The sequence below is a fragment of the Mesorhizobium sp. U510 genome (genome assembly GCF_059180695.1).
The window spans coordinates 1397043-1453901 of record NZ_CP180532.1 but is presented as its reverse complement, the minus strand read 5'-3'; the positions used below and the strand labels follow the sequence as shown (position 1 = coordinate 1453901).

Annotated in this window: 51 protein-coding genes and 1 pseudogene (2 of these 52 running past the window's edge); 25 read left to right on the top strand and 27 right to left on the bottom strand. The window is 63.8% G+C overall.

Annotated features, from left to right (window positions below):
• The 3 genes from ACLGL5_RS09090 to ACLGL5_RS09080 form a co-directional block, all read left to right on the top strand.
• On the top strand, positions 1 to 606 hold the 3' portion of the coding sequence (locus tag ACLGL5_RS09090; RefSeq protein WP_019862781.1) for an ABC transporter permease. Its footprint begins 60 nt before the window's first position; only the last 606 of its 666 coding nucleotides appear in the window; the start codon falls outside the window, past its left edge; it ends in the stop codon at positions 604 to 606.
• The gene (locus ACLGL5_RS09085) at positions 606 to 1415 is read left to right on the top strand and encodes an ABC transporter permease (protein WP_064984701.1); all 810 of its coding nucleotides are present in this window, start codon (positions 606 to 608) and stop codon (positions 1413 to 1415) included. The genes ACLGL5_RS09090 and ACLGL5_RS09085 overlap by 1 nt, the downstream gene beginning before the upstream one ends.
• Before the next feature lie 150 nt (positions 1416 to 1565).
• A complete protein-coding gene (locus ACLGL5_RS09080) occupies positions 1566 to 2567 on the top strand; it encodes an Ldh family oxidoreductase (RefSeq protein ID WP_019862779.1) in 1002 nt (333 codons plus the stop codon).
• Between the two features lie 48 nt (positions 2568 to 2615).
• Here ACLGL5_RS09080 and ACLGL5_RS09075 read toward each other — a convergent pair whose 3' ends face one another.
• Positions 2616 to 3752, bottom strand: coding sequence for a DJ-1/PfpI family protein (locus ACLGL5_RS09075; RefSeq protein WP_069093252.1), 1137 nt, complete (start codon positions 3750 to 3752; stop codon positions 2616 to 2618).
• 88 nt (positions 3753 to 3840) lie between these two features.
• Here ACLGL5_RS09075 and ACLGL5_RS09070 point away from each other — a divergent pair, with 88 nt between their 5' ends.
• The 3 genes from ACLGL5_RS09070 to ACLGL5_RS09060 all read left to right on the top strand — a co-directional run bounded on the left by ACLGL5_RS09070 (position 3841) and on the right by ACLGL5_RS09060 (position 6698).
• Positions 3841 to 4797: a GlxA family transcriptional regulator gene (locus ACLGL5_RS09070; RefSeq protein ID WP_069090818.1), complete on the top strand. Its 957-nt coding sequence runs from the start codon at positions 3841 to 3843 to the stop codon at positions 4795 to 4797.
• Between the two features lie 360 nt (positions 4798 to 5157).
• Positions 5158 to 5610: a DoxX family protein gene (locus ACLGL5_RS09065; protein ID WP_069090817.1), complete on the top strand. Its 453-nt coding sequence runs from the start codon at positions 5158 to 5160 to the stop codon at positions 5608 to 5610.
• A 110-nt stretch (positions 5611 to 5720) separates the two neighbouring features.
• Positions 5721 to 6698 carry a complex I NDUFA9 subunit family protein gene (locus ACLGL5_RS09060; protein ID WP_069093251.1) on the top strand — a complete coding sequence of 326 codons (978 nt, stop codon included), beginning with the start codon at positions 5721 to 5723 and terminating at the stop codon, positions 6696 to 6698.
• A 27-nt stretch (positions 6699 to 6725) separates the two neighbouring features.
• On the opposite strand, the gene ACLGL5_RS09055 is transcribed toward ACLGL5_RS09060, so the two are convergent.
• Positions 6726 to 8093 (bottom strand): cytochrome P450, encoded by a 1368-nt coding sequence (locus tag ACLGL5_RS09055; protein ID WP_069090816.1) that lies wholly within the window; start codon positions 8091 to 8093, stop codon positions 6726 to 6728.
• Positions 8094 to 8294: 201 nt separating this feature from the next.
• Here ACLGL5_RS09055 and ACLGL5_RS09050 point away from each other — a divergent pair, with 201 nt between their 5' ends.
• From ACLGL5_RS09050 to gyrB, 3 genes are all read left to right on the top strand, one after another.
• Positions 8295 to 8864, top strand: a complete 570-nt coding sequence (locus ACLGL5_RS09050) for an NADPH-dependent FMN reductase (protein ID WP_038651623.1) — start codon at positions 8295 to 8297, stop codon at positions 8862 to 8864.
• 90 nt (positions 8865 to 8954) lie between these two features.
• The gene (locus ACLGL5_RS09045; RefSeq protein WP_069090815.1) at positions 8955 to 11585 is read left to right on the top strand and encodes a caspase family protein; all 2631 of its coding nucleotides are present in this window, start codon (positions 8955 to 8957) and stop codon (positions 11583 to 11585) included.
• Between the two features lie 145 nt (positions 11586 to 11730).
• On the top strand, positions 11731 to 14202 hold the full coding sequence (gyrB, locus tag ACLGL5_RS09040) for a DNA topoisomerase (ATP-hydrolyzing) subunit B (protein WP_019862771.1): 2472 nt from the start codon (positions 11731 to 11733) through the stop codon (positions 14200 to 14202).
• Positions 14203 to 14381: 179 nt separating this feature from the next.
• On the opposite strand, the gene ACLGL5_RS09035 is transcribed toward gyrB, so the two are convergent.
• Positions 14382 to 15530, bottom strand: coding sequence for an alpha/beta hydrolase family protein (locus ACLGL5_RS09035; RefSeq protein ID WP_064984402.1), 1149 nt, complete (start codon positions 15528 to 15530; stop codon positions 14382 to 14384).
• A 320-nt stretch (positions 15531 to 15850) separates the two neighbouring features.
• Between ACLGL5_RS09035 and ACLGL5_RS09030 the strand changes: the two genes are divergently transcribed.
• Entirely contained in the window at positions 15851 to 16768 is a 918-nt protein-coding gene (locus tag ACLGL5_RS09030) for a hypothetical protein (protein WP_069090814.1), read from the top strand.
• A 75-nt stretch (positions 16769 to 16843) separates the two neighbouring features.
• Here ACLGL5_RS09030 and ACLGL5_RS09025 read toward each other — a convergent pair whose 3' ends face one another.
• From ACLGL5_RS09025 to ACLGL5_RS08980, 10 genes are all read right to left on the bottom strand, one after another.
• Positions 16844 to 18241 (bottom strand): NAD(P)(+) transhydrogenase (Re/Si-specific) subunit beta, encoded by a 1398-nt coding sequence (locus ACLGL5_RS09025; protein WP_069090813.1) that lies wholly within the window; start codon positions 18239 to 18241, stop codon positions 16844 to 16846.
• 6 nt (positions 18242 to 18247) lie between these two features.
• Complete coding sequence (locus ACLGL5_RS09020) at positions 18248 to 18673, bottom strand: proton-translocating transhydrogenase family protein (protein ID WP_032921464.1); 426 nt, start codon at positions 18671 to 18673, stop codon at positions 18248 to 18250.
• Entirely contained in the window at positions 18673 to 19944 is a 1272-nt protein-coding gene (locus ACLGL5_RS09015; protein ID WP_069093250.1) for a Re/Si-specific NAD(P)(+) transhydrogenase subunit alpha, read from the bottom strand. Before ACLGL5_RS09015 ends, ACLGL5_RS09020 begins: the two co-directional genes overlap by 1 nt.
• An 85-nt stretch (positions 19945 to 20029) precedes the next feature.
• Positions 20030 to 20254: an aa3-type cytochrome c oxidase subunit IV gene (locus tag ACLGL5_RS09010; protein WP_019862765.1), complete on the bottom strand. Its 225-nt coding sequence runs from the start codon at positions 20252 to 20254 to the stop codon at positions 20030 to 20032.
• Positions 20255 to 20418: 164 nt separating this feature from the next.
• Positions 20419 to 20568, bottom strand: coding sequence for a DUF3096 domain-containing protein (locus ACLGL5_RS09005; protein ID WP_019862764.1), 150 nt, complete (start codon positions 20566 to 20568; stop codon positions 20419 to 20421).
• A gap of 130 nt (positions 20569 to 20698) precedes the next feature.
• Positions 20699 to 21466 carry an N-acyl amino acid synthase FeeM domain-containing protein gene (locus ACLGL5_RS09000; RefSeq protein WP_019862763.1) on the bottom strand — a complete coding sequence of 256 codons (768 nt, stop codon included), beginning with the start codon at positions 21464 to 21466 and terminating at the stop codon, positions 20699 to 20701.
• Between the two features lie 147 nt (positions 21467 to 21613).
• Positions 21614 to 23929 (bottom strand): putative bifunctional diguanylate cyclase/phosphodiesterase, encoded by a 2316-nt coding sequence (locus ACLGL5_RS08995; RefSeq protein WP_019862762.1) that lies wholly within the window; start codon positions 23927 to 23929, stop codon positions 21614 to 21616.
• Between the two features lie 91 nt (positions 23930 to 24020).
• Entirely contained in the window at positions 24021 to 27500 is a 3480-nt protein-coding gene (locus ACLGL5_RS08990) for an indolepyruvate ferredoxin oxidoreductase family protein (RefSeq protein WP_069090812.1), read from the bottom strand.
• Positions 27501 to 27719: 219 nt separating this feature from the next.
• Complete coding sequence (locus tag ACLGL5_RS08985; RefSeq protein WP_080643856.1) at positions 27720 to 28253, bottom strand: hypothetical protein; 534 nt, start codon at positions 28251 to 28253, stop codon at positions 27720 to 27722.
• Positions 28246 to 28857, bottom strand: coding sequence for a CGNR zinc finger domain-containing protein (locus ACLGL5_RS08980; protein ID WP_019862759.1), 612 nt, complete (start codon positions 28855 to 28857; stop codon positions 28246 to 28248). Before ACLGL5_RS08980 ends, ACLGL5_RS08985 begins: the two co-directional genes overlap by 8 nt.
• Positions 28858 to 29000: 143 nt before the next feature.
• On the opposite strand from ACLGL5_RS08980, the gene ACLGL5_RS08975 reads away from it, so the two are divergent.
• The 5 genes from ACLGL5_RS08975 to ACLGL5_RS08955 all read left to right on the top strand — a co-directional run bounded on the left by ACLGL5_RS08975 (position 29001) and on the right by ACLGL5_RS08955 (position 34160).
• Positions 29001 to 29906 carry a branched-chain amino acid ABC transporter permease gene (locus ACLGL5_RS08975; RefSeq protein WP_019862758.1) on the top strand — a complete coding sequence of 302 codons (906 nt, stop codon included), beginning with the start codon at positions 29001 to 29003 and terminating at the stop codon, positions 29904 to 29906.
• 182 nt (positions 29907 to 30088) lie between these two features.
• The gene (locus tag ACLGL5_RS08970) at positions 30089 to 30673 is read left to right on the top strand and encodes a TRAP transporter small permease subunit (RefSeq protein ID WP_069090811.1); all 585 of its coding nucleotides are present in this window, start codon (positions 30089 to 30091) and stop codon (positions 30671 to 30673) included.
• Complete coding sequence (locus ACLGL5_RS08965) at positions 30673 to 32463, top strand: TRAP transporter large permease (RefSeq protein ID WP_069090810.1); 1791 nt, start codon at positions 30673 to 30675, stop codon at positions 32461 to 32463. The genes ACLGL5_RS08970 and ACLGL5_RS08965 overlap by 1 nt, the downstream gene beginning before the upstream one ends.
• Positions 32464 to 32476: 13 nt before the next feature.
• Positions 32477 to 33505, top strand: coding sequence for a zinc-dependent alcohol dehydrogenase family protein (locus ACLGL5_RS08960; RefSeq protein ID WP_064984397.1), 1029 nt, complete (start codon positions 32477 to 32479; stop codon positions 33503 to 33505).
• Positions 33506 to 33785: 280 nt separating this feature from the next.
• Positions 33786 to 34160, top strand: coding sequence for a VOC family protein (locus ACLGL5_RS08955; protein ID WP_038653722.1), 375 nt, complete (start codon positions 33786 to 33788; stop codon positions 34158 to 34160).
• Between the two features lie 60 nt (positions 34161 to 34220).
• Here the strand turns inward: ACLGL5_RS08955 and ACLGL5_RS08950 are convergent, their stop codons facing one another.
• Positions 34221 to 35330 carry a TRAP transporter substrate-binding protein gene (locus ACLGL5_RS08950; RefSeq protein ID WP_038651600.1) on the bottom strand — a complete coding sequence of 370 codons (1110 nt, stop codon included), beginning with the start codon at positions 35328 to 35330 and terminating at the stop codon, positions 34221 to 34223.
• Between the two features lie 264 nt (positions 35331 to 35594).
• Between ACLGL5_RS08950 and ACLGL5_RS08945 the strand changes: the two genes are divergently transcribed.
• Complete coding sequence (locus tag ACLGL5_RS08945) at positions 35595 to 36368, top strand: gamma-glutamyl-gamma-aminobutyrate hydrolase family protein (protein ID WP_027047665.1); 774 nt, start codon at positions 35595 to 35597, stop codon at positions 36366 to 36368.
• Here the strand turns inward: ACLGL5_RS08945 and ACLGL5_RS08940 are convergent, their stop codons facing one another.
• From ACLGL5_RS08940 to ACLGL5_RS08915, 6 genes are all read right to left on the bottom strand, one after another.
• Positions 36369 to 36767 (bottom strand): hypothetical protein, encoded by a 399-nt coding sequence (locus ACLGL5_RS08940; protein WP_019862751.1) that lies wholly within the window; start codon positions 36765 to 36767, stop codon positions 36369 to 36371.
• A gap of 119 nt (positions 36768 to 36886) precedes the next feature.
• Complete coding sequence (locus ACLGL5_RS08935; RefSeq protein WP_069090809.1) at positions 36887 to 37471, bottom strand: hypothetical protein; 585 nt, start codon at positions 37469 to 37471, stop codon at positions 36887 to 36889.
• 14 nt (positions 37472 to 37485) lie between these two features.
• Positions 37486 to 38469, bottom strand: coding sequence for a 2-hydroxyacid dehydrogenase (locus ACLGL5_RS08930; protein WP_038651597.1), 984 nt, complete (start codon positions 38467 to 38469; stop codon positions 37486 to 37488).
• Positions 38466 to 39488: a LacI family DNA-binding transcriptional regulator gene (locus ACLGL5_RS08925; RefSeq protein WP_081296113.1), complete on the bottom strand. Its 1023-nt coding sequence runs from the start codon at positions 39486 to 39488 to the stop codon at positions 38466 to 38468. The genes ACLGL5_RS08930 and ACLGL5_RS08925 overlap by 4 nt, the downstream gene beginning before the upstream one ends.
• A gap of 78 nt (positions 39489 to 39566) precedes the next feature.
• Positions 39567 to 40508, bottom strand: coding sequence for a DMT family transporter (locus ACLGL5_RS08920; RefSeq protein ID WP_083246520.1), 942 nt, complete (start codon positions 40506 to 40508; stop codon positions 39567 to 39569).
• 143 nt (positions 40509 to 40651) lie between these two features.
• Positions 40652 to 41059 (bottom strand): DUF2000 family protein, encoded by a 408-nt coding sequence (locus ACLGL5_RS08915; RefSeq protein WP_038653716.1) that lies wholly within the window; start codon positions 41057 to 41059, stop codon positions 40652 to 40654.
• A 52-nt stretch (positions 41060 to 41111) separates the two neighbouring features.
• Here ACLGL5_RS08915 and ACLGL5_RS08910 point away from each other — a divergent pair, with 52 nt between their 5' ends.
• Positions 41112 to 41984, top strand: a complete 873-nt coding sequence (locus ACLGL5_RS08910; RefSeq protein ID WP_069090808.1) for an AraC family transcriptional regulator — start codon at positions 41112 to 41114, stop codon at positions 41982 to 41984.
• Here the strand turns inward: ACLGL5_RS08910 and ACLGL5_RS08905 are convergent, their stop codons facing one another.
• Complete coding sequence (locus tag ACLGL5_RS08905) at positions 41985 to 42455, bottom strand: MarR family winged helix-turn-helix transcriptional regulator (RefSeq protein ID WP_032921461.1); 471 nt, start codon at positions 42453 to 42455, stop codon at positions 41985 to 41987.
• Between the two features lie 401 nt (positions 42456 to 42856).
• Between ACLGL5_RS08905 and ACLGL5_RS08900 the strand changes: the two genes are divergently transcribed.
• Positions 42857 to 43924 (top strand): CobW family GTP-binding protein, encoded by a 1068-nt coding sequence (locus ACLGL5_RS08900; RefSeq protein WP_069090807.1) that lies wholly within the window; start codon positions 42857 to 42859, stop codon positions 43922 to 43924.
• Positions 43925 to 44316: 392 nt separating this feature from the next.
• On the opposite strand, the gene ACLGL5_RS08895 is transcribed toward ACLGL5_RS08900, so the two are convergent.
• Complete coding sequence (locus ACLGL5_RS08895) at positions 44317 to 45030, bottom strand: CDP-diacylglycerol diphosphatase (RefSeq protein WP_494372950.1); 714 nt, start codon at positions 45028 to 45030, stop codon at positions 44317 to 44319.
• 197 nt (positions 45031 to 45227) lie between these two features.
• Between ACLGL5_RS08895 and ACLGL5_RS08890 the strand changes: the two are divergent.
• Positions 45228 to 45447 (top strand): annotated as a pseudogene (locus tag ACLGL5_RS08890) (GNAT family N-acetyltransferase); the annotation flags it as partial.
• Between the two features lie 102 nt (positions 45448 to 45549).
• A complete protein-coding gene (locus ACLGL5_RS08885) occupies positions 45550 to 46524 on the top strand; it encodes a WD40 repeat domain-containing protein (RefSeq protein WP_038651591.1) in 975 nt (324 codons plus the stop codon).
• Positions 46525 to 46526: 2 nt separating this feature from the next.
• Here ACLGL5_RS08885 and ACLGL5_RS08880 read toward each other — a convergent pair whose 3' ends face one another.
• Positions 46527 to 46982 carry a hypothetical protein gene (locus ACLGL5_RS08880; protein ID WP_069090806.1) on the bottom strand — a complete coding sequence of 152 codons (456 nt, stop codon included), beginning with the start codon at positions 46980 to 46982 and terminating at the stop codon, positions 46527 to 46529.
• A gap of 64 nt (positions 46983 to 47046) precedes the next feature.
• Here ACLGL5_RS08880 and ACLGL5_RS08875 point away from each other — a divergent pair, with 64 nt between their 5' ends.
• Positions 47047 to 47478: a MarR family winged helix-turn-helix transcriptional regulator gene (locus ACLGL5_RS08875; protein ID WP_032921457.1), complete on the top strand. Its 432-nt coding sequence runs from the start codon at positions 47047 to 47049 to the stop codon at positions 47476 to 47478.
• A gap of 18 nt (positions 47479 to 47496) precedes the next feature.
• On the opposite strand, the gene ACLGL5_RS08870 is transcribed toward ACLGL5_RS08875, so the two are convergent.
• Complete coding sequence (locus ACLGL5_RS08870; RefSeq protein WP_019862737.1) at positions 47497 to 47949, bottom strand: hypothetical protein; 453 nt, start codon at positions 47947 to 47949, stop codon at positions 47497 to 47499.
• Between the two features lie 156 nt (positions 47950 to 48105).
• On the opposite strand from ACLGL5_RS08870, the gene ACLGL5_RS08865 reads away from it, so the two are divergent.
• The 4 genes from ACLGL5_RS08865 to ACLGL5_RS08850 all read left to right on the top strand — a co-directional run bounded on the left by ACLGL5_RS08865 (position 48106) and on the right by ACLGL5_RS08850 (position 53693).
• Positions 48106 to 49488, top strand: coding sequence for an aspartate aminotransferase family protein (locus ACLGL5_RS08865; protein WP_069090805.1), 1383 nt, complete (start codon positions 48106 to 48108; stop codon positions 49486 to 49488).
• A gap of 11 nt (positions 49489 to 49499) precedes the next feature.
• Complete coding sequence (locus tag ACLGL5_RS08860; RefSeq protein ID WP_020629118.1) at positions 49500 to 50900, top strand: glutamine synthetase family protein; 1401 nt, start codon at positions 49500 to 49502, stop codon at positions 50898 to 50900.
• 85 nt (positions 50901 to 50985) lie between these two features.
• On the top strand, positions 50986 to 52221 hold the full coding sequence (locus ACLGL5_RS08855) for a putative DNA modification/repair radical SAM protein (RefSeq protein ID WP_019862734.1): 1236 nt from the start codon (positions 50986 to 50988) through the stop codon (positions 52219 to 52221).
• 2 nt (positions 52222 to 52223) lie between these two features.
• Entirely contained in the window at positions 52224 to 53693 is a 1470-nt protein-coding gene (locus tag ACLGL5_RS08850) for a UdgX family uracil-DNA binding protein (protein ID WP_069090804.1), read from the top strand.
• A 9-nt stretch (positions 53694 to 53702) separates the two neighbouring features.
• Here ACLGL5_RS08850 and ACLGL5_RS08845 read toward each other — a convergent pair whose 3' ends face one another.
• The 3 genes from ACLGL5_RS08845 to guaD form a co-directional block, all read right to left on the bottom strand.
• The gene (locus ACLGL5_RS08845; protein WP_019862732.1) at positions 53703 to 54968 is read right to left on the bottom strand and encodes a glycerate kinase type-2 family protein; all 1266 of its coding nucleotides are present in this window, start codon (positions 54966 to 54968) and stop codon (positions 53703 to 53705) included.
• Entirely contained in the window at positions 54965 to 55468 is a 504-nt protein-coding gene (locus ACLGL5_RS08840; protein WP_069090803.1) for a heme-degrading domain-containing protein, read from the bottom strand. The genes ACLGL5_RS08845 and ACLGL5_RS08840 overlap by 4 nt, the downstream gene beginning before the upstream one ends.
• 78 nt (positions 55469 to 55546) lie before the next feature.
• A protein-coding gene (gene guaD, locus ACLGL5_RS08835) for a guanine deaminase (protein ID WP_069090802.1) crosses the window boundary here: on the bottom strand, positions 55547 to 56859 show its 3' portion. The gene runs 1 nt beyond the window's last position; 1313 of the gene's 1314 nt are visible here — the last part of the coding sequence; its start codon straddles the right edge of the window (only 2 of its three bases are visible, at positions 56858 to 56859); its stop codon occupies positions 55547 to 55549.

Here is a 56859-nt window from a genome sequence, read left to right as displayed (position 1 = left end):
ATCGGGATCTGCGGCGCCTATGGCAAGCTCTATGGCGGGCCTGTGGTGCGCGACCTGCTCGCGGTCTACACCACCGTGGTGCGCGCCGTGCCGGAACTGGTGCTGATCCTGCTGCTCTACTATGCCGGCACCGACCTGATCAACCAGGTGCTGACCGCGATCGGTTACCAGCGTGTCGATATTAGCGGGCTGGTGGCCGGCATAGCCGTGCTCGGCTTCTGCCAGGGCGCCTATTCGACGGAGGTCATGCGCGGCGCGATCCTGGCCATCCCGCAGGGCCAGATCGAAGCCGCCCGCGCCTTCGGCATGTCTCCCGGCCTTCTCTTGCGGCGCATCACGTTGCCGGCGATGCTGCCCTTTGCCATTCCGGGTCTCGCCAATCTGTGGCTGATCGCGACGAAGGACACCGCGCTGCTGGCCGTCGTCGGCTTCTTCGAGCTGACGCTGGCGACTCGGCAGGCAGCAGGCGTCACCAAGGCCTATCTGATATTCTATCTCGCCGCCGGCGTTCTCTATCTGGCGGTGACGCTGTTTTCGAACTTCCTGCTTGGCCGCGCCGAGAAATGGGCGCGGCGGGGCATGCCTTCGGTCAAGGAGGCACGCTGATGGCGGGCGAAGCGGCCATCATCAACACGGCGGCGCGCGCCTCGCTCTGGCTGCAGCCGCACCGCATCGTCCTCATCCTGATCGCGCTGGGGCTGGTGCTGTCGGCCGCCTTTTTCATGCGCTGGGACTGGCTGCCGCAATATTGGGAAATGGGCCTGATGGGCATCTGGCGGGCCCTGTGGATCCTGGCCGTCACCTGCGCGCTCGGCTTCCTGATCGCCGTGCCGGTCGGGCTGGCGCAGGCCGCCGGTTCGATCTGGGTCGCGGCGCCGGCGAAAGTCTTCTGCACCATCATCCGCGGCACGCCGCTGCTTCTGCAACTGTGGCTGCTCTATTACGGGCTGGGCTCGCTGTTCCCGCAATATCCATGGATCCGCGACTCCTGGATGTGGCCCTATCTGAGGCAGGCATGGCCGTACGGCGTTCTGGCTCTCACCCTGTCCTTCGCCGGTTACGAGGGCGAAGTGATGCGCGGCGCCTTTGCCGGCGTGCCCAAGGGACAGTTGGAAGCCGCCCGCGCCTTCGGCATGAGCCGCTGGAAGATCCTCCGGCGCATCTGGCTGCCGCAGGCCTTCTACCGGGCGCTGCCGACGTTGACCGGCGAGACCGTGCTGCAGTTGAAGTCGACGCCGCTGGTGGCGACGATCAGCGTGATCGATATCTTCGCCGTCGCCGGTAAGGTGCGGCAGGACACCTACCTCACCTACGAGCCCTTGCTGCTGCTGGCGTTGATCTATATGGCGATCACCGGCATTCTGGTCCTGGCTCTCAGCCGGATCGAGGCGCGGATTCCGGTCAAGGTCGGCTAGAGGCGCACCGATCGCGCAGACGGCAACGATGGAGATATCCGCCGCTTTTCTTGCAGGTGCGGACGATTTTCAACACAAACGCCGGCTCATCTGCTGCTAGGCACAGACCAGACAACGCAACCAGATTCCCGCAACCCCAGGACAGCCATAATGCAACTCAGTCTCGACCAGGCAAGAGGACTGTGCCGGATGGCGGCACTCGGCGCCGGCGCCAATGAGGAAGCGGCGCAGTCGCTCACCGCCTCGATCATCGCCGCCGAGGCGGAAGGGCTTTCGACCGTCGGCCTGTCGCATTTCATCGACTATCTCGAAGCGCTGGAAGCCGGGCGCATCGACGGCAATGCCGATCCGGTGATCACAAGGCCGGCGCTGGCCGTCTATCTCTGCGATGCACGGGGCGGGCTGGCGCATACCGGCTTCGACCGGACGATCGACGATCTTGCCAAGGCGGCAAAATTGTTCGGCGTCGCCATCTTCTCGCAGAAGAACGCCTATACGTGCGGCGCGCTCGGCTATTTCACCGGCAGGCTGGCGGCACAGGGGCTGGTGTCCTTCGCCGCGACCAACGGCCCGGCGGTGCTTGCCGGCTCGGGCTCGGTCAAGCCGGTCTATTGCACCAATCCGATGTCGTTTGCCGCGCCCGCCGCCGACGGCGCGCCTCTGGTCATCGACCAGTCATCGAGCGCCACTGCCTTCGTCAACATCCGCAAGGCGGCCGAAGACGGCAAGAAAATCCCGGAAGGCTGGGCGCTGGACGCCAGCGGCAATCCGACCACCGACCCGGCGGCGGCCATGAAGGGCGCCATGCTTGCCTTTGGCGGCCAGCGCGGCGCCAACATCGCGCTGATGGTCGAAGTGTTGGCTGCGGGCATTTCCGGGGCCAACTGGTCGCTCGATGCGCCCTGGTTCACCGGCGGGCCCGACAGCCCCGGCACCGGCCTGTTCGTGCTGGCTATCGAACCCAAGCTGCTCGATCCGGATTTCGAACAGCGCATGAAGGACCAGCTCGACCGCCTGCGCCGCCGCTTCGGCGTGCATGTGCCGGGCCGCGCCCGGGCGGAAGCCGCCGAGAAGGCGCAGGCGCGCGGCATCACCGCGCCCAAGGCGGTGGTGCAGCGCATTTCCGAATTCGCCGAGCGCTATTCGGCCTGAATTGCGGCGGACGAACGCCGGCCGGTGCCGGGCCTTAGACAGTGCCTTTCACCGGGGATATTCGAGCTGCATGGCGACGAAGTCGGCCGTGCGTGCACCGTGGCGCGCCGAGATGTCGTGCAGCGCCTGGTCAAGCGCCCTCGCCGGCCGCGGATCGGCCATTGCCGGAACCAACCGGTCGACCGGCCAGCCGGTCGCGATCTGGTCAGGCAAGATACGCAAGCCGTCGCGGCTGACGATCGCGCCGTCCTTGCCGGCGAATGTGACCGCGTCGGAGCGAAAGGTTCGCGACCAGGCATCGGCGACCAGCGCCAGCGACACCTCATCCACGCCTGATGTCAGCGGGATGCCGAGTTGCTCATGATCCAGGACGGCAAGCGCGTTGCCGATCGCCGTCAGCGCGAAGGGGCGGGTGAACTTGAAGACGCCGCTGTCGTGCCGCGCATCCCAGTGCGCCAGGCCCAGATCACGGCCGACGGCTTCGGCCTTGTCCCGGCCGGCGATGGCCTCGATCAGGGTCAGCATCATCGGCATCGATGCGGTGATCCCCGTTGTCGTCGCGACACCCTGATCGACGACGAAGCGCCGGTCGGCGACATAGTGAATCGCAGGATGTTTCTCGCGGAGCTCGCCGACGGAATACCAATGGGTCGTCGCCCGCTTGCCGTCGAGCAACCCGCTGGCGCCGACCACCTTGGCGCCGGCGCAGATGCCGATCACCATGGCGCCCTTGGCCGCCTGGCTCCTGATCCATTTCAGCACCTCGGCGTCGTCGTCGCGCATCATGGCCGGGACGATGACGTAGTCGGCGCCGTCCGGATGCTCGGCGTCGAATGCCGCCGTCGTCGCATCGGGCTCGATCTGCAAGGCTGGGTGGAATCTCATCGGTCCGGGCTGCGTCGCCAGCGCCACGACATCGGCGACATCGGCGCGCCGCAGGATGCCGTAGGGCATGAGATAGTCGGTGGTTTCGGTGCCGTCGTTGATGCCTACGATGGCGATCAGGGGACGCTGGCGCTTCGGCGGCTTCAATGCCGCAAGCGTCGCGGCGGCCTCCTTGGCATCGATTGCCGGCTGAACGGCAGCCTGGGACGCCGCCGGCAGCGACAGCAGCCATGCGGCACCCAATGCGAGGAGGGCCACCACGACGCCGAGACCACTCCCCAACACGATACGCAAACTCATGGTCCAGTCCTTCCGATCGAAACACTTGACCATCACCCTAACTGCGGTAGGACTTGTCCGAAATGACATATATCGCGCAAAAACTGCCATGATCCGCAAGGTTGGCATCATCATTCACCCCGGCTTCCAATTGCTGGATGCGGCCGGCCCGGCGGCGGCCTTTGAGCTGGCGGAAGAGTTTTGTGTCGGCAGCTATACGCTCGATATACTGGCGCCCGGCGGCGGGGAGATCGAAAGCTCATTCGGCATGCGGCTCACGGCCCGACCTTTGTCGATGGAAGAGCCGCTCGACACCGCCATCATCTCCGGTGGCGAAATCATTCGCTCCATGGCTGCCGCACAGGAGATCGTCACCTGGCTCCGGGGCACGGGTGTGAGGCGAACGGCGAGCGTGTGCACAGGCGCCTATCTGCTGGCCGAAGCTGGACTTCTCGACGGCAGGCGCGCCACCACCCACTGGTGGAGCACGCACGACTTCGCACGCCGCTATCCCGCGGTGAAACTCGATGCGGAGCGGATCTTCGTCAGGGATGGCAGCGTGTGGACCTCAGCCGGCATTTCGGCCGGCATCGACCTGGCCTTGGCGCTCATCGAGGATGATCTTGGCCCGGCCATGGCGCGACGCGTTGCGCAGCAGCTTGTAGTGCATCAACGCCGCCCCGGCGGCCAGTCGCAATTCTCCGCCCTTGTCGAACTCGGCGGACGAACGGGCCGCTTTATCGAGCTGATCGGGTGGATGCGCACCGCGCTCGCCCAACCGCTGACCGTGGAGTGCCTTGCCGATCGTGCCGCCATGAGCCCGCGGCATTTTGCGCGCGCCTTCAAGGCGGAAACCGGCACCACTCCGGCCAAGGCCGTGGAACGAATTCGCCTGGAGAGCGCGCGGATCGCTGTTGAAACAGGCCCCATGTCGCTCGATCGCATCGCAGAAGAGAGCGGCTTCGGCGATGCCGGGCGAATGCGCCGCGCTTTCCTCAGAAGCTTTGGCCAGCCACCGCAGGCGCTCAGGCGGGCAGCGGCGGTTTCCCGCAATGGCGGCCGGTGACGTCCTTCGACGCATTCATGTCGCCCCGGCGGTACGATTTTTATCCGCCTTATGAACCTTCCTGCGTGTCGCGGCGACCAATGACTGTCCGGGTTGGGTTTGCCCGGTCGGTGTCTTTTGTCGAATGCGTCCAGGGCTGGGGCGGGCGTCTTACGCCATGCTGATACCGTCTCAGGTCAGGCCGCCTCGTTGGACCCTGGTTTCGACGCGAGTTCACCCGGAAAACCCCGCCTCGGCGGGGTTTTCTGCGTTTCGTCCCACGCGTCCGATAAACATGATCGTAAAAGTTAACTTTAGTTAACTTGACTTGATGGGATCCATCGGGCGTCTGCAGAGGTGTTCACACAGACAGGAGCTACGATGTCCGCAACCACCGACGCTTCCCGCGGCAGACTGATCATTCCGGCGCTCGGCCGCCTGTATTCGTCGCTGCATGACGCTGGCGAAACCGCGCTGCGCGCCGTCGCCGGTGCGTTCCTCGCCATCCACGGCTCGCAAAAGATCACCAATCCTTTCGGCGCCGCCGAGATGGTCGAAGGCCTCGGCTTCTATCCCGGCGCCTTCTGGTCGCTGCTTCTGGCCTGCACCGAATTCTTCGGCGGCATTTTCATCGCCATCGGGTTCTTGACGCGTCCTGCCGCTTTTGCCGGCCTGTTCGTACTGCTGGTCACAGTCTGGTTCCACTGGGTGACCATGGGCCAGGGTTTTTCGGGTGCTGAAAAGTCGCTTTTGTGGGCCGCGATCCTGCTCTTCTTCGTCATTCGCGGCGGCAACCGTCACTCGGTCGACGCCCGCATCGGCAAGGTGTTCTAACAAGCTTTCAAGAGGGGTGACGTGACGACGCGTCACCCTTTGCCTTTGGCGCAAAACCGACTATGAAACGGCTTCAGCCAAGCCATCTGGAAAGTGCGCCGGAGCCAGCCATGACCGAAATCCTGCAGACCCCAAAGCTCGTCGTCGTCTTTGGCGGGTCTGGCTTTGTCGGCCGCCATGTGGTGCGCGCGCTGGCCAAGCGCGGCTACCGCATCCGGGTTGCTTGCCGGCGGCCCGACCTTGCCGGCCATCTGCAGCCGCTCGGCAATGTCGGCCAGATCCAGCCGGTGCAGGCCAATGTGCGCGTGCGCTGGTCGGTCGACCGCGCCGTGCAGGGCGCCGACCATGTCGTCAACCTCGTCGCCATCCTGCATGAGACCGGCCGGCAGAAATTCTCCGCCGTGCACGAATTCGGCTCCCGCGCCATCGCCGAGGCGGCGCGCTCGGTCGGTGCCGGGCTGACCCATATTTCAGCGCTTGGCGCAGACGCGGACTCCGAATCGGATTACGCGCGCACCAAAGCGCTTGGCGAGAAGGCCGTGCTCGAGACGATCAACGACGCCGTGATCTTCCGGCCGTCGATCAATTTCGGACCGGAAGACAGCTTCTTCAACCGTTTCGCCAACATGGCGCGCTATTCGCCGGTGCTGCCGCTGATCGGCGGCGGCAGGACCAAGTTCCAGCCGGTCTATGTCGGCGACGTCGCCGAAGCGGTGGCGCGCTCGGTCGACGGCAAGATCAATCGCGGCCAGATCTACGAGCTTGGCGGCCCCAATGTGCTCACCTTCAAGGAGTGCATGGAAGAGCTGCTCGCCGTGATCGAGCGCAAGCGCTTGCTAGTTCCCGTGCCGTGGTGGGTGGCCAACATCCAGGCCTCGATCCTCGGCCTGTTGCCCAATCCGCTGCTAACCAAGGACCAAGTGATGCAGCTGCGCGAGCACAACATCGTCTCGGAAGCCGCCGCCAAGGCCAACCGGACGCTCGCCGGGCTCGGCATCCAGCCGCAATCGATCGCGACGATCCTGCCGAGCTACCTCTGGCGCTTCCGCGCCGCCGGCCAGTTCCAGCAGCGCAAGCCCGCGGCTTGATTCACCGCAACCGCCTGAAAGCCACGCCTAGCGCGGCGTGACCTGCATGGGCAGCCCGCCTTGCGGTTGGGTCGTTAGCTTCTGCACCGGCCAAGGCTTGGTCTCGGGCGTCGTGTCGAAGCGGAAGCGCGACAAAAGGATGGCGAGGGCGATGATCGCTTCCTGCATGGCGAAACTGGCGCCGATGCAGACGCGCGGCCCCGCACCGAACGGCAGATACTGGAAGCGATCGATCTTCTCACGGTTGCCTGGGTGGAAGCGCTCGGGCAGGAAGGCGTCGGGTCTGTCCCACAGCTTCCTGTGGCGGTGGACGACCCAGGGCATGACCAGCACGGCCGCGTGCTTGGGGATATAAAGATCCTTCCACATCTCCGGCTCGATCGGCTCGCGGTTGATCGAGGGCGCCGGCGGATAGAGCCGGAGCGCCTCGTCGAAGGCGGCGCGGGTCAACGGCATGGCGTCGAGCCACTTCGTCGGATCGGATTCGCGCGCCAGCACCTCATCGATCTCCTGCTCGACCCGATTGCGCTCCCATGGCGATTCGGCGAGGCAGTAAAGCGTCCAGCCCAGCGCCCGCGCGGTGGTCTCATGGCCGGCGCCGATGAAGGTGATGATGTTGTCCTCGACTTCCGAGCGCGTCAGCCCGTCGGGACCTTCGGCCTTCAGCAGCAGCGTCAGGAAATCCTGCGGCACCGCATCGGGATCGCGCTTGAATTTCTCTTCGCGCATCTTGACCGTATCGGTCACGATCTTGCGGAAATAGGCCATGGTCTTGCGGCCGCGGATGCGGGTGAGCCGCGGCAGCCAGTCGGGCGCGCGCAACAGATCGAGCGGATCGACGCGGCCCATGGTCTCGAACAGGCGGTCGATCTCGTTGGCGAAACTGCCCGGCTCGCCCGCGATCTGGCCGGAAAACAGCGTCTCGGCGAGGATATCATAGGTGAGCAATGTCATGTCGTGGGCGATGTCGGATGTGCCGCCCGCTTCGTACCGGGTGACGAACTCCTTGGTGCGTTTCAGCATCGGCTGGGCAAAGCCGAAGATATGGCGCGGCGTGAACACCGGCGCCATCGCCTTTCGCGAGCGCTTCCACACCTCGCCCTCGGCGGTCAGCAGGCCATCGCGCAGGATAGGCCGCAGGATCTTCTGGCGCACCGTCGCCATCTTGTAGTTCTTGGCGTTGTCGACCAGCACATGTCGGATGAGGCCGGGATCGTTGGCGACGATCAGATGGCCACCAACGCCATTCGCGGAAATCCACGGCTCGTTATAGGTATGCTCTCCCCACAATTCGAGCGGATTGCGATAGACAATGCGGATCATCTCCAGCGTCGAAGGCGGCGTTGTGCGCGGCTTCGGCGCGGGGGGAACAAAGGGGGCGGGCTGAATGTCCATGAAGTGCTCCGCTGCTCGCATCAATGTAGTGGCTGGCGATCCCCGCGTCCATGTGACCGGACGGCAGGCAATTCGCCACGCGAAGCAGACGCTCCATTCATCCGATCGTGACCGCCTGCTCCGGCATCTCGCCTTGTCCGCCGGGACGCTCTGCCGTACTGACAGTCACCAACAGATACCGCTTGAGAAAGGAGCCCCGCCTTGAAGCACCAGTTGAGCATTATCATCGGCAGCACGCGGCCCGGCCGCGCCGGCCCGGTTTTTGCCGAATGGCTGGACACATTCGCGCGCCAGCACGGGAAATTCGAGCCGGTGCTAACCGACATCGCCGCGTTCCACCTGCCGGTGCTGGACGAGCCGCACCATCCAAGGCTTGGCAATTATCAGAACGACCACACCAAGGCCTGGTCGAAGGCGATCGACGCCGCGGACGCCTTCGTGTTCGTGGCGCCGGAGTATAATTATTTCGCAGCGCCAGCGATCGTCAACGCGATCGACTACCTGCTGCGCGAATGGAAGTACAAGCCGGCCGCCATTTTCAGCTATGGCGGCGTATCCGGCGGCCTGCGCGCGGCGCAGGCGCTGAAGCCGCTTTTGACGTCGGTGGGGATCATGCCGATCCCGGAAGGCGTCGCGCTGCCGATGTATCAGAAGCTGCTCGACGAGAACGGCGCCTTCAGCGCCAGCGAACAGGTGACCGGCGGGGCCAGGACCATGCTGGACGAGCTGTTGCGCTGGAGCGAAGCGCTGAAGCCGCTGCGCGCTGCCTGAACGGGCCGGTGTTGGCCAAACGCGCCGGCTTGCCCGCGCCGGAAAGAGGTGGAATGGTCGGCAGGTGACGGAGCCCGGGGGCGGTTCGACTTGCGCTTGCTGTTTGCCTTGCTGCTGACGATTGCGACCACCGCCACCGCGGTGGCGGAACGGCGCGTGGCGCTGGTCATGGCAGAGGACGACTACCGGCTGGTGCGGCCGCTCGCCAATCCCATCCATGACGGCGAGGCGATGGAAGCCGCGCTTAAGAAGCTCGGCTTCGAGGTCACCCTAGAAACCAACCGGGACCTTCGGCGCATGCGGCGCGCGCTCGACGACTTTCGCGAGGATGCCAAGGGCGCCGATGTCGCGCTGGTCTATTTCTCCGGCCATGGCGTCGAAATCTCAGGCGACAACCGGCTGCTGCCGGTCGATGCCGACGCGTCTTCGCTCGATCAACTGGACAAGACCAGTCTGCCGCTGGAGGAGGTGCGCGATGCCGTCGCCGCGACCGCCAAGGTCGGGCTGATCGTGCTCGATGCGTGCCGCAGCGATCCGTTCTCGGCAAGCAGCGGCGAAGGGCGTGGCGCGACTTCGCTGGCGAAGGATGTCGCCGACAAGGTCAAGCCGGGCCTCGGCCGCGTCGGGCGTGCGGAAAACATCCTGTTCGCCTTCTCGGCCGCCCCGGGCGAGACCGCCGCCGACGGCACCGGCCAGAACTCGCCCTTCACGACCGCGCTGACCAAATATCTCGGCACGGATGGATTGGAGATCCGCTCGGTGCTGACCTTGGTGCAGCAGGAGGTCTATGACCTCTCGCGCGGCAAGCAACTGCCTTATGTCGAAAGCGGCCTGCCGAAACTGTTCTTTGCCGCTGCCGCCAAGGAACAGCTGCCGGAACGCGAACGGCTGCTGCTCGCCATGGCCGACGTGACCCCGGAAATGCGCGGCGAGGTCGAACAGATCGCCAGCGACGCCGATATGCCGCTGGCGCCGCTTTATGGCGCGCTGATCAGTTCCGACGCCAACCATCTCTCCGCCGACAGCCTGAATGCCCGGCTGCGCGAGGCCGCCGACGCCTTCGTCAAGGTGCGCGGCGAAATGAAGACGCTCGCCTCCGACGATCCGCAGGTGGCGGAATTGCGCCGGCAGGCCGAGGAACAGCTTTCGCTCGGCGCCTTCGATGGTGCCCGCGCTCTTCTCGCCAAGGCCGCCGCCATCGACAATGTTTCGCGCCAGGCGCTGAAGGGCAATTTCGTCAGCCGCACCCTGTCCGAGGCCGCTACGCGCTTCCTATCCGGTGGTGCGGCGCGCGCCGACCTCGACTACGCCACGGCCATTAGTGACTATGAATCGGTGCTGGCGCTCTATGGCGAGGCCGGGCAGACCTCGCTCAACCTGGAACAGGCCGATCGCCAGAGCCGCACGCTGGAGGAACTCGGTATTCTCTATACGACGGTGGGCAATGTCGAGGCGGCCGGCCGCGCCTTTACCGCGCTGTTGACCAATCTCGAGCAGCGGTCACGTCAGGAAACCGACCCCAGCGTCAAGCGCGATCTCGCCATCAGCCACATCAAGCTCGCCAACATAAAGATGGTGCAAGGCGACCTGCCAACCTCCCTGGAGCACTATGAGGCGGCCCGGGACATGCTGCGGGACCTGACCGCAAGCGTGCCGGACGAGAAAGGCTGGCTCGGGGATCTTGCCATGGCCAATGACAAGATCGGCAACGTGCTGGCAACGCAGGGCGATGTGGGTGCGGCGGCCAAGGCCTACCAGCAAAGCCTGTCGATCAAGCAGAAATTGGCCGATGCCGAGCCGAACAGCGCCTACCTGCAGCGCGACCTGACCATAACCTATGATGAAATCGGCGACCTTGCCCGGACCGCGGGACAGTTGGACGACGCCCAAACGGACTTTGAAGAGAGCCTGAGAATTCGGCTTGTGCTGGCCAAGAACAAACCCGATGACCCTGAGCGCCAGCGCGCGGTTTCTGTCAGCCACGAGAGGATTGGGGATGTACTGCGCGAGCGCGGCGACGCCGCCGGTGCGCTCGCGGCCTACAGCAAGAGCCAGGCGATCGCCGAGGAACTGGTACGCCGTGACCCTAACGACACCGACTTGAAGCGCGATCTGTCGATCAGTTACGCCAAGATCGGCAACGCGCTCAACGACCAGGAGAACTGGCCAGCGGCACTGGCTTCCTATCAGCAAGCGCTGGCCGTAGCGCGCGAACTTGCCGCTGATGACCCCGGCAACACCGACTGGCAGCGCGACCTGTCGGTCTGCCTGGAAAAAGTTGCCGGTGTGCTTGATGCCCAGGGCAATGTCGGCGGCGCATTGCAAAACTACCAGGATAGTCTTGCCATTGTCGACCGGCTGGCCAAGCTCGATCCAGGCAATTCCGACTGGCAACGCGACCTGTCGATCACTTTGTCGGAAATCGGCATGCTGGAGACCAAGCAGCGCCACTTCGAGGGCTCCAAGAAGGCCTTCGAGGCCAGCCTCGGCATCCGCCAGAAACTGGCTCAGTCCGATCCGAACAATGCGATCTGGCAATTTGATCTGGTACAGGCCTACATCAACTACGCGTATGTGGCGAAGGATCCGAAGGCCGTGCTGACCAAGGCGCTGAACCTGACGCTGGAGCTCGACCGCACAGGCCGGCTGGCTCCAAGAGACAAACCCACGATCAAATATTTGCGCGGCGTTCTCGCCAAATTGAACGCCCGGAAAAAATAGCCGGCTGCCAGCCCGGGATTCGGCCCGGAAATGCCCGCAAACCTTGGAAAAACCGCCTTTAGCGCCTATATCTACGCTATATCAGACGCGCGATTCGGGGCCGATTTTTCGCGCTGTACAAGCGGCATCTAGACAATAGGTTTTCATGAGCGACCAGACCGAGAACACCAACGGCGCCGAAGCCGAATACGGCGCCGATTCCATCAAGGTTTTGAAGGGCTTGGACGCTGTCCGCAAACGCCCCGGCATGTATATCGGCGACACTGACGACGGTTCGGGCCTGCATCACATGGTCTACGAGGTGGTCGACAACGCCATCGACGAGGCCCTGGCAGGGCACGCCGACCTCGTCACCGTGACGCTCAACCCCGATGGTTCGGTGACGGTGATCGACAATGGCCGTGGCATTCCGACCGATATCCACACCGGCGAAGGCATTTCCGCGGCCGAAGTGATCATGACGCAGCTGCATGCCGGCGGCAAATTCGACCAGAATTCCTACAAGGTGTCGGGCGGCCTGCATGGCGTCGGCGTCTCGGTGGTCAACGCCCTTTCGGCATGGCTGAAGCTCAAGATCCGCCGCAACGGCCAGATCTTCGAAATGAGCTTCACGCACGGCAATGCCGATGCGCCGTTGAAGGCCACGGGTAGCTACGAGCAGGACAAGCAGCCAGGCACCTATGAGGGCCGCAGCGGCAGCTCGATCACCTTCTTCCCGTCGGCCGAAACCTTCACCATGGTCGAGTTCGACTTCGGCACGCTGGAGCACCGGCTGCGCGAGCTCGCCTTCCTCAATTCCGGCGTGCGCATCATACTGACCGACGCCCGCCACGCCGACGTCGTGCGGCATGAACTGCACTATGATGGCGGCCTCGAAGAGTTCGTCAAGTATCTCGACCGGGTCAAGAAGCCGCTGATCGAGAAGCCGATCGCCATCAAGGCCGAGCGCGACGGCATTACGGTCGAAGTGGCGATGTGGTGGAACGACAGTTATCACGAGAACGTGCTGGCCTTCACCAACAACATCCCGCAGCGCGATGGCGGTACCCATCTGGCCGGTTTCCGTGGCGCGCTGACGCGCCAGATCACCGGCTATGGCGAATCCTCGGGCCTGACCAAGAAGGAAAAGGTCTCGCTGATCGGCGACGATTGCCGCGAAGGGCTGACGGCGGTACTGTCGGTCAAGGTTCCCGATCCGAAATTCTCCTCGCAGACCAAGGACAAGCTGGTTTCCTCCGAGGTCCGCCCGGTGGTCGAGGGGCTGGTCAACGAGGCGCTCGGTACCTGGCTGGAAGAGCATCCGACCGAAGGCAAGGTGGTCATCGACAAGGTGATTCAGGCCGCGGCGGCGCGCGAAGCCGCGCGCAAGGCGCGCGACATCACCCGCAAGAGCTCGCTCGGCGTCACGTCCTTGCCCGGCAAACTGGCCGACTGCCAGGAGCGCGATCCGGCGAAATCCGAAATCTTCATTGTCGAGGGTGACTCGGCCGGCGGCTCGGCCAAGGGTGGCCGTTCGCGCCAGAACCAGGCTATCCTTCCCCTGCGCGGCAAAATCCTCAACGTCGAGCGGGCGCGTTTCGACCGCATGCTCGGCTCCGACATGATCGGCACGCTGATCACGGCGCTGGGCACCTCGATCGGCAAGGACGAGTTCAACGCCGACAAGCTGCGCTACCACAAGATCATCCTGATGACCGACGCCGACGTCGACGGCGCCCATATCAGGACCTTGTTGCTCACCTTCTTCTTCCGGCAGATGCCGGAGCTGATCGAGCGCGGCCATCTCTACATTGCCCAGCCGCCGCTCTACAAAGTGACGCGCGGCAAGAGCTCGCAATACATCAAGAATGAAAGCGCCTTCGAGGAGTTCCTGATCGAGTCCGGGCTGGAGGAAGCGTCGCTCACGCTGGGCTCGGGCGAAGTGCGTACCGGGCAGGATCTGCGCGGTGCGGTCGACGACGCGCTGGCTGTGCGCCAGCTCATCAACGGCCTGCACACGCGCTACAACAGAGGCGTGGTCGAACAAGCGTCGATCGCCGGCGGTCTCAACCCCGACGTCTTCAGCGATCTTGGCCGCGCCAACGCCATGGCGGAGCGGATCGCGCAACGGCTCGACATCATCGCCGAGGACACCGAGCGCGGCTGGACCGGCCGCATGTCGACCTCGAATGACGGCAGCGGCGGCTATGTCTTCGAGCGCACCGTGCGCAGCGTCAAGGAATACGCCCATCTCGACATGGGGCTGATCAATTCGGCCGACGCCCGCCAGCTCGACCGCTACGCACAGCGCCTCAGCGAGGTCTACGGGACGCCGCCCGTGCTGCGCCGCAAGGATGTCTCCGAAGTCGTCTCGGGGCCACTGGCGCTGCTCAACGCCGTCTTTGCGACCGGCCGCAAGGGGCTGACCATGCAGCGCTACAAGGGTCTCGGCGAAATGAATGCCGAGCAATTGTGGGAAACCACGCTCGACCCGAATGTGCGCTCGCTGCTGCAGGTCAAAGTCAACGACGCGACCGATGCCGACAGCCTGTTCTCACGGCTGATGGGCGACGAGGTCGAGCCACGGCGCGAATTCATACAGGACAACGCGCTGTCGGTCGCCAATCTGGATATTTGATGCATGTCGCCCAAAACCGTGCAGCGGTTTTGGGCAAACGATATGCACAAGAGTCTGGAGCGGTTCACCGTTTCACGGAAACGGCGAACCGCTCCATCTCTTTGTTTTAACGCAATTCCGGACGGAAAACCGCTCACACTTTTCCTGGAATTGCTCTGCGCGCGTCCGCTGAATCCGCTTCAATGCGACGGGCTTTGAGACTGTAACGATGCGCTGAAGAAGTCTGCCAGGGCGGCGTTCAGGCGCTGATGGAACGCGGCCCGGTCAAAGCCGGGTGCGTCGATGCAAATTTCGGGAGCAGCGGCGCGCCGTCCGGCACCGCATGGCGGCAGGAACGCATAGTGACCCGCCAGGGGTTCGACACGATACTCCGGCGGTCGCGGCAGCGCCGAACGGATCTGTTCCTCATACCAGGGGTCGGGTTGATGCCGGTCGTCGGCCGCGCGCCATAGAAGCACCGGGATCTGAACCGCGGCGAGGCCGGCGCGGTCAAAGGTGAAGCCGAACGCCGGCGCGGCAGCCGCGATGGCGCGAATTCGCCGATCAGGCTGCCACGCATCCGGTGGCGGCTGGACCGCTTTTGCAACGGAATGGACCCCCGCTTTCGCCAACGCCGTGCAAAGATCGTGCTGCGGGTTTGCCGCACAGTATGGGTCGATCCTGCCGAGATCGGGTATTCCGCCCGCTTCGATCAGTACGGTGAAGCCGCCATTCGAGAATCCGAAGGCGCCGATGCGCTGCGGATCGATGTCGGCGTGCTCCTGCCAGTCCTTCAGCATGAAATCGATCAGCCGGCTTAGCTGGGCTGGCCGGCGCCATAACATCAGCACCTTGCTCTGGTCGTCGAAAGTATCGCCGGCGTGGCTGACCGCGGCGACGATGAACCCCGCTCTCGCCAGCGCGATCGCCGTATCATAGTGGCCGGCATAGGATCCGCCGCCGCCATGCGAGATCACGATAAGCGGCAGCGCATGGCCTTTTACCGGACCGGAAGGCGCAACGCGCTGGTGGAAGCCTTCCAGCGGTACATCGCGCGGCTCGGCTGAAGTCGGGTACCAGATACCGGCAGCCAGCGGCGCCTCTCCGCCATTGGGTATTTGAACCGCTTCGAAGCCCACGGGAGAAAGATGCGCGGTGTCTTCGGCAGCCGAACTGGCCGATGGCGCGCCGATCGGCGCACCAGCTGCAGCGGCAAGGGCCGCGCCCCAGGTGAACAGACCAGAGAGCAAGACCAGGCCGACGAAAATTGCCGGGCGCAGCCCGCGGACAGGAGCAGAAATCCGCCGGGCTTTTGCTCTTTGCTTCTTCTGGAATCTCTTCAGAGCCATTTGGCTTCCTGTTCGGCAAGGCACTTCGAAGAAAATTCGTCCAGATTTCCGCTTTTGCCCGACACGGCCTATGGGTCAAATCACAACAACATGATCACTTGAGACATTGGTGCGGAGCGACGCTCCGAATTGTTCCATCGCCGGCAAACAAAATCATTTTATAGCCCGCCGGAACGGAAGCCCTCTCGGGACATTGTGCCAACATCGATCACAATTTCTCACAGGAGGCCTTCATGGGACGTGGTATTTTGCTCTGGTTGCTCGGTATTCCGATCCCGATCATCATCCTCATCATGCTGTTCGTACGGTAGGGGGCGTTGATGCAGCCCACCGTATCGGCTATCGACCTATCCGCTTCCGAAGAATCCTCCGCGACAGCAGTCAGTTGGGGACCGATCATTGCCGGCGCCTTCGCGGCTTCGACGCTGACTTTCATCCTGATGCTGCTCGGCTCCGGTCTTGGGCTCACCATGGTCTCACCATGGTCGGGCTCTGGTGCGTCGATCACCACCTTCGCGGCGTCGACCGCGATCTGGCTGGTTATCGTGCAATGGCTGTCTTCCGGAGTCGGCGGCTACCTAGCGGGGCGCCTGCGTACCAAATGGGTCGGCATCCACACGGATGAGGTCTATTTCCGCGACACGGCGCACGGCTTTCTTGCCTGGGCGTTGGCCACGTTGCTTGTCGTCGGTGTCCTCGGCTCTGCGCTTTCCGCAGTGCTTGGCTCGGGCGTGCAGGCCGTGTCCACGGTGGCGTCGGGTGCAGCCCTGGGAGCATCTGCCGGTGCCTCAGCCAATGCCGGCAATGCGTCGGCCAACAACGCGACCTCCTATTTGGTGGATTCGCTGTTTCGTCCCGCCGATCCGAGCAAGCTGGCTGCTGCCACTCCGGATGGGGATGCCGCCGCTGTAGGCCAGGCCTCGCGTATCCTCGTCGCCAGCGCCGCCGCGGGTGAGATTTCGGGCGACGACAAGACCTACCTGGCGCAACTGGTTGCCGCCCGCACCGGCCTTTCCGAGGCCGACGCCAAGGCGCGCGTCGATGCAATGGTTGCCAAGGTCGAGGACGCCAAGGTCAAGGCCAAGCAGGCGGCCGACAGCGCCAGGAAGGCCAGTGCGACCTTCGCCCTGCTCGGTGCCTTGTCGCTGGTCATCGGCGCCTTCATCGCCAGTGCGGCCGCGGCCCTCGGCGGCAGGCAGCGCGACGAAGAGGAAGCGGTTTTCCTGACCAGCCGCTGAGCCTAGGCTTGCGCCAGAAATGAAAGAGCCCGGCACCAGAGCCGGGCTCTTTGCTATTTCTGCCTATCGGCCGTATCAGTGATCCATGGCCTTGACGATTTCCTCGGTCATCTTCTTGGCGTCGCCGAGCAGCATCATGGTGCCGTCCTTATAGAACAGCGTGTTGTCGATACCGGCATAGCCGGAGCCGAGCGAGCGCTTGACGAACAGGCAGGTGCGCGCCTTGTCGACGTCGAGGATCGGCATGCCGTAGATCGGCGAGGACTTGTCGTCGCGGGCAGACGGGTTGGTGACGTCGTTGGCGCCGATGACATAGGCGACGTCGGCCTGGGCGAACTCCGAATTGATGTCCTCGAGCTCGAACACTTCGTCATAGGGCACGTTGGCTTCGGCCAAGAGCACGTTCATGTGTCCGGGCATGCGGCCGGCCACAGGATGAATGGCGTACTTCACGTCGACGCCGTTGGCCTTGAGCTTATCGGCCATTTCGCGCAGCGCGTGCTGCGCCTGGGCGACCGCCATGCCGTAGCCGGGCACGATGATGACCTTCTGCGCGTTCATCATCAGGTAGGCGGCGTCGTCGGCCGAGCCCTGCTTGACCGTGCGCTCGATGCCGTCGTCGGCCGCAGCCGCCGTCTCGCCGCCGAAGCCGCCGAGGATGACCGAGATGAAGCTTCGGTTCATGCCCTTGCACATGATGTAGGACAGGATCGCGCCGGACGAGCCGACCAGCGCGCCGGTGATGATCAGCGCCAGATTGCCGAGCGTGAAGCCGAGCGCGGCCGCCGCCCAGCCCGAATAGGAGTTGAGCATCGAGACGACGACCGGCATGTCGGCGCCGCCGATCGGGATGATCAAAAGTATGCCGAGCACCAGCGAAGCGGCGACGATCAGCCAGAAGACCAGCTTCGATTCCGTGCTGACCAAAAGCACGATCAGCACTATGAGCGCGGCGCCGAGAGCCGCGTTGATGAAGTGGCGACCGCCGATCATGATCGGCTTGCCCGACATGCGGCCATCGAGCTTCAGGAAGGCGATGACCGAGCCGGTGAAGGTGATGGCGCCGATGGCGACGCCGAGGCTCATTTCGATCAGCGCTTGTGCATGGATGTCGCCCGCCGTGCCGATGCCAAAACTTTCCGGCGCATAGATGGCCGCCGCCGCGACCATGACGGCGGCGAGGCCGACCAGCGAGTGGAAGGCGGCGACCAGCTGCGGCATCGAGGTCATGGCGATGCGGCGCGCGGTGACGGCGCCGACGCCGCCGCCGATGGCGAGGCCGAGCACGATGAGGCCGAAGCGGCCCGCGGACGGGGTCGCCAGCGCCAGCGTGGTGGCAATGGCTATGCCCATGCCGATCATGCCGTAGAGATTGCCCTGGCGGCTGGTGGTCGGGTGCGACAGGCCGCGCAACGCCATGATGAACAGGACGCCGGAGACGAGATAGAGGAAGGACGCGAAGTTGGCGTTCATGGCGCTCTACTTGTCCTTCTTCTTGTACATGGCCAGCATGCGCTGGGTGACGAGGAAGCCGCCGAAGATGTTGACCGAGACCAGCATCAGCGCGACGAAGCCGAAGCCGGCGGCAATGCCGGAGGCGGCGATGCCGACGGCGAGCAGCGCGCCGACGACGATGACGGACGAGATGGCGTTGGTGACGGCCATCAGCGGCGTGTGCAGCGCAGGGGTCACCGACCAGACGACATAGTAGCCGACGAAGATCGCCAGCACGAAGATGGCGAAGCGGAAGACAAAGGGATCGATGGCGCCGCCGGACAGGGCGTGCGCGGCATCACCCGCCGCCTCGGCGCCGCCTGGAGCATTGGCCAGGTTCTGCACCGCCAGCCGGACGGCGGCACTTGCCTGGTCCAGCTGGTCCAGGGCTTTCTGCAGGGTCTGATCCATCACGCTGTGCCTTTCGACTTGGGCGAGGACGACTTGGATGCGGCAGGTTTCTTGGCCGCGGTCTTTTTCGGCGTGGACGCGTCGGCGACCATGGTCTTGGCCGGGATCGCCGCGGGTTCGACACGCGGCTGCTGGTCGGCCTTGGCGAAGGCCGGATGAACCACCTTGCCGCCGTCGGTCAGCATCGTCGCCTTGACCAGATCGTCGTCGCGGTTGATGGCGAGCGTCTTGGTGGCCTTGTCGACCAGCGTCTCGAGGAAAGCGAACAGATTCTTGGCATAGAGAAGCGAGGCGGACGCGGCGACGCGGCCTGGCACGTTGAGGTGGCCGACGATTTTTACGCCATTGGCCGTGGTCACCACCTGACCCGGCCGAGCACCTTCGACATTGCCGCCACGCTCGACGGCGAGGTCGACGAGCACCGAGCCCGGCTTCATCGAGGCGACCATCGCCGCCGACACCAGCTTCGGCGCCGGCCGGCCTGGAATCAGCGCCGTGGTGATGACGATGTCCTGCTTGGCGATGTGCTCGGCGGTGAGTGCCGCCTGCTTGGCCTGGTATTCCTTGGACATTTCCTTGGCGTAGCCGCCAGCGGTCTCGGCGGCCTTGAATTCGTCGTCCTCGACAGCCAGGAATTTCGCGCCGAGCGAGGCGACCTGTTCCTTGGCGGCGGGGCGCACGTCGGTGGCGGTGACGACCGCGCCGAGGCGGCGCGCCGTGGCGATCGCCTGCAGGCCGGCGACGCCGACACCCATGATGAAGACCTTCGCCGCCGGCACCGTGCCTGCCGCCGTCATCATCATCGGCAAGGCCCGGTCATATTCCGAGGCGCCGTCGATGACCGCCTGATAGCCGGCGAGATTGGCCTGGCTGGATAGCACGTCCATCGATTGCGCCCGGGTGATGCGCGGCATGAATTCCATCGAGAAGGCAGTGACACCGGCCTTTGCCAGCGCCGCGACGACGGCATCGTTGCCGTAGGGATCCATGATGGCGATCACGGCCGCACCCGATTTGTAGCTCTTCAGCTCGGTTTCATCAGGCCGGCGGACCTTCAGCACGACATCGGCCTTGGCAACGTCCGCGGCCTTGCCGATGGCGGCACCCGCCTTGGCAAACTCTTCGTCGGGGATGCGCGACCTTGTGCCGGCGCCGGTTTCGACAATCACGGCGAAGCCCAGCCCCGCCAGCCGCTTGACCGTATCGGGCGAGGCCGCGACGCGCGGCTCGTTCGCATCAAGCTCACGAGGGATGAAAACCGTCTGTCCCACCGCATGATCCTTTCGGCTGGAACCTGTTTGCGCAAAGTCGGCCGGAATATCCGGCGAGGTCAATGGCAACTGGGTTTTGGAAGGTCTATCGCAGAATGAAGGCGCCGGCGGCCATGATCAAGGCGAACAGGATAAGTGCCGAGAAGAAACCGCCCGCGAAGAAACCGAAGGCCATCGCGATAAGCAGCGCGCCGCAGAAAAGCGATCCATATTTGGCCAGAGCGAGAAAGCCCGCATAGGTGCGGTCATGCTCGGCATAGTCCATCTTCGCGCCCAGTTCGACAGGACCGGTCGGCGAGTGATCAGCCATAGGAATACCCCTTCGAAGACATCTTTCAGGCACATAGCGAAAAGCCGGCCCGAGAGCAATGGCGCTATTGCCGCATTGGAGCCGACAACTGCCTCAAGGGAAAATTGAAACCGCCGACCGGTTCGGCGAAGGGTGGCTGTTGCGGCAGGCCAGCTCGGCGGCGCTCAGCCAGCGAGGTGCGGGAAAAGCCCGAGCAGCCCGACGACGATCAGATAGAGCGCGACGATGTAGTTCAGCAGCCGTGGCATGATCAGGATCAGCACACCGGCGATCAGCGAGATAAGCGGCGTGAGCGCAAGCTGGGAAATATGCATGTCGGGGGTCCTTTCCAGAGGCGATGGCATCGGCTGATGCTGCCACTGATAACGCCGTCAGGCCTGGAAAGCTCCATCGGGATGCATCGTTACCCAATGACGAGACATGAGGCCCTTGGGCCGCGTGCGCTTAGGCCGCTTCGAAATATTTGGCGGTGGGCAGGATGGTCAACGGCGCCAGTTCACCCCTGTTGGGGCGTTGGAAAAGCATGCGTTGCTCGAACGTCGTCGAGTTGAAGAACGGGAAGCGATCCAGCGTCGCCTGCATGTTTTCGGAGCATTTCGACTGGTACAGATGCACGGGAACGGTAAGCCCGGGATAGTTTCGCGGGGGCACCGCCTGCTCCGACCTGAAGATGCGGTGATAGAAAGCGGAATGTTCTTCCTTGATCGCCGTCAGGCAATAAGTCGGCTTGAAGTGACTGCAGGCAACCACCGCCAGCCTGAGCGTAATGTATGGCAGCACCCGCAGGCTGCTCGACCATTCGAGATCGGCCGCGAACCGGCTTGGATCGACGAAAGTCTCACCGGCCGCCAGACGCCGCGCCAGCACGTCGCCGAAAACATCGGTACTGGGTGAAACAGGGTATCTCGCGCTGGCATAATGGAGCCTGATGGTGCTGACGAGCACACCGTCGAAGAACACGCCAAAGCGATAGGAATTGGGCAGATCGTCGAAACTGTCCTTCACCATGCGGGAAGCCATCGGCTTCACCATGCCGGCGTGAAGGTAGGAGTTGTAGCGGAGCCTGTAGATCGCCTCGAGGTCCTCGGCGCCATCGCAGAGCCGATATTCCACGTGCTCCAGAACATCCATGACGTGATCCGAGAACACTGACGGGCGATGCTTATCGCTGGTCGCAGCCGCCAGCGGCGTACCCAATACCTTGTTTTCCATTTTGTCCTCGCACCGCCACACAACGACAATAGCGAAGCGCCGGAGGAACAAGAAGCAAAATTGCCAGCTTTTGCGTTTACCCTAAATTAACGTTAACAAATGGTAAATTGCGGGCGCAGCGGCGCTTTGGGCAATCGATGGCTGATTTCAGGTGGCGACGCGCCTCGCAACCGGCTGCAATTCCGCCGCGAAAGGCCAGGTCACGTTGGACATGGTTTCGATGCCCGACGCGCTGAGCGCTGCGCCGAACAGGAAGCCCTGGACAAGATCCGGCTTCACCGAATGCAGCAGGACCTTGAGCTGCTCGAATGTTTCGACGCCTTCGATAGTGACTATGAGTCCCAGGATACGGGCCAGGTCGACGACGCCCTTCAGCAGCTCCAGCGAGCGCGGATTCTGGGTGACGTCCATCACGAAGGAGCGGTCGATCTTGATCTTGTCGAGGGGCAGCTTGTGGAGATAGCTCAGGCTCGAATAGCCGGTGCCGAAATCATCAAGGGCAATGCGCACGCCAAGCTGCTTCAGTTCCTCGATGTATTGGCGGGTCTGCGACTTGTCATCCAGCAGTGCGGTTTCGGTGACTTCGATCTCAAGGCGGTTGGCCGCCAGCCCGGAAACCTCCAGCGCTTCGCGAACCTTCCGGATGACGTCGCCATTGCGAAAGTCCCTGGCGGACAGATTGACCGAGACGCTGGTCTGGTCGGGCCATTTGGCGCATTCGAGGCAGGCGGCCTGAAGCACAAAGGCGCTGATCTCTGAAATGATGCCCATCTCCTCGGCCAGCGGGATGAAGACGCCGGGTGAAATCGGTCCGAGATCGGGATGGTCCCAGCGGCACAGCGCCTCGCAGCTGGCGATGCGCATGGTGTCCATCGCCACGATCGGCTGGTAGACGACCCGCAGGCTCCTGCTTTCCACCGCGCTGCGAAGATCCGCCTTCATCAGCTGCCGGTTGCGGAACGCGGCGTCCATTGCCGCCTCGAACAGCCGCCAGCCGTTCTTACCAAGCTCCTTGGCCTTGTAGAGCGCGAGGTCTGCCTTGACGATCATGGCGTCGACATCGGTTTCCGCGACCTTGGACAGAACCGCGCCGGCGCTGGCCTGGATCCGCAATCCATGCCCGGCGACGTCCACCTCGCCCTGCAATGCCGCGAAGATCTCGTCGATCTGCATGGTCAGATGGCTCTCATCCTCGATGCGGTCGAAGAAGACCATGAATTCGTCGCCGCCGAAACGGCTGACGGTGATGCCTTGCCCGGCAACGGCGGCGAGACGCTCGGCGACCGCGTAGATCAACCCGTCGCCGATCGGATGGCCGAGCGTGTCATTGACGCTCTTGAAATCGTCGAGGTCGAGCACGGCCAGGCCGCACAGCCGGTCGCGCTCTCCGGAAGCCATCAGCTCGCCGACCAGTTCATGGAAATAAGCGCGGTTCGGCAGACCGGTGAGGTTGTCGTAGCGCGCCATGAAACGGATCTTTTCCTCCGCCTCGACACGAGCCGTGACGTCTTCAAAGGTGATGACACCCAATTCCTGGTTGCCTTCGCGAGCGGAGAATTCGTAGTGCTGCCCGTTGGAGAAGGAGACAAGCACCTTGCGGTCACGTCCCTCGCGCAGCGCGCGCGTCAGTTGCGCCTCGACGTAGCGGCAATCCTTCGGTGCCAGCATGCCGCCGGCGACGCCGCGCAGCAACAGCGAATGGATCGACCGTCCGAGCAGTTGGTCCGGCGACCTTAGTGACATCAGACGGGCGGCTTCAGCGTTGCCGACGACCACCTTGCCGTCGGGGCCAAGCATCACCAGACCATGCGACATGGTGTTGAGGGCGCGGTTGAACCGCTGCGCGATCTGTCGCGCCTGCTTGTGTCCAACGACTGCCGAAAACAACACGTTGCGGACGTGGTCGGCACTGCCCTTGATGATAAACATGAAGGGAATGATCAGCAGGCCCAGCACGACATAGGGGATGTCGAACCTGAGGATGAGCGCCGCGGCGATCGGCCCGACAAAGGTAACCGCGAAGATCATCACCATGCGCGGCGACCCGTAATTTCGGCCGACGACGGTCACCAACGAAGCCATCGTTACCGACAGCGCTCCGATCTCTGCATAGGAATCGGAGTAGACATAGATGGAGATGAAGCAAAAGAACCCCAGCAACAACCCTTGAAGGCTGCCCTTCAGGATGTATTCGCGCTCCCACTTCTTTGCATCGGCGGCGTCGTGCATTTCGCCGCCCGAGCGGTGGAACCGCCGCAGGCTGAAGTAACGCCAGACGCCGATGCCAAGCAGCGCGCCCGCCAGAGCCAGAAAAACCGGCTGGCCATTGCGCCAGTAAACCATGAGGCTGATGACAGCGTGACAAAGCGCGCCGATTATCAGCATGTGCGCGTTGTCGAACAACGAGCGCACAAACTGGATATAAACATCCACGGGGATGTTATCGGCTTTTGTTTTGCCCATTACTGGCGCCCAATGAGCCCCAGCCTTGGCATAGTCCCATTAAAAAACCTTTAGCTTGGCTTGAAATGCCTGATTTCAGAGGCTTTTTGGATCACTCGGCGGCCTGGAGTTCCGCCCGCGTCGGCGGGCTAGACAGGCGCTCGACCAGTCTTCGACGCTCGCCCGCGGCCTTTTCCGCGCTGGCCTGCCGGACATGGCCATAACCACGGATGAGCGCGGGAACCGAAACCAGAGCGACCGCCGCCTCGGCCTTATCAGGCGCCAGCGACCTGGCGACGAGCTCAAGATCGCCCTCATATTGCGCCAGAAGCTGCCGTTCCATGCGCCTTTCGGCGGTATAGCCGAACAGGTCGAAAGCGGTGCCGCGCAGGCCCTTCAGCACCGCCAGCAGCCGGAAACCCTTCATCATCCAGGGGCCAAAGCTCGACTTCCTCGGTCTGCCGTCATTGCCGCGACGGCCCATGATCGGCGGGGCGAGATGGAATTCGAGTTTTTCATAGCTCTGGAACTGCTTGCCTAGCTCGGCGGCGAAGGAGCCGTCGGTGTAGAGCCGCGCCACCTCGTACTCGTCCTTGATCGCCATCAGCTTGAACAGGTTCCTGGCCGCTGCCTCGGTCACGGCGGTCGAGCCTGGCACGGCCCTGGCCTCGGCGGCGCGCAGCAGCGCCAGCCTGTCGGCATAGCGCTTGCCATAGGCGGTGTTCTGGTAGGCGGTCAGGAAGGCGACACGGCGGGCAATGATCTCGTCCAGCGTCTGCGCGACCGGGGCCGTCTCTCCTGCCTTGCCTGGCTGGGCGACGAGGCCACGCACGAAATCCGGCTGGTGCGCCGCGCGGCGGCCCCAGCGGAAGGCGGCGATGTTCATCGCCACCGCTTCGCCGTTGAGCTCGATCGCCCTCTCGACAGCCTCCGCCGACAGCGGCAGGCCGCCATGCTGGAAGGCAAAGCCGAGCATGAACATGTTGGCGCCGAGCGAATTGCCGAACAGCGCCGTGGCGGTGCGGGTGGCATCGAAGAAATGCGCCTTGTCGTCGCCGGCGGCGGTGCGGATCGCCTTCTTCAGGCGCTCGATCGGCAAGGAGAAATCCGCCGAGCGGGCAAACTCGCCGGGCATGATCTCGGCGGTGTTGGCAAGGAAGATCGTATGGCCCTCGCGCACTGCGGTCAGCACCTTCTTGGCACCCGACACGACGAGGTCGCAGCCAAGCACGAGGTCGGCCTTGCCAGCCGAGACGCGGATGGCATGGATCTCGTCCGGCGTGCGGGCGATGCGGACATGGGTGAATACCGAGCCGCCCTTCTGGGCGAGGCCAGCCATGTCGATCATGCCGCAGCCCTTGTCCTCGAGATGGGCCGCCATGCCGAGCACGGCACCAACGGTGACGACGCCGGTGCCGCCGACGCCGTCGATGATCGCCGCCCAGCCCTCGGCGCCCAGCGGGAATTCGGCCGGTGTCGGGACGCCGTCAAGCGGATCGGTCTTGCCGGCAAGGCCCTCGGCCTTGCGGATCTTGGCGCCGTGCACGGTGACGAAGGACGGGCAGAAGCCGTTGACGCAAGAGAAGTCCTTGTTGCAGCTCGACTGGTCGATCTTGCGCTTGCGCCCGAATTCGGTCTCTGCCGGCTGGATCGAGACGCAGTTCGACTGCACGCCGCAATCGCCACAGCCTTCGCAGACCAGTTCGTTGATGAAGACGCGCTTGTCGGGATCGGGAAAGGTGCCGCGCTTGCGCCGCCGGCGTTTTTCGGCGGCACAGGTCTGGTCGTAGAGCAGGATCGAGACGCCCTTGACGTCGCGCAGCTCGCGCTGGACGAGATCGAGGTCGTCGCGGTGATGGATGGTGGCGCCGGCCGGAAATTCGGCCTTGCCGGCGTATTTGTCCGGCTCGTCGGTGACGATGGCGATGCGGTCGACGCCTTCGGCCCGCACCTGCCTGGCGATCATGTCGACCGTCAGGCCGCCCTCATGCGGCTGGCCGCCGGTCATGGCCACGGCGTCGTTGTAGAGGATCTTGTAGGTGATGTTGGCCTCGCTCGACAAAGCGAAGCGGATCGCCAGCGTGCCGGAATGATTGTAGGTGCCGTCGCCGAGATTCTGGAAGATGTGCCCGCGCTTCGAGAACGGCGCCTGGCCGACCCATTGCGCGCCCTCGCCGCCCATGGCCGTGAAGCCCAGCGTGTTGCGATCCATCCAAAGCGCCATGAAATGGCAGCCGATGCCGGCGGCGGCGATCGAACCGTCCGGCACCTTGGTCGAGGAATTGTGCGGACAGCCGGAACAGAAGAAGGGCGTGCGCGAACCGATGTCGGTGGCATCGGCCAGCATCGCCTGGAACTGGCGCAGCTTGCCGACCCGCGCCGAGATATCCTCCGACGGGCCGATGGTCTTGACGATCCTCTCGCCAAGGGCAATGGCGATCTCGTTGGGATCAAGTGCGCCCTTGGCCGGAAACAGCCAATCGCCGCGCTCGTCCTTCTTGCCGACGATGACCGGCTGCGAGGCGGTGCCATAGAGGCTTTCGCGCAGCTGCACCTCGATCAGCGAACGCTTCTCCTCGACGACGACGATGGTGTCGAGGCCGCGGGCAAAGTCAGCGATGTGCTGCAGGTCGAGCGGCCAGGGGCAGCCGACCTTGAACAGCCTGATGCCGATGCGGTTGGCGGCCGCCTCGTCGATGCCGATGTCCTCCAGCGCCTGGCGGACATCGAGATAGCTCTTGCCCAGCGTGATGATGCCGAGCTTGGGGTTGCGGCCGCCCGAATAGACGATGCGGTTCAGCCCGTTGGCATGGATGAAGGCGGAGGCTGCGGCACGCTTGTATTCGTGCAGCCGCTCCTCCTGGCCGAGCATATCGATCTCGTGGCGAATGTTGAGGCCGCCCGGCGGCATGTCGAATTCCGGCACGACGATGTTCAAGCGCTCGAGCGAGGCATCGACCGAGGCCGTCGATTCGATGTTGTCCTTGACGCATTTGATCGCCGCCCAGGTGCCGGCAAAACGCGACATCGCAAAGCCGTACAGACCGTAGTCGATGATCTCCTGGACACCGGCCGGGTTGAGGATGGGCACCATGGTGTCGACGAAGAGGAATTCTGTTGCGTGCGCGTTGGTCGAGGATTCGGCCATATGGTCGTCGCCCATCAGCGCAAGCACGCCGCCATGCTTGGATGAGCCGGCGAGATTGGCGTGGCGGAACACGTCTCCCGAACGATCGACGCCCGGACCCTTGCCGTACCAGACGGAAAAGACACCATCATGGGTGCCCTCACCCAGGAGTTCCGTCTGCTGCGATCCCCAGCAGGCGGTGGCGGCAAGCTCCTCGTTGAGGCCGGGCTGGAAGACGATGTCGGCCCCGGCGAGCTGCTTCTTGGCCTTCCACAGCTGCATGTCGAGGCCGCCGAGCGGTGAGCCGCGATAGCCGGAGACGAAACCGGCGGTGTTCAGGCCAGCGCGGCGGTCGCGCTCGCGCTGCATCAGGAGCATGCGGATGACCGCCTGCGCGCCGGACAGGAAGATGCGCTCCTTCCCGAGGTCGAACTTGTCGTCGAGCGCGACATCATGCAGCGTCATCAGGCATTTCCTCTGCGAAGGCCGCGCGGGAGCAGGCAGCCAACGTCGGGGTCGGATGACGCATCCTTTCTCCCCTTGCAAGTGAGGTCAAACAAAATCGCAGGAGCCAGGCAACGCGCAACAAACAGTCCGGCGGGTGCTGGAGCGCGCACGAAACCGCACGTCGAGAGTGCCTCGGCGCACGAAAACTCCGGCCGGAATCGATACCGTCTGAAGGTGTCAGCCGGCTTTCGAGCAGTCCGGCTTCGGCTCGCCCGGCAGCTTGCCGTCGGGATGGCCGGCGAGATCGGGATTGGGCGTATAGAGCTGGTCCATGACCAGCGGCCGGTCGGGCAGGATCGACTGGTCTTCCGTCGACATCAGCGTGGTGTCGATCTTCTGCAGGACCGCGCCGTCGGCGCCCTTGATGCTGATGGCGATGGCGTAGGGCTTGTTCTTGACGATGCAGGTCAGCGCCGGGCTCTCCAGGCTGACCTTGTCGAGCTTCGGCCAGACCTTCTGCTCGACCACCAAGGGCGCACCGCCGGCGGGATTCTGGAAGCTGGCAACCGCCACCTGACCCTCGCCCATCGGCTGCAGGGGCCGTAGCGTCACGACATAGGTCGCCCTGGCGAGACGGTAGTTGAAGACAAATATCTTGCCGGAAACCTCGAACAGCTTGCCCTCGCCGCCGGTGTCGCGGCAGGCGCCGAGGGTCGCTGCGGCAATCAACATGGCGCCGGCAACGAGCGCGCGTGAAAATCCTCTAGGCATCCTTGACCTCATGGGCCGCCATGCGGCGGCGGCGATAGTGACGACTTGCCTTCTGCCGGTTGCCGCACACCGCCATGTCGCACCAAAGCCGGCTGGAATTGCGGCTTCTGTCGACGAACAGCCAGGTGCAGTTGGGGCAGATCCTGAGCCGCGCGACCGTGTCGTCGCGCAGCAGCGAAAGGGCCGAGACCGCCAGCGCCGCCTCGAAGGCGATAGGCGCCGCCGGATCGCCGAACGGCCTTCCCGGCGCGCCGATCTCGGTCCGGCTGCCGGCCAGGCCCTCGGCGCAGGCACGCAGGAAGTCTGGCAGGTCGGCGGTGGCGACTGACCCATTCGACACCGCGCCGCGAAACAGCCGGTCTGTCGTCTCGCGGATCGACAGCACGACAGGCGCGATTGCCCTCGGCGAGGACACGGTCAGCCGCCGGTCCCCAAGCTCGGCGGCGCGAAAGCCGCTGGCCGCGTCGGCGAAGCGGGCGATTTCGGCCGGATCGTCAAAACGATCGAACGTGCGCTCCGGATCGCCGCGCAGCACGACGGTGTTCGCCGTATCGAGCGCAAGCAGGCCGCCGGTGAAGCGGTGCGGGGTCCAAGCAACTGTCATGATGCAAAATCTAACCGATAAATCGCATTTGACAAGTTAGATTCGGCGATGCAAACCTCCGTTGCGCACGGTATCGTCGCCTTTGTCTCGAGCATTCCGTCGTCCCGACCGCTGTCGGCGAGATGCTTTTGGTGTTGTTGAGCATGCTCTATTTCTTCCAGCAGGTGCTGAACGGGCTGCACTCCGGCGCGCTCTATGCGCTGCTCGCCTTCGGCTACGTGCTGATCAACGGCATCCTGCACCGCACCAACCTCGCCTATGGCGCGCTGTTCGCCTTCAGCGGCCAGGCAATGATCCTGAGCGTCGCCTTCGGCTACCAGGTGCTGTGGCTGACGCTGTTGGCGTCGGTGCTGTTCGGCGTCGTCGCGGCATTCCTCTATGCCGCGCTGATCAGCCACGTCCTATCGCGCAGCGTCTTCGAACCGTTGGCCGACCGCTCGCCCAATGCGATTGTGGTGACGACGCTGGGCATCCTGATCGTCCTGTCGGAAGCAAGCCGCATCGCCGCCGACACGCATGATCTGTGGCTGCCGCCAATGCTGGCACAGCCCATCGTTTTCGCCGAAGGCGCCGGCTTCAAGGCGACGCTGACGCTGATCCAGGTGCTCGACTGCGCGGTGGTGCTGGCGGCGGTCGCACTCGCCACCTCAGCGTTTGCCCGCTCCAGCTTCGGCCGGCGCTGGCGCGCCGTCTCCGACGACCCGCGCGCTGCCGCCCTGTGCGGCGTTGATGTGCGCGGCGTGTTCCGCCATGCCGTGCTGCTCGGCGGCTTCTGCGCCGCGCTGGCCGGCGTCATGGCCAGCCTCTACTACGGCAATGTCAGCTTCGGTTCCGGCCTCGTCTACGGCCTGAAGATCCTGTTCGTGACGGCAGTCGGCGGCTATCTCTCGCCGCCACGGGCAGCGCTTGGCGCGGCCGCCTTCGGCATGGCCGAATCACTGTGGGCCGGTTATTTCCCAATCGAATGGCGCGATGCGTGGATGTATCTGTTCCTGGTGGCCATGCTGATCCTCATCGGCGCCGGCCGCGACACGAGCAAAGTCGTCTGAACCATCAGACTTTGGTTGCATGACGCGGGGCAGAGCGCCCTTGTCCGTGCCCCGCTCTCCATCCGATACCGTTTTGCTGCCTCCATGCGTGTTGACCCGTCCGGCCACGCGCGGCATACCGTTGGGCCACGAGGCGTGACGGCAGGGGGAACCGGCACGCCTCCGCTACAAGGGAGGACTGCATGCAAGGGCCGCTCGCTCTGTCACGAGGCATCGACCGCCTCAACGAATTCATCGGCAAATCGGTATCCTGGCTGATCCTGCTGGCGATCCTGGTGAGCGCGGCCAACGCCGTCATCCGCAAGATCTTCGACATTTCGTCGAATGCGTGGCTGGAGCTGCAATGGTATTTGTTCGGCGCCGCCTTCATGCTGGCCGCCGCCTATACGCTGAAGCAGAACGAGCATATCCGCATCGACATTGTCTACGGCCTGTTTTCACGCCGCGTACAGCACTGGATAGACCTTCTCGGCCATCTCCTCTTCCTGATGCCGTTCGTGACGCAGATGGTCATCTATTTCGTTCCCTACGTCTCGCTGTCGTTTCGCAGCGGCGAGATGTCCAACAATTCCGGCGGTCTCATCATCTGGCCGGCCAAGGCCATCCTGCTGGTCGGCTTTTTCCTGCTTGCGCTGCAGGGCATCTCCGAAATCATCAAGAAGATCGCCATCATGCGCGGCGACATGGACGACCCCAATCCGTTCATATCGGCACATGAGCAAGCCGAACTCGAAGCCAAGGCACTGGCCGACGAGGTGCGCTCGTGATGGAATTCATCGCCCAGAACATGGCGCCGATCATGTTCGCCTCGCTGATCATCTTCCTGCTGATCGGCTACCCCGTGGCCTTCTCGCTGGCCGCCAACGGCTTGATGTTTTTCTTCATCGGCGTGCTCCTCTCGCCCTATTCTGGTAGATCGATCAATCTCGCCTGGCCGCTTCTGCACGCACTGCCGGATAATTTCTACGGCTCGAGGGTGATGTCTAACGACACGCTGCTGGCCATTCCGTTCTTCACCTTCATGGGCATCGTGCTCGAGCGATCCGGGATGGCCGAGGATCTGCTCGACACGATCGGCCAGTTGTTCGGTCCGATCCGCGGCGGCCTCGCCTATGCGGTGATCTTCGTCGGCGCGCTGCTGGCGGCGACCACCGGCGTGGTGGCGGCATCCGTCATCGCCATGGGTCTGATCTCGCTGCCGATCATGTTGCGCTACGGCTACGACCGCCGGCTGGCTGCCGGTGTGATCGCGGCATCCGGCACGCTGGCCCAGATCATCCCGCCATCGCTGGTGCTGATCGTGCTTGCCGACCAACTCGGCCGCTCGGTCGGCGACATGTACGCCGGCGCACTGATCCCGGGTCTGGTGCTGACCGGCCTCTACGCGCTTTACATCCTCATCGTATCGATCTTCCGGCCGAAAATGGCGCCGGCGCTGCCGCTCGAAGCACGCACGCTCGGCCACGGTGTTCTGTCGCTGCTGGTGGCGCTGGTGGTGGCGGTGGCCATCTCCTATGCCGCGTATCGCTATCTCGCGCCAGCCCATGGCGACAATGCCGACATTCTCGGCGCCACCGTAGGGGTGCTCTTCATCTACATCGTGGCAATTGCCGACAAACGTCTGAACTTCAACATGATGTCCAGGCTGGCACAGCAGGTGGTCATCGTGCTGATCCCGCCGCTGGCACTGATCTTCCTGGTGCTTGGCACCATCTTCCTCGGCATCGCCACCCCGACCGAGGGCGGCGCCATGGGCTCTGTCGGCGCATTGATCATGGCGGCGGCAAAAGGCCGGCTGTCGCTGGACGTGATCAAGCAGGCACTGACCTCGACGACGCGGCTGTCGTCCTTCGTGCTGTTCATCCTGATCGGCGCGCGCGTCTTCTCGCTCACCTTCTACGGCGTCAACGGCCACATCTGGGTCGAACACCTTTTGACCTCGCTGCCGGGCGGCGAAGTCGGCTTCCTGATCGGCGTCAACATCCTCGTCTTCTTCCTGGCCTTCTTCCTCGATTTCTTCGAACTGGCCTTCATCATCGTGCCGCTGCTGGCGCCGGCGGCCGACAAGCTCGGCATCGACCTGATCTGGTTCGGCGTGCTGCTGGGCGTCAACATGCAGACCAGCTTCATGCATCCGCCCTTCGGCTTCGCGCTGTTCTACCTGCGCTCGGTCGCCGCGCGCGTGCCCTATCTCGACCGCCTTACCGGCAAGCAGATCGCGCCGGTGACGACCGGCCAGATCTATTGGGGCGCGGTGCCCTTCGTGCTGATCCAGGTGGTGATGATCGGGCTGACCATCGCCTTCCCGCAAATGGTGATGCGCTACAAGGCCACGGTGACCGATCCGGGCACGATCGACTACAAGGTGCCGGAAGTGCCCGGCCTGTCGCCGCTCGGTACACCGCCGGCTGGTGGCACGGCCCCCGCCAATGGCGGCAGCGCACCGGCCGCGCCCGGTACGCCGGACCTGTCGCAACCGCCGAGTTTCGGCGATGCGCCGCCGGCCAAGCCGGCAACGCCCGCGCCTGACCTCTCGCAGCCGCCGAGCTTCAATTGATGGGGACGGCGCCATGAAAGCGGTGCGGCTGGAGGCGGTTGGCAGCATTGCGCTGCGCGAAGTCGGCAAACCTGTCGCCGGCCCGGACGAGCTTCTGGTGCGGATCGAGGCTTGCGGCGTCTGCGGCACCGACCGGCATCTTTTCCATGGCGAATTCCCCTGCCGGCCGCCGGTGACGCCCGGACATGAATTTTCGGGCATCATCGAGGCGATCGGCGACACCGTCTCCGGCTTTGCCGTCGGCGACCGCGTCACCGGCGACCCCAACATCGCCTGCGGACGATGCCCGCAATGCCATGCCGGCCGGGTCAATCTCTGCCGCAATCTCAACGCCATCGGCATCCATCGCGATGGCGGCTTTGCCGAGTATGTCGTGCTGCCGCAGAAACAGGCTTTCATCCTGCCCGCCGATCTGCCGCCGACGCATGGCGCCTTCTGCGAGCCGCTCGGCTGCTGCCTGCATGGCGTCGACCTTGCGCAGATCAGGCCGGGCAGCTCGGTGATCGTGCTGGGCGGCGGCGTGATCGGCCTGCTGACCGTGCAATTGGCAAAACTGGCCGGCGCCACGACCATCATCCTGTCGACCAGGCAGGCTTCTCGGCGCGCGCTTGCCGAGGCGCTCGGCGCGACGGCGACGGTCGATCCCACCGCCGGCGACGTCATCGATGCCATCGCAGGCCCCGCGGGCCTGATGCCGGGCGGCGCCGACGTGGTGTTCGAATGCGCTGGCGTGCGCGACACCGTCGAGCAATCGATGCGACTGGCAAGGGCCGGCGGCACGGTCGTCATTGTCGGCCTGACGCCGCAAGGCATGAAGGCGGAATTCGAACCTTTTGACTTGCTGTTTCGGGAGTTGAAGGTGGTCGGCTCATTCCTCAATCCCTACACGCATCGCCGCGCCGCCGAGCTCATCGCGTCGGGCGCGATCGAGATCGACCGGCTGATCTCCAGGCTGGTGCCGCTCGACGAGGCGGCCGATGTGATCGCCAACCCGCCGGCGCCCGGCGAGGTCAAGGTTCTGGTGGTGCCGCGACGGGGTTGAGCCGAGGACCAGTCGCGCCGGACCCGCTTGCCGTCACGCCGCCGATCGGCTATCCAGCCAGCGCCGAAAAAGACATGACCGGTTCGGTAGTCCGGTCTCTTCCGTTCCTGGGCGGAGGCCTGTTCGCCGCATGAACGTGCGGGAGAACCCGCAGCCGGCAAGCGAGGCGAAAGCCCGCGGGCCGGTTGGGTCATGTCCGGATTTCCTGATGTCACGGTCCCGCCGGTTCTCGGTCCGCAGCCAAGCCTGTCCGCGCTTCAACCGTGACAGGACAAAGACCATGAAACTGAACCATCTCAACCTCATCACATCGGAGGTCGCGGCTCTTGCCGGCTTCTTCACCAGCCATTTCGGCTTCGAACTTGTCGCCATGCGCGGCAAGGATGCCTTCGCGATCCTGCGTGGAGCCGATGGCTTTGCCCTCAACCTGATGGCGCCGGGCAAGGGAGAGCCTGCTACCTATCCCGACAATTTTCATGTCGGCTTATTCGTTGGCAGCCCAGAGCTTGTACACGCCAAGCAGGCCGAATTGACCGAAGCAGGCTTCGCGCCGGGCGAGGTCGAGGACCTGGCACGCGGCGGCTTCAAATCGACGACGTTCTACTGCATGGCGCCGGGCGGAATACTGGTCGAGGTCGGCTCCTCACGGACCTGAAAAAGAAAGACCCCGGGCATGTCGCCCGGGGTCTCTTCAACAAACGCGATGGGACCGTTTTTACAGCTTGCCGTTGCGCTGCTGGACCATCATGAAGGTGTCGTAATTGTACTCGGCCACCTGCGCCCAGAGATAGTGCTCCTTGCGGAAGCCCTTGATCGATTCCCAGATCTTCTTGAACGGCGCGTTCGAGGCTTCCATTTCGGCGTAGACCTCGTTGGCCTTTTCGAAGCAGGCGGCCATGATCTCCTGGCTGAACGGACGCAGTTTGGCGCCGCCGGCGACCAGCCGCTTCACCGCCGCGGGGTTCACATAATCGTATTTCTGCAGCATGTCGGCATCGGCGGCTTGCGCGGCGGTGCGCAGCAGCGACTTGTAGGCCGGCGAAAGCTCTTCGTATTTCGCCTTGTTGAACATCAAATGCACGGTCGGGCCGCCTTCCCACCAGCCGGGATAGTAGTAGTAGGGCGCGACCTTGTAGAAGCCGAGCTTCTCGTCGTCATAGGGGCCGACCCATTCGGCGGCGTCGATCGTGCCTTTTTCCAGCGCCGGATAGATGTCGCCGCCGGCGATCTGCTGAGGCACGACGCCGAGCTTCTGCACCACCTTGCCGGCGAATCCGCCAATGCGCATCTTGAGGCCGGAGAGGTCGGCGACCGTGTTGATTTCCTTGCGGAACCAGCCACCCATCTGCACGCCGGTGTTGCCGCCCGGCAGGCCGAAGAGACCTTGCGTGGCGAGGAACTCATTGAACAGGTCGATGCCGCCGCCATGGTAGTGCCAGGCATTCATGCCGCGCGCGTTGAGCGAAAAGGGGACCGCCGCGCCGAGCGCCCATGTCGGGTCCTTGCCCCAGTAATAATATGCCACCGTGTGGCAGGCTTCGACCGTGCCGGCCGTGGTGGCATCGGCGGCCTGCAGGCCGGGCACGAGTTCGCCGGCGGCAAAGACCTGGATCTGGAAATTGCCGTCGGTGGCTTCCGACAGCATCTTGGAGAACACCTCGGCGCCGCCATAGATGGTGTCGAGCGATTTCGGGAAGGACGATGCCAGCCGCCATGTCACCTTGGGATTGGACTGGGCGATTGCCGGGGCCGCAAGCGTTGCCGCCGCCGCCGCGGCGCCGACGCCGGTCACACCGGCCTTGCGAATGAATGAACGACGATCCATGCAGTTCCTCCCTTTTGGATCAACAGACCGACATCCGGGAAATCCTCGGGCTCCCGTATCGGTTGGCCGAAACAATACACAGGCGAGAAGGCTAGTCCAGCACGGCGACCGGATTTGGTGACCAAGCCGTGCGACCCTGCAACTATAGTCTAACAGACGACTTCGTGGTCCATGCGACACGCCAAAACTTGGCATGGAAAAATGCCCAGGGATCGCCTATTTTGCAGGCAGGATATCCCTTGCAAGATGGAAAACAGACCCAAAATGCACCAGCCGCTCGTCGCCATATCGACCGACGTCCGTCAGTTCGACAACTACACCTGGCATGCCGCCCCGCAGCAATATCTGGAAGCGGCGGTTGCCGGCGCCGGCGTGTTTCCGCTGCTGGTGCCGTCGTTCGGCGACAGGCTCGACTTCGATGAACTCCTATCCTCGGTCGACGGCGTCATGGTCACCGGTTCGAAATCCAACGTGCACCCCTCGCTCTATGGTGGCGATGCCAGCGAAGCCAACGGTCCCTATGATCCGGCGCGTGACGCCACCACGCTGCCGCTGATCCGCCGGGCGATCGAGCGCGGCGTGCCGCTGCTCGCCATTTGCCGCGGTATCCAGGAGTTGAACGTGGCGCTCGGCGGCACGCTGGGCACCGAGATCCAGGAGCGCGAGGGTTCGCTCGACCACCGCGCGCCGGTGAGCGACCACCAGGACGAGCGCTTCGCCATTCACCAGGCCATTTCGATCAAACCAGGCAGTTGCCTGGCCGGTGTGTTCGGCGCCGGTGAGATCAAGGTCAATTCACTGCACCGCCAGGCGATCGACCGGCTCGGGTCGAAGCTCGAGATCGAGGCTGTCGCCACCGACGGCACGGTCGAAGCGGTTTCGGTCAAGGGCGCCCGAGCCTTTGCCGTCGGCGTCCAGTGGCATCCGGAGTACTGGGTCAACTCGGACAGCAACTCGGCCAAGATTTTTCGCGCGTTCGGCGATGCGGTGCGCCTGCACGCCGCCGCGAAGGCCGGGGCACGGGCAGCGGCGGAGTAGTCAGTCGCCGGTCCTGCGGCCGCCCGCCAGCGACAGCAAGGGCGTGGCTGGCGCATAGGATTCGTAACCGTCGCCGTCGGCCACGGCGAAGGTGACGATCGGATCGACGCCGTTGGCGCTGAAGGCGACCGTGCCGTCATTCTGTTCGCGCCAGAACTTTGCCCGTTCTATGCCAGGGATCAGACGACGGCATGTCGGAGCAACAGTAAGCAGGGACAGGCCATCCGAAATTTCGGCCCCGCGGCTCACCGCGCAGGCTCCCTCATCGCCATTGGCGACCAGCCTGTAGGTGCTGGACCGCGTGACCTCTTCGGCGACGCTTTGCCCATTGCCGTTATGAAACAGCTGAACGCCGCCAAACAAGGCGGCGATTGCGATCAATGCGGAAAGCGATTTCATTCTGTCTCATCCATGCACACGGGCAGGATGCAAAATGATTTCAAAGGGTTAAGCTGGCGTTAATAAATGTGACGGAGCCACTGCCGGCATCAACGAACGCGGAAGACGAAACCGTCGAACTATTGAGGGACGGTCGTCGGATAGCGATCTGAAAGGAGTTTAAAGAGCCACTCGCGCTCGACATCGGTGGCTGCCGAACCGATCTCGACCCTCTGGGCCCCAGCGTCGACTGTCAGGCGATTGTGAGTATCGCCGTCGCGAAGCCTCAGCGATTTGAGCTGCATCCGGTCGAACCTGCGCTCAGTCCGCTTCGAAAACAGCTGCGTCCAGACGGAGGCGCCGTAGGACGGCATTTTGAACGGCGGCAACCCAGGGTCATGGCTGACCCCGGCCGCATCGAGCCTTATCACTTCGGGCACGGAGCGCCGGAAAATGCGGCGAACCATGAGCATTGCGAAGATGCCACCGACTGTCCAAGCGCAGAGCCAGAAGGCAACAAACGCCGTAGGCCCGCCGAACGGCCTGGTCACGAGCTGATATGCGGCTGTAATCTCGCCAAAGGCCCAGCCTCCTAGCCAGCAAAGAACGAATATTCCGATCAGGTAGTTGGCGAAGGGCCGCTTTGGATACGGAATCGAAATGATCTGATCTCGGCCATTGGTGGCGACCAAAATCGTGGAATTGTCAGGCGGCTTCACCGTCATCGGTTTGCCTTTCGCTAGCCGCGAGCCTTGACATGCGCCGTCTCCGGCACCGGCGTCAGCGGCCGGCGCTCGGTGAACCAGGACACCAGATTGTCGACGCACAGATCGGCCATGGCGCGGCGCGTGTGTTCCGAGGCAGAGCCGACATGCGGCAAAAGCGAGGCGTTGGGGGCGTCGAGCAACGCCTTGGGCACATTCGGCTCGTCGGCGAAGACATCGAGCCCGGCGGCGGCGATGGTGCCGTCGGCGAGCGCCGCCGCGAGCGCCGCCTCGTCGACCGTGCTGCCGCGGCCGATATTGACGAAGACGCCGTTGGCGCCAAGCGCCGACAGGATCTCGGCATTGACCGCCTTCTGCGTCGAAGCGCCACCAGGCGCCACCGAAATCAGCGTATCGACCGCTTCCGCCAGACCTTTCAGCGTCGGATGATACTCGTAGGAAAGACCCTCGACCCTGCGCCGGTTGTGATAGGCGACCGGCAGGCCGAACGCCTCAAGGCGCCGGGCAATGGCCTGCCCGATGCGGCCCATGCCGAAAATCCCGACGCGGCGGGCGCGCAAGGTCAGCCGGCTCAGCGGATAGTTGCCCTTGCGTACCCAGCTGCCGTCACGCAGCCAGTTTTCCGCGCGCGGCAGGTCACGGATCGTGTTGATCAGCAGCCCGATCGCGGTGTCGGCGACCTCCTCGGTCAGCACGTCGGGCGTGTTGGTGACCATGATGTTGTTCGCCGCCGCATGGCCGACATCGACCGAATCATAGCCGACGCCGAAGGAGGCGATGAGTTCGAGATTGGGCAGCGCATCCATCATCGCCGCGCTGATCCCGGCAAACGACGCAATGCCACGCACCGTGCGGCGCATCTCGTCGGTGACCAGCGCCGGGTCGGTGCGTTCGACCCTGATCTGTTTGAAAGTACGGTCGATGCGCCGGACGGCGTGGTCGCTGAAGTCCGCCGGCACCAGAATGGCGACGGCTTGCAGCTGTTCGGCCTTGGTCATGCCCGCTCCACCGGCTTGCCGGTCGACTGGCGCACATGCAGCTCCGGCTTGATCAATTCCTGCGAGGGCCGCACCGTCTGCCCGTTGAGCTTGTCGAGCAGCGCGCTGGCGGCGCGGCGGCCGACCTCGCGCTGGCCGTTCCAGACGGTGGTGAGCGCCGGTGTGGCGATCGCCGCCTCCTCGAGATCGTCATAGCCGGTGACGGAAATGTCGATGCCCGGCACCAGGCCGGCGCGCGCAATGCCGTTCATCAGGCCGATGGCGACGAGGTCGTTCCAGCAGCAGGCGGCGGTCGGTCTGTCTTTCAGCGCCAGGAACTGCCCGGCGGCCTCGAAGCCGGCCTGCTTGGTGCGCGGGCCGGCGATGCGCCAGGACGGCCTGACTTCGAGCCCTGCCGCCTCCATGGCGTTGACATAGCCCTGATAGCGGTCGCGGCCGGTCGAGGTCTGGTCGGTGCCGCCGATCATGGCTATGCGCTTGTGGCCGAGCGAGATCAGATGGTTGGTGGCAAGCCCGGTGCCGTAAGCGTCGTCGCCGCGAAACACCGGCACGTCGGCGCCCTCGACGGTGCGGGCGATCAGCACCGCCGGCAGGCCGTTTTCCTCGGCCATCAGTATGTCGGCAGCCGGGGTGCCGATGGCCGGCGACATGATCACGCCGTCGGCGCCGAGTTGCAGCAGCGTGTCGATGAAGGTGCGCTGCTTTTCGAGCTGGTCGTAGTGATTGGACAGGATGAAGGTCTGCCGGCTGCGGTCGAGTTCGCTTTCGATCGAGCGCAGGATCTCGGCGAAGAACGGGTTCATGATGTCGTGGACGACGACGCCGACAATGCCCGAGCGCGAGGTGCGCAGGCTGGCGGCGCGGCGGTTGTAGATATAGCCGATGGCGCGCGCATGTTCCTTGATACGGTCGCGCGTCGCGCCGGCCACCAGCGGGCTGTCGCGCAACGCCAGCGACACGGTGGCCGTGGACACGCCGAGTGCATCGGCGATCGTCGAAAGCTTGATTTTTTGTGCCAGCGCCTTGCGCTCCCCGAACGAGCTGAATTGCGACCTAAACAGTTTAAAGGCGGCGTTATGCCACCGATCGGGGGCAAATCAAAGTTTTTTTGCCAGCGCCTCGGCCTCGACATCGGAGGCCGCGCGGCTCCGCAGCCGCAGCCGGTGCTCGCGGTGGACGATGTAGAGGCCGCTGGCAACGATGATGGCGGCGCCGACCAGCGTCCAGCGATCCGGGAACTGCTTGAAGACGATCCAGCCGGAAATGATCATCCACACCATCTGCGAATAGGGATAGGGGGCGAGCGCCGTGGTCGTTGCCAGCCGATAGGCCTGGACCAGCAGCCAGTGCCCGACACCGCCGAACACGCCAAGCATGAGCAGGATGAACCAGTGCCAGCCATCATGCGGCAGCGAGAAGGAAAACGGCAGCATGGGCAAAAGCAGCACCGTCGGCGCCAGCGCCGAAAACAGGATCAGGCTTTCCGACGTCTCGGTCGACGACATGCGGCGCGTCATGATGACATAGAAGCAGTTCGACAGCATCGAGCCGAGTGCGAAGAGATGGCCGATGCCGAAGACGCCGACACCGGGCCTTGTGATGATGAGGACCCCGGCGAAGGCGGCCAGAATGGCCAGCCAGCGCCGCCAGCCGGCCCATTCACCGAGCAGCGGGCCGGCAAGCGCGGTGATCACCATCGGCCCGAAAAAATAGATCGACGTCGTCTCGGCCAGCTGCAGGGAGCGCAGGGCCAGGATGTTGCACATGGTCGAGCCGAACAGGAACACACCACGCAGCACATGCGCCGGCAGGTTGACCGGGCGAAACCGCAGCGGATCGCGCCAGCCGCGCAGGAGGGTGCCGACCAGCACGACATGCACGGCAAAGCGCACCCAGGCGACGATCAGCGCCGAAACGCCGACAAGGACGAGATATTTGCTTGAGGTGTCGAGGAAGGTGAAGAAGACATAGGTGGTCAGCATGCACAGGATCGCCACCGGCGGCGTCGCGCTTTCGACATGTCTTTGGGAAGCGTTCACTTGCAGGCCGGGGAAAAGCTGGGCTGGAGCGCACCTTTGCGGGAATTGTCGCTTGCCGGCAAGCCAATTGTCGGCCACTGCCGCGCACATGAGCTCGCTGGCACAACAATAGAAGCCGGCAGGCTTAGTCCAAGCCTCCCACGCTATGCCTGCATGCGGGCGCCCTTGGTGATCTTGTCGACCACCTTCTTCTCGGCGCGCAGCGCGATGCCGACCACCTTGGCATCTTCCGGCGCGAATTGCGCAAAGACGGCGCGGTTGGCGGCGTCGAAGCCGGTGGAAAACATCTCCTCGACATAGAGCGAGGTCGTCACGCCGCGCTCCAGCGCGCGCCGGTGGAGCGCGGCCAGCGTCGCCTGGTCTGCCGACAGCACGATGACCGGCTGGATCGACAGCGGATTGTAGAGATTGCCTGAGCGGTCGCGATAGGGCTCGCCGATGATGTCGGGAAACTGCGCGACGATGCCGCTGGTCAGGAAGGCGGTGACGTTGAGTTTCTGCCAGACGGGCAAGTCTTCGCGCAGCACGATTGCAAATTTCGTATCGAACATGACAAAATGGACCATTCGAGGTTAGGCCCCGATTGCGAGGCTGAATGAGACGATGTCGCTCGAACTAGACCGCCAGGCCTCTAGGGGTCTTGGACGTTTGTGCGCGGACGCGGCGGAGAATTGCATCATCTCCGCACCTGACCCCGCCGGCATGGAGCGGATCGAGGCGCGCTTTCATGGCAGCGCCTTCGATCTGCATCGTCATGACACCTATGCGATCGGGGTGACGCTGCATGGCGTGCAGACCTTCCGCTATCGCGGCGCGACGCGGCTAAGCCTGCCCGGCCAGATCATCGTGCTGCATCCCGATGAGTTGCATGACGGCGGCGCCGGCACCGAGGACGGGTTGCGCTACAGGATGCTCTACCTCGAACCGTCGCTGATGCTGGACTGCCTTGGCGGCGCGTCGTTGCCCTTCGTCAGGGAAGCCGTGGTGCGGGACGAAGCCTTCTGCGCCACGCTGCTTTCGGCGCTGGGGCCGCTGCAACAGGAACTCGACGAGCTGTTCGTCGATGATTTTCTCGCCCAACTGATGCATGGCCTGGCACGGCATGCCGGCCAGCCGGCAAAGCCGATGGCCCGGACGGCATGGCGGGCGGCGACGCTGGCGCGGGACTATCTTACGGAGAACGCAATGCGCCCGGTGCGTTCCGGCGAATTGGAAGCCGTCACCGGACTGGACCGCTACGCCTTATCGAGGCATTTCCGCGCCGCCTTCTCGACCAGCCCGCATCGTTTCCTGGTGATGCGCCGGCTTCAGCGCGCGCGGCGGATGATTACCGCCGGCGAGCCCCTGGCGCAGATCGCGGTCGAGGCCGGCTTCACCGACCAGAGCCATTTCAACAGGCAATTCAAGAAGGCATTCGGCATGACGCCGGGGCGTTGGTCCTCGCTGATCCGGGACGCGGCTCCAGCAGCGGCCTGATCACTCGTCCGACTCAGCGTCGTCGTCGATCAGCACAAGCTCCTCGTTGGAGAGATTGGCCTCGATGCGGGCCAGCAGCTTGAACAGCGCCTTCTGGTCTTTCTTGTCGAGGCCCTTCAGCGCCTGCTTTTCGGTCTTCTTCACCGATTTCTCGATGGCGTGGATGATATCGCGGCCAGTGTCGGTGAGGAAAATATGAGCCTGACGGGCGTCGGCCGACGAGGCGCGCTTTTCGAGAAAGCCCTGCGCCTGCAGCCGGTTGATGGTCTTGGTGATGGTGGGCGGGCGCACGCCGAGGCGGCCGGCGAGATTGCCAGGCGTCTGGCCGTCCTCGCGGTCGAGCGCCAGCATGATCTGGTCCTGGCCGGCATAGAAGCCGTGCGCCAGGAGCCGGGCCGCCAGCGCGGTTCTTGCCAACCTTGCCGCCGAATGCAGCCGGCTCATTGTTGCAGTTTTGTCCGCCTTGGCCATGGTCATCCCCTCTTCGGCCATACCGGTAGCGACAGCATAGACGCAGCCGGCCGGTTGGCAATCGACGATAAAAAGAATCCGGCGCGTGAAACAGCTTTGCCGGCAAGCATTGCGGTGCCCGCCGTGGCTAATGCCAGATGTTTATTTCAGTTAGATGACAAACGACTTTTCGCCGCACGGGAATCGCCGCAAAGGTGAGGCCCGCGTGGCGTGAGACGCGCCTTGCTCGCGACAAAGGCGCACTTTCGCAGTCATCCGGCACGCCGATATCACAGTGGCCGGGCCAAGAGCTTTGGCCCATCGGTTTGCCCCGTGCAAAAGCCCCGCACACATCCTATATGGAGCCAACAATCCCTTTTTCGCGGCCTGGATTTCAAGGCCCGGTCATCTCGAGGCAAGCCATGAGCGACGCACAGACGCAGATCCCCGTAACCGTTCTCACCGGCTATCTCGGCGCCGGCAAGACGACGCTGCTCAACCGCATCCTGTCGGAGAACCATGGCAGGCGCTACGCGGTCATCGTCAACGAATTCGGCGAAATCGGCATCGACAACGACCTGATCGTGGAATCCGACGAGGAAATCTACGAGATGAACAATGGCTGCGTCTGCTGCACGGTGCGCGGCGACCTGATCCGCGTCGTCGAGGGCCTGATGCGCCGACCGGGGCGCTTCGACGCCATTGTAGTCGAGACCACCGGCCTCGCCGATCCGGTACCGGTGGCGCAGACCTTCTTCATGGACGACGACGTGCGCTCCAAGACCAAGCTCGATGCGGTGGTGGCGCTGGTCGATGCCAAGCATCTGCCGCTCAGGCTCAAGGATTCCAAGGAAGCCGAAGACCAGATCGCTTTCGCCGATGTCGTCGTGCTCAACAAGACCGATCTCGTCACCCCGGAAGAGCTCGCCAAGGTAGAGGCGACGATCCGCGCCATCAATCCGGCGGCCAGGATCCATCGCACGACGCGCGCCGGCGTCGCCCTATCGGAGGTGCTCGACCGCGGGGCCTTCGACCTCTCCCGGGCGCTGGAGAACGATCCGCATTTCCTTGAGGCGCATGACGATCACCATCATGACCACGATCACGACCATGATGGCCACGAACACCACCACCATGATCATGACGGGCATGACCATCATCACCACGACCACGCGCATCCCTCAGACATCCATGATGTGACGGTGCAGTCGGTGTCGTTGCGCGGCGGCGAGATGGACCCGAAGAAATTCTTCCCGTGGATCGAGAAGATCACCCAGATGGAAGGCCCCAACATCCTGCGGCTGAAAGGCATCATTGCCCTGAAAGGCGATGATGAACGCTACGTCATCCAGGGCGTGCACATGATCATCGAGGGCGACCATCAGCGCGCCTGGAAAGACGGCGAGAAACATGAGAGCCGGCTGGTGTTCATCGGCCGCGAACTGGACGCCGAGCGGCTGAAGAGGAGTTTCGAGGCCTGCCAGGCCTAGTCAGGCTTTGCCGTGCGGTTCCAGGCTGGATGTAATGATCGAAGGAATTGCGGCCGTGGAATTTCAGAAGCCGCCGTTGACGATCGTGGCGTTTCCACGAACGCCGCCACTGCGACGGTAGGTCGGCGGTCCCTTCGCTCAGCGCCGCTTGCTCGATTTGATTGGTATCAGACCAAGCGAGCGGCTGCCGCCGCCCGTCAGGGTTGAGGTCAAAGTCGCCTGCCTGCCTCCTTCCCAGATAATGGCGGCAGACCGCCAGGCGGCCACCATTCTAGCACAAAACCCGCCGCCTAAGCGGGAGCTTGTCTATGAGGAAAGGAAGACGGGCGGGCGTGTCTAGCCAGTGCATCCTTGAAATGGTCGAATGATCGGCTTTGACCAACAGGCGATAGCTAGCGCGACGTACATCTGTGATCGAGGAGGTGCTCAGCTGCCCTTCCCCAATTTACCAGAATATAGAATCCCGGCCTCGCGTCAGCCAGCGTTGCACCGGCGACGAGTACATTTAGATCATCCATGGTGTGTCGTGCCTGAGGCAAACCGGCAACAACCAGGCCGACCACGTTAGTGGTTCGCAGATCCGGCTCAGCCACTGCCATTATCCAATAGGGTCGCCCCTTCAATATCAATGGAAACGGTTGCCAAGTCGCGTCTTGCTTCGGCCCATCTAAGGCAAGCGTCCTTTCCACCGACTCCAGCAAGCAATCGACGTGGATGTGCAACTGATCCTGGGACCGCTCAAAGCGGGAATTAACCGCCAGGCCAACGGCTGATCGTGGCAGGCCGTGTCCGAGTCTTGCTTCAACTTTCTGTCGGGCTTCCCATGCCCGGTTCCATAGTTGGGCGCTATCAGTGGAACGGGCGGATGGGCTTTCCAAGCCCGCAATCGCTGTGATTGGGGCCACCAGAAACTCGGTCCGGTGTAGAGGTGATTTGATGAGGACTGACCCATAATCCCCCTGCTCGGTCAGTATCACCTGGTCGCAGGGGAAGGCGACGCCAAGCCGCGTACTTGCAAGTGCGCAGGTCTGCACCATCTCCCACAATATTCTGCGTTTGAGGAAAGCGTAGCCGGCAGCGGCTGACAAAGCGACCAACAATGTCACGAACAGCCGAAGGCCCCTGCGCTCCAAGAAGCCCAGCACATTGTTCCTTTCTCAAACGACCGGAGCGAGCGGCGCGAGCATCGCCAAGAACATGGTTTGGGTCATCATACAATCGCAGGGTGCGGAAGTTCCGTTCCCGCCTGGAGATCACAATCGGTGATGTTATCCCATTCCGTTGGGGAGGTCGCCATCGGGCAGGGCTTGGAGGCCAACTGCTCGCCGCCGCCACGTTGCGCTGCCTGCGGCTTGCCCGCGAAGGCGGCGGCATCCTGCTCATCATCGATGCCAAGAGCGACCGGGTCCGCAAGGTGGTATGCCAGCTGTGGTGCAGAGCGCCTCCAGGGATCGGCTTTGACCCTGGTGATGCCATTGGCGACGTTGCAACTGAACTGCGAGCCAAGGGGCTGCCTTGACTAGATTACAGCCTCTTGCCGTCTCGCCGATCCTCCAAGGTTGCCGGAACCGTAAACGTCGAGTAAGCCCCTGCAACCGCTGCAATTCAACTGAACAAAGATATCCATGCCCACAGTTGCCCCCCTCGACCTCGAAGGCCATTGCGTTGCCGCCGTCTTCCTTGGCGACGTGCCGCATTTCGCGTTGGCCGATGGCGCTATCCATCGGCTCGACAATGGCCACAAGACCATCCAGGCCAATGACGGACTGCTGGCGGCTTTCCACGATGCGGCCAACGACCGGCTGATCACTGGCGGCGAGGACGGCAAGGTGTTTGCCGTGAAGACAGGCGGCGAAGCCACCGAAGTGGCCAGCGCCGGGAAAAAATGGATCACCAGCGTCGCCGCCGGGCCGCAGGGCGCCGTCGCCTATGCCACGGGCAAGACCGCCTTCGTGCGCTTCGCCGACGGCAAGACCAGGGAATTTGCCCATCCGCGCTCGGTCGAGGGGCTGGCGTTTTCGCCCAAGGGCATGCGCTTCGGCGTTGCCCGCTACAATGGCGCGACGCTGCATTTCCCGGCCGCCGAGGGCAAGCCAGTGGAACTCGAATGGGCCGGCGCCCATACCGGCATCACCTTCTCGCCGGATGGCGCCTTCCTCGTCACCACGATGCAGGAAAACGCCCTGCATGGCTGGAAGCTGGTCGACGGCAAGCACATGCGCATGAGCGGGTATCCCGGCAAGGTCAAAAGCCTGTCATGGAGCGTCAAAGGCAAATGGCTGGCGAGTTCCGGCGCGCCGGCGGCGATCGTCTGGCCGTTTTCGGGCAAGGACGGACCGATGGGCAAGGCGCCGCTGGAACTCGGCACGCGCGGCAACACGATGGTGACTTGCGTGGCCTGCCATCCAAGCCAGGATGTCGTGGCGATCGGCTACGAGGACGGCATGGTAATCGCCGCGCGCTTCGCCGACGCCAAGGAAGTGCTGCTGCGCCGGCAAGGCAAGGGCGCCGTCACCTCGATGATGTGGGACAGGGAAGAGCGCCGTATCGCCTTCGGCAGCGCGGCCGGCGACTGCGGCGTCATCGACATCACGGCCTGATCTCACCGCGCTCGCGCGGTCAGCCGAAGAGGCTTGCGCCGCAGCGACAGCCCGTCGCGCATGTTCAGCGACATCAGTGCGATGTTCGTTGCGCCGGCTACCAGCTCGATCGCCTGGACGACTGCGAAAAACTTGTCGAAGCGACCGGCCGTGGCAAAGCTGCTGAGCAGGAAGGCCGAGGGCACGAGGACCAGCAATCCGTTGGCGGCAATGATGCGCATGCGCCACTTCTTGCGTGCCACGACCGGGCTCTTCCAGCCCTTGCCAAGTGAGAAGCCAGACGCGCCGGCAATGATCATCGCCGGGATGAGCACCACCATGCCGGCCAGCACGCAGTTCTTGACCGTTGTGATCGCGGCCGCGTCGCCGAGCAGTTCGGCCGTAGCCGTCGACAGCCAAAAAGCCGAAACCGTGATGAGCGCGACGGCGCCCGCTGCCGCATGAATTTTGGTTTTCATTAGTATCTCCATAGCAAGCTATATATCATTGCATAGCATGCTATTCAATTATTATCTGGCAGGCATGACATTTCAGAAAGAACGATCCGCCGGATTCCTGGCCAACCACATGGCGCGGTTGTTTGCCAACGGCCTGCAGCAGCGCATCCGGCCGCTTGGCCTGGCGCCCGCCCAGTTCATGACGCTGCTGGCGCTGTGGGATGAAGACGGCCTGACGCAACGCGAACTCGTGCAGCGTCTCAATGTCGAACAGGCGACGATGGCCAACACGCTGATCCGCATGGAACGTGACGGCCTGATCGAACGACGCCTGCACCCCGAAGACGGGCGCTCGCAGTCGATCCATCTCACCGCGAAGGCCGTTGGCCTGCGCGAGCCGGCGACACAGGCCGCGCGTTCACAAAACGAGGTGGCCCTGACCGGTTTCAGCGAGGACGAGCGGCTGGTGTTCCTCGACCTGATGCGGCGCGCCATCGCCTCGATGCAGGCGGGCTGACACAACCGATCGGCGAGCCTACTCAGCCCCGCACGACACCTTGCCCGTCAATTCCACCGGTTTGCCGTCCTTGTCCGTGTCGGCGGCGTTGTCATAGACGGCAAGCGTGTACTGCCCGTCATAGACGCCTTCGTCGCTGGCCTTGGTCAGGATCGTCAGCTCGACCGAATTGAAGGCGTTGGCCACCTCGTGCTCGTGGTAGATATTCAGCCGCAGTTCCTTGTCGTCCAGCCAGTACTGGGTCAGGTTGGAATCCTCGAACACCGTCTTGCGCAATCCATCGCCAGCCAGCCTCGCCTTGATTTCGAGATCGCCGCGAAAATTGAAGGTCGGGCCGCCCATGCCTCGGGTGACACCGGCGCCGACGTCGAATGTCACCGCCCTGTCGTCGACATTGCACCAGATGCCGCCCGAGGCGAAGGCAGTGCCGGCCGACGCCAGTAGCATTGCCACACAGAGGATCGTCCGCATTTTTGTTCCCCCACCTCATTCCCGTTCATATTGGCGCTGACTTCGCCAGCACGGTCAAGCGCCGCCGGAGCAGGCTGAGCCAATGCAGGGCAGGCGCGCGGCCAATTGCGGTTGCGGACATGGATTGGCTAAGAGGGACGGACGAGAGGGGTTTTCATGCACAGCAGCGACGGTTCAAAGACGTCCATCGGCGGCATCAGCCGTGACCGCATCGTAGAATTGCGCGAGACCGAAGGCGCGGCCTTCCGCAAGGCGCGGCCGAAATCGCAGGCCAAGGTCAGCAACGGCCTGCCCGGCTTCTTCGGCGGCGTGCCGATGCACTGGATGAACGACTGGCCGACGCCATTTCCGATCCTTGTCGACAGCGCCAAGGGCGCTGCGATCACCGACATTGACGGTAACAGGCTCGACGATTTCTGCCTTGGCGACACCGGCTCGATGTTCGGCCATTCGCCGCCACCGGTGGCGCGGGCCATCCGCCGCCAGGCCGGGCGCGGCCTCACCTATATGCTGCCCTCGGAAGACGCGCTTGCCATCGGGCCGCTGCTGCAGCAGCGTTTCGGCCTGCCATTCTGGCAGATCGCGACGACGGCGACCGACGCCAACCGCTTCTCGCTGCGCGTCGCCCGCGCCGTCACCGGGCGCGAAAAGATCCTGGTCTTCAACGGCTGCTACCACGGCTCGGTCGACGAGACGATGGTGCGGCTTATCGACGGCAAGCCGGTCAACCGGCCAGGACTGGCGGGCGAGTTCCGTGACCTGACCCGTACGGCGAAAGTCATCGAGTTCAACGATGTTGCAGCCCTTGAAGCAGCCCTCAAGGACAGGGATGTGGCCTGCGTCATCGCCGAGCCGGTGCTGACCAATTCCTGCATGGTGCTGGCCGACCCCGGCTTCCACGACGCGCTGCGCAGACTGACCCGCGAGACCGGCACGCTGCTCCTGATCGACGAGACACACACGATCTCGACCGGCCCCGGCGGCTACACCAGGAAGTACGGGCTCGACCCCGACTTCTTCGTGCTGGGTAAGCCGATCGCCGGCGGCGTGCCGGCAAGCGTGTGGGGCATGAGCGATGAGGTCGCCTCGCGCTATGCCGCCTACAACAGAACCAAGGAGCCCGGCTATTCCGGCATGGGCACGACGCTGTCGGCCAACCCGCTGCAGTTCGCCACCATGCGCGCCACGCTCGAAGAGGTGATGACAGCGGAGAATTACGACCGCATGGACCATCTGGCGCGGCGTTTGGATGCCGGGCTGACCGGGGTGATCGACCGCTATCGCCTGCCCTGGCATGTTGCCCGCGTCGGCGCCCGCGTCGAGTTCATCTGCGCACCCGGACCGTTGCGCAACGGCGCCGAAGCCGAGACCGCGCATGCGCCGGAACTGGAGGCCGCCATCCATGTCGCGCTGGTCAATCGTGGCGTGCTGATCGCGCCCTTCCACAACATGATGCTGATCTCGCCGGCGACGTCAGGCGCACAGGTCAACCGGCTGATCAGCGCCTTCGGCGCTGTTGCGGCAAAGCTTGCGGCATGAGACAAGCGGCCATGGACAATGCCTTTGTGACCTCCCCGTCGGGGTCTTCGCCCACCGAGGCGCAAGCCTTTCTCGACGCCCATCCCGAGATCGAAGCCTTCGATATCGTGCTGACCGACGCCAATGGCGTGGGCCGCGGCAAGATCGTGCGCCGGCATGAGCTGAAGAGCATCTTCGAGGGCGGTCGGCACATGCCGATCTCGATCCTCGGCCTCGACATCACCGGCGAGGACGTGCACGAGACCGGACTGATCTGGACGACCGGCGACGGCGACCTCAGGGCCTGGCCGATCCCCGGCACGCTGGTGCCGCTCTACGGCACCAATCCGCCGCGCGGCCAGGTGCTGATGGCGATGTATCACCTCGACGGCCTGCCGATGTCGTCGGACCCGCGCCTGGCGCTGGCCCGGCAGGTCGAGATCCTCGCGGCCAAGGGCCTTTACCCGGCGGGCGCCTTCGAGCTGGAGTTCTTCCTGCTGGCCAATGAGCGCGACGCCGACGGCAAGGTGCAGCCGGCGCGCGCCGTGCTCGACGGCCGCGTTTCGGGCAAGACGGAGGTCTATTCCGTCGACCATCTGCACGGCATGGAGCCGCTGTTCTCCGACATCTACGCCGCCGCCAAGGCGCAAGGCATTCCGGCCGAGACGGTGATATCGGAATATGCGCCGGGCCAGTACGAGCTGACGCTGAACTACCGCAAGGATGTGATGCGGGCGGCCGACGACCTCGTCATGCTGAAGCGGCTGGTGCGGGCGCAGGCGCGCCGCCATGGCGTGACCGCCTGTTTCATGGCCAAGCCGATCGAGAAATATGCCGGCTCGGGCATGCATTTCCACGTCTCTCTGCAGGACAAGGCTGGCCGCAACGTGTTTACCGAAGCCGGCGGCGAGAGCTGGTCGCTACCCCTGTTGCAGGGTCTCGGCGGGCTGATCCAGACGATGGCGGAATCGATGCTGGTGTTTGCGCCGCACGCCAATTCCTGGCGGCGTTTCGTCTCGCAATCCTATGCGCCGGTGGCGCCGACCTGGGGCGTCAACAACCGCTCGGTGGCACTGCGCGTGCCGGCTGGCGACGCCAAGAACCGGCGCATAGAGCACCGGCCGTCCGGCGTCGACGCCAATCCCTATCTGATCGCCGCGACGGTGCTGGCCGGCATCATCAAAGGCCTCGACGAAGGGCTCGATCCCGGCCCTGAAACGACCGGCAACGGCTATGAAGCAGCCGTTACCCGCACGACGATGCCGGCGGACTGGCGCGCCGCGATCGAAGCGGCCAAGGCCTCCAGCTTCCTGAAAGGCGCGCTCGGCGAGGATTTGCACCGCACCTTCGTGGCGATCAAACAGTCCGAATATCTGCGCGTGGCACGCACGGTCAGCGAACTGGATTACCATCTCTATTTGCACGAGGTGTGAGGACCTTGAGATGGCGGCGATCACTTTTTCGCCGCCTATGTCAAATGAGGTAGCGCGGCAGTTGCCCAGAACATATCATGAACGAATGAGCGCTCTCACCGTCCGTGAAAAGCTGGCGATCCTTTCCGACGCCGCCAAGTATGATGCTTCCTGTGCCTCATCGGGCTCGGCGAAGAAGGATTCGCAGCAATCCGGCGGCATCGGTTCCACCGAAGGCATGGGCATCTGCCATTCCTATGCACCGGACGGCCGCTGCATCTCGCTCCTGAAAATCCTGCTCACCAACTTTTGCATCTACGATTGCAGCTATTGCATCAACCGCTCGTCCTCGAATGTACGGCGCGCCCGCTTCAGCATCGACGAGGTGGTGAAGCTGACCATGGATTTTTACCGGCGCAACTACATCGAGGGACTGTTCCTGTCCTCTGGCGTCATCCGCTCGCCGGATGAAACCATGGGCGAGATGGTCGAGGTGGCGCGACGGCTGCGGCTGGAAGAGAAGTTTTCCGGCTATATCCATCTCAAAACCATTCCGGAAAGCTCTGCCGAACTGGTCGAGAAGGCGGGGCTCTATGCCGACCGGCTGTCGATCAATGTCGAGCTGCCCACCGATGAGGGCGTCAAGAAACTGGCGCCGGAAAAGAAGCCGGAAACGATCCGTCTTTCCATGGCCAGGCTGCGCCAGAAGATGGAGGAAAAGGCCGAGCCGACGCTGAGGACCAAGAAGCGCGAACGCTTTGCGCCGGGTGGCCAGTCGACGCAGATGATCGTCGGCGCCGACAAGACCTCGGACGACGGCATATTGCACACCAGCGCGCGGCTCTATGGCAGCTATCATCTGCGGCGGGTTTATTACTCGGCCTTCAGTCCGATCCCGGACTCGTCATCGTCGCTGCCGCTGCAGAAGCCACCGCTGATGCGCGAACACCGGCTCTACCAGGCCGACTGGCTGATGCGTTTTTACGGGTTCTCGCAGCCGGAAATCCTGGCCGGCAGCAGCGATGGCATGCTTGATCTCGCCATCGACCCGAAGCTCGCCTGGGCGCTGCGCAATCGAGGCCAGTTTCCAGTCGACATCAATCGCGCGGATCGCGAGGCGCTGCTGCGCGTGCCTGGCCTCGGCACCAAGGTGGTGGCAAAAATCCTGGAGACGCGGCGCCACCGGCGAATGCGGCTCGAAGATGTCGGGCGGATCTGTCAGTCGATCGCCAAGCTTCGGCCATTCATCATCGCCGAAGGCTGGTCGCCAGGCGCTGTCACCGACAAAACCGGCCTGCGCGACACCATCGTGCGTTCCTGCGAACAGCTGTCGTTGTTTTGACCATGCCGTCGGCCGAGCTCAACCTTGCCCGATACAGTGTCTTGCTCGAAAGCGAGACCGATTTTGCCGGTTGGCGCGACGCGGCCCGTCGCCTGGCGCTGAACGAGGTCAGGCCCGAGGATATCAGCTGGCATGTCGCGGCCGGTTCGGACCGGACGCGGAACGATTTGCCGGCCGCGCCGCAAGGCGCACAACTCGTGGTGCCGCGCGACTTCATCGGGCAGGCGGAAACCGCCTTCTGCCATTCCGATCCCACCCGGTTCGCCTTTCTCTACCGGATGCTGTGGCGGCTGCGCAGCGAGCCTAAGCTGCTGTCGATCGCCTCGAATCCCGACACCAGGCGGCTTGAGGCCATGGAGAAAGCGGTGCGGCGCGACAGCCACAAGATGCATGCCTTCGTGCGCTTCCGGAAGATAGGCGATGGCGCCGAGGAGCGTTATGTTGCCTGGTTCGAGCCTGATCATTTCATCGTTGAGCGCAATGCGGATTTCTTCGTCAGGCGCTTCACGGGCATGCGCTGGACGATCCTGACGCCGCACACCTCCGCCGATTGGGATGGTGAAAGGCTGGCGATCGGGCCGGGTGCGGCCAAAGGCGATGCTCCGACTGAGGATGATACCGAGGCGCTGTGGCGCACCTATTTCGAGAACATCTTCAATCCAGCGCGGCTGAAGGTGAAGGCCATGCAGAAGGAGATGCCGAAGAAATATTGGCGGAACCTTCCCGAGGCCTCGCTCATTCCAGAGCTGATCGCAGGAGCGGACAAGGCCGCCAAGGAGATGATTGCCAGAATGCCGACAACGCCCGCACCGCACCACGCCAAGGTGCAGGCAAAGCATTGGCCAAAGCGTGAGCCGACACAGACGCCGGGAGGTGATGCCGCCAGCAGCATTTCCGAGCTGCGCGAGGCCGCGAAAGGCTGCCGCCGCTGCCCGTTATGGCGCGATGCGACGCAGACCGTGTTCGGCGAAGGGCCTGACAATGCCAAGGTCATCTTCGTCGGCGAACAGCCCGGCGATCAGGAGGACCTCGCCGGCAAACCTTTCGTCGGTCCGGCCGGCAAGGTGTTCGACGCGATCCTCGACGAGGCGGAGGTGGATCGCCAAAAAGTCTACGTTACCAACGCGGTCAAGCACTTCAAATTCGAGCCGCGCGGCAAGCGCCGTATCCATTCCAAGCCGAATGCCGGTGAGGTGCAGGCCTGCCGCTGGTGGATCGACAGGGAATTCGCACTGATCAAACCGGATCTTGCCGTGGCGCTCGGCGCTACGGCTGCCTTGTCTTTGCTGGGCAAGGCCATACCGGTGACAAAGATGCGCGGCCAAGTGATCGAACGAGAGGATGGCCTGCGCGTGTTCATCACCATCCATCCCTCCTTCATCCTGCGCATCCATGAGCCGGCCGACAAGGAGGCCGAGCGCGAGCGTTTCCTGCGGGATATGAGAGAGGTGAAGCGGTTGATGGTTGCCTGAACCGGTCGCCTATCGGATCAGGATCGCCCTGAGATCATTGACATTCGTGCCGGTCGGCCCCGGCACGAAAAGATCGCCAACTGCATTGAACGCCGTCCAGGCATCGTTGCCGGCCAGCATTGCCTTGGCATCGACTCTTGCAGCGCGCATGCGCGAGACGGTCGAACCGTCGGCGAAGGCCCCGGCATTGTTTTCCGAACCGTCGATGCCGTCGGTGTCGGCGGCCAGGGCGTGAATGCCTTGCACGCCGTTGATGCCAAGGGCGAAGGCGAGCAGGAATTCCGAATTGCGGCCGCCCTTGCCTTTTGCCCGCAAGGTCACGGTTGTTTCGCCGCCCGAGAGAATGAGCACCGGTTTCGAAAATGGCCGGTCGCGCGTCGCCACTTCGCGGGCAATGGCGGCATGGACGCCGCCGACCTCACGCGCTTCGCCCTCGATGGCATCGGAGAGTATGACGGCCTCTATCCCTTGCCGCTTGGCTTCCGCCGCTGCCGCTTCCAGCGACACGCCGGCCGAGGCGATCAGATGCACTTCGTTGCGCGAAAAACGCTCATCTCCAGGGTTTGGCGCATCGGCCGCCGGCGAACTGATATGCGCCATCACCGAAGCCGGCAGCTTCATGCCATAGGCAGATATAGACGCCAACGCGTCTTCCCGGCTGCCGGTATCGGGGATCGTCGGACCGGAGGCGACAAGAGCCGGGTTGTCACCGGGAATGTCGGAGACAACCAGCGACACCACCTTGGCCGGCCAGGCAGCGGCGGCCAGCCGGCCGCCCTTGATGGTCGAGACATGCTTGCGGATGGTGTTCATGGCCGCGATCGGCGCGCCGGAGGCAAGCAGCGCCTCGTTGACGGCAATCTCGTCGGCCAGCGTCAGGTTGGCCGCCGGCGACGGCAGCAGCGCCGAACCGCCGCCGGAAATCAGCGCCACGACCAGATCGTCCGCCGTCAGGCCCTGGACCTTTTCCAGCAGTCGCCGTGAGGCTTCCAATCCGGCAGCGTCCGGCACTGGATGCGCCGCCTCGATGATCTCGATGCGTTCGCATTTCGCGCCATAGCCGTAGCGCGTGACGACCAGCCCTTCGATCGGCCCGTCCCAGACCTTCTCGAAGGCAGCCGCCATCTGCGCCGAGCCTTTGCCGGCGCCGATGACGATGGTGCGACCCTTCGGCCTGGCCGGCAGATGATCCCTGATCGTTCGCTCCGGATCGGCGGCGGCAACGGCGGCGTTGAAGATGGAGGTGAGAAAGGCCTTGGGATCGAGCACGGTCATTCGGCGTCCGTAGCCAGTGCCAGCCCACGCTTGTCGACACCCAAGTGGTCGGACAGCGCATCGACGACCACGCCGTGATCCTCGCGCTCCGGCAGCCCGGAAACCGCGATCACGCCGATAACGCCGGCGCCCTTGACCGTCACCGGAAAACCGCCGCCGGCGAGCACATAGTCGGAGATGTCGAGGCCCTCGCCGATCTTGAAGGCGCGGTCGGGGCGTTGCTGCTCCAGCACCATGCGGTAAGTGCTCCTCAGGAACCGTTTCACCACATTGATCTTGCGGCGCGCCCAATCGGGATTGGAAGCATTCGACCCCGGCATGGCCGCATAGAACAGCGGCCGGTCCCACAGCCTGATGTCGACGATGATGGGCAGGTTTTCGGTGATTGCGCGGTGGCGGATGGCGGAGCCGATCTTGAAGGCGACGGCCTCATCGAAGGCTGGGAAGACAAGAACTTCTTCCTGTTTCCGGATCAGAGCGATGTCGTCAGCAACGGCCATGTCGTTCCCCTGTCAACTTCGCCGCACGCTTTGACCGATGGCTGCCGCCGGGTCAAGCAATGAACGCACCCCGGCGCTCTAATTCGCCATATCGCTCTTGGCCGCCCGCCCCGCGACATAGACCTCGCGCACGGCGCGGTCGTCGCCCAGGGTCTGCAGCAGGAACAATTCCTGCGCCAGCGTCTGCGCCGTTTCCATCCTCAGCCGCATCGCCGGCGTCGCCCTAGCGTCGAGCACGACGATATCGGCGTCGGTGCCTTGATCCAGCGTGCCGATCTTGCCGGCCACGGACAGCGCCTCCGCATTGCCGCGCGTGATCTGCCAGAAGGACTGGAACGGGTTGAGCTTCTCGCCATTCAGCGCGATCACCTTGTAGCCCTCGTCCATGGTGCGCAGCATGGAGTAATTGGTGCCGCCGCCGACATCGGTGGCGGCGGCTATGCGCAGCGACTTTTCCCGGCGGCGAAAGCGCTGGTAGTCGAACAGGCCGGAGCCGAGGAACAGGTTCGAGGTCGGGCAGAACACCGCCACCGAGCCGCTCTCTGAAAGCGTATCGGCCTCGCGCTCCGACAGATGGATGCAGTGGCCAAACAGGCTGTTTTTGCCCAGCAAGCCGTAATGTTCGTAGACATCGGTGTAGTCGCGCGACCACGGGTAAAGCTGCTGCGTGAAGGCGATTTCGGCGTGGTTTTCGGACAGATGCGTCTGCATGTGCAGGTCGGGATGCTCGCGGCACAGCGCGCCGGCCATCTCCATCTGCTCCGGCGAGGAGGTGATGGCGAAGCGCGGCGTAATGGCATAGTGTTGGCGCCCCTTGCCGTGCCACTCCCTGATCAGCGCCTTGGTGTCGTCATAGCCGGATTGCGGCGTGTCGAGCACGCCTTCGGGCGCATTGCGGTCCATCATCACCTTGCCGGCGATGTTGAGCATGTTGCGGTCATGCGACTCGGCGAAAAAGGCTTCGGCGGAAGCCTTGTGCACCGAGCAGTAGGCAGCCACCGACGTGGTGCCGTGCCGCACCATCTCATCGAGGAACAGCCGCGCGATGCGGCGGCCATGCTGGGCGTTGGCGAATTTCGTTTCTTCCGGAAAAGTGTAGGTGTTCAGCCAGTCGAGCAGTTCGGCGCCGTAGGAGGCGATGACCTGCATCTGCGGGAAATGCACATGGGTGTCGATGAAGCCCGGCAGCAAGAGGTGCGGCCGGTGATCGATTTTCTTGGCCCCCTCACCGGCCTGCTTCTCGACGTCCGCATAGGCGCCTGATGCAACGATCTTTCCGTCGCTGATCAGCAGGCCGCCATCTTCCTCGTAGCGCCAGGCCGAATGGTCGTCGATGGTCTCGGGCCAGCGCACGAAGGACAGCATGCGGCCGCGCAGAAGTGTCGAATTCA

Bases quoted from the DNA above. Each gene is read 5' to 3' on its own strand.
- ACLGL5_RS08970 (WP_069090811.1), top strand. From the start codon at position 30,089: ATGCAAGGGCCGCTCGCTCTGTCACGAGGCATCGACCGCCTCAACGAA.
- ACLGL5_RS09075 (WP_069093252.1), bottom strand. From the start codon at position 3,752: ATGAGTTTGCGTATCGTGTTGGGGAGTGGTCTCGGCGTCGTGGTGGCC.
- gyrB (WP_019862771.1), top strand. From the start codon at position 11,731: ATGAGCGACCAGACCGAGAACACCAACGGCGCCGAAGCCGAATACGGC.
- ACLGL5_RS09080 (WP_019862779.1), top strand. From the start codon at position 1,566: ATGCAACTCAGTCTCGACCAGGCAAGAGGACTGTGCCGGATGGCGGCA.
- ACLGL5_RS08990 (WP_069090812.1), bottom strand. From the start codon at position 27,500: ATGACGCTGCATGATGTCGCGCTCGACGACAAGTTCGACCTCGGGAAG.
- ACLGL5_RS08880 (WP_069090806.1), bottom strand. From the start codon at position 46,982: ATGAAAACCAAAATTCATGCGGCAGCGGGCGCCGTCGCGCTCATCACG.
- ACLGL5_RS08910 (WP_069090808.1), top strand. From the start codon at position 41,112: ATGTCGCTCGAACTAGACCGCCAGGCCTCTAGGGGTCTTGGACGTTTG.
- ACLGL5_RS09020 (WP_032921464.1), bottom strand. From the start codon at position 18,673: ATGGATCAGACCCTGCAGAAAGCCCTGGACCAGCTGGACCAGGCAAGT.
- ACLGL5_RS08870 (WP_019862737.1), bottom strand. From the start codon at position 47,949: ATGCGGACGATCCTCTGTGTGGCAATGCTACTGGCGTCGGCCGGCACT.
- ACLGL5_RS08915 (WP_038653716.1), bottom strand. From the start codon at position 41,059: ATGTTCGATACGAAATTTGCAATCGTGCTGCGCGAAGACTTGCCCGTC.
- ACLGL5_RS08845 (WP_019862732.1), bottom strand. From the start codon at position 54,968: ATGACCGTGCTCGATCCCAAGGCCTTTCTCACCTCCATCTTCAACGCC.
- ACLGL5_RS08940 (WP_019862751.1), bottom strand. From the start codon at position 36,767: ATGAAATCGCTTTCCGCATTGATCGCAATCGCCGCCTTGTTTGGCGGC.
- ACLGL5_RS08840 (WP_069090803.1), bottom strand. From the start codon at position 55,468: ATGGCCGTTGCTGACGACATCGCTCTGATCCGGAAACAGGAAGAAGTT.
- ACLGL5_RS08885 (WP_038651591.1), top strand. From the start codon at position 45,550: ATGCCCACAGTTGCCCCCCTCGACCTCGAAGGCCATTGCGTTGCCGCC.
- ACLGL5_RS09035 (WP_064984402.1), bottom strand. From the start codon at position 15,530: ATGGCTCTGAAGAGATTCCAGAAGAAGCAAAGAGCAAAAGCCCGGCGG.
- ACLGL5_RS08930 (WP_038651597.1), bottom strand. From the start codon at position 38,469: ATGACCAAGGCCGAACAGCTGCAAGCCGTCGCCATTCTGGTGCCGGCG.
- ACLGL5_RS09085 (WP_064984701.1), top strand. From the start codon at position 606: ATGGCGGGCGAAGCGGCCATCATCAACACGGCGGCGCGCGCCTCGCTC.
- ACLGL5_RS08935 (WP_069090809.1), bottom strand. From the start codon at position 37,471: ATGACGGTGAAGCCGCCTGACAATTCCACGATTTTGGTCGCCACCAAT.
- ACLGL5_RS09060 (WP_069093251.1), top strand. From the start codon at position 5,721: ATGACCGAAATCCTGCAGACCCCAAAGCTCGTCGTCGTCTTTGGCGGG.
- ACLGL5_RS08900 (WP_069090807.1), top strand. From the start codon at position 42,857: ATGAGCGACGCACAGACGCAGATCCCCGTAACCGTTCTCACCGGCTAT.
- ACLGL5_RS08985 (WP_080643856.1), bottom strand. From the start codon at position 28,253: ATGCCTAGAGGATTTTCACGCGCGCTCGTTGCCGGCGCCATGTTGATT.
- ACLGL5_RS09010 (WP_019862765.1), bottom strand. From the start codon at position 20,254: ATGGCTGATCACTCGCCGACCGGTCCTGTCGAACTGGGCGCGAAGATG.
- ACLGL5_RS08875 (WP_032921457.1), top strand. From the start codon at position 47,047: ATGACATTTCAGAAAGAACGATCCGCCGGATTCCTGGCCAACCACATG.
- ACLGL5_RS08850 (WP_069090804.1), top strand. From the start codon at position 52,224: ATGCCGTCGGCCGAGCTCAACCTTGCCCGATACAGTGTCTTGCTCGAA.
- ACLGL5_RS08905 (WP_032921461.1), bottom strand. From the start codon at position 42,455: ATGGCCAAGGCGGACAAAACTGCAACAATGAGCCGGCTGCATTCGGCG.
- ACLGL5_RS08980 (WP_019862759.1), bottom strand. From the start codon at position 28,857: ATGACAGTTGCTTGGACCCCGCACCGCTTCACCGGCGGCCTGCTTGCG.
- ACLGL5_RS08945 (WP_027047665.1), top strand. From the start codon at position 35,595: ATGCACCAGCCGCTCGTCGCCATATCGACCGACGTCCGTCAGTTCGAC.
- ACLGL5_RS09025 (WP_069090813.1), bottom strand. From the start codon at position 18,241: ATGAACGCCAACTTCGCGTCCTTCCTCTATCTCGTCTCCGGCGTCCTG.
- ACLGL5_RS09000 (WP_019862763.1), bottom strand. From the start codon at position 21,466: ATGGAAAACAAGGTATTGGGTACGCCGCTGGCGGCTGCGACCAGCGAT.
- ACLGL5_RS09030 (WP_069090814.1), top strand. From the start codon at position 15,851: ATGCAGCCCACCGTATCGGCTATCGACCTATCCGCTTCCGAAGAATCC.
- ACLGL5_RS09005 (WP_019862764.1), bottom strand. From the start codon at position 20,568: ATGCATATTTCCCAGCTTGCGCTCACGCCGCTTATCTCGCTGATCGCC.
- ACLGL5_RS08865 (WP_069090805.1), top strand. From the start codon at position 48,106: ATGCACAGCAGCGACGGTTCAAAGACGTCCATCGGCGGCATCAGCCGT.
- ACLGL5_RS09070 (WP_069090818.1), top strand. From the start codon at position 3,841: ATGATCCGCAAGGTTGGCATCATCATTCACCCCGGCTTCCAATTGCTG.
- ACLGL5_RS08950 (WP_038651600.1), bottom strand. From the start codon at position 35,330: ATGGATCGTCGTTCATTCATTCGCAAGGCCGGTGTGACCGGCGTCGGC.
- ACLGL5_RS08995 (WP_019862762.1), bottom strand. From the start codon at position 23,929: ATGGGCAAAACAAAAGCCGATAACATCCCCGTGGATGTTTATATCCAG.
- ACLGL5_RS09055 (WP_069090816.1), bottom strand. From the start codon at position 8,093: ATGGACATTCAGCCCGCCCCCTTTGTTCCCCCCGCGCCGAAGCCGCGC.
- ACLGL5_RS08975 (WP_019862758.1), top strand. From the start codon at position 29,001: ATGCTCTATTTCTTCCAGCAGGTGCTGAACGGGCTGCACTCCGGCGCG.
- ACLGL5_RS08860 (WP_020629118.1), top strand. From the start codon at position 49,500: ATGGACAATGCCTTTGTGACCTCCCCGTCGGGGTCTTCGCCCACCGAG.
- ACLGL5_RS08955 (WP_038653722.1), top strand. From the start codon at position 33,786: ATGAAACTGAACCATCTCAACCTCATCACATCGGAGGTCGCGGCTCTT.
- ACLGL5_RS08855 (WP_019862734.1), top strand. From the start codon at position 50,986: ATGAGCGCTCTCACCGTCCGTGAAAAGCTGGCGATCCTTTCCGACGCC.
- ACLGL5_RS09065 (WP_069090817.1), top strand. From the start codon at position 5,158: ATGTCCGCAACCACCGACGCTTCCCGCGGCAGACTGATCATTCCGGCG.
- ACLGL5_RS08965 (WP_069090810.1), top strand. From the start codon at position 30,673: ATGGAATTCATCGCCCAGAACATGGCGCCGATCATGTTCGCCTCGCTG.
- ACLGL5_RS08960 (WP_064984397.1), top strand. From the start codon at position 32,477: ATGAAAGCGGTGCGGCTGGAGGCGGTTGGCAGCATTGCGCTGCGCGAA.